General features: G+C 75.6%; 49 protein-coding genes and 1 pseudogene (1 of these 50 cut by a window edge). 30 read left to right on the forward strand and 20 right to left on the reverse strand.

The features are described 5' to 3' along the window. The first annotated feature begins 117 nt into the window (after window positions 1-117). The 8 genes from AB2U05_RS09240 (at window position 118) to AB2U05_RS09275 (ending at window position 9383) form a co-directional block, all read left to right on the forward strand. Window positions 118-1308, forward strand: a complete 1191-nt coding sequence (locus tag AB2U05_RS09240) for an ROK family transcriptional regulator (protein ID WP_045692831.1) — start codon at window positions 118-120, stop codon at window positions 1306-1308. A gap of 128 nt (window positions 1309-1436) precedes the next feature. Beyond that, complete coding sequence (locus AB2U05_RS09245; RefSeq protein ID WP_369182979.1) at window positions 1437-2792, forward strand: ABC transporter substrate-binding protein; 1356 nt, start codon at window positions 1437-1439, stop codon at window positions 2790-2792. 23 nt (window positions 2793-2815) lie between these two features. Then, window positions 2816-3832 (forward strand): carbohydrate ABC transporter permease, encoded by a 1017-nt coding sequence (locus AB2U05_RS09250; RefSeq protein ID WP_045709455.1) that lies wholly within the window; start codon window positions 2816-2818, stop codon window positions 3830-3832. 21 nt (window positions 3833-3853) lie between these two features. Further along, complete coding sequence (locus tag AB2U05_RS09255; RefSeq protein WP_045692829.1) at window positions 3854-4756, forward strand: carbohydrate ABC transporter permease; 903 nt, start codon at window positions 3854-3856, stop codon at window positions 4754-4756. Beyond that, window positions 4756-6054: a 6-phospho-beta-glucosidase gene (locus tag AB2U05_RS09260; protein ID WP_045692828.1), complete on the forward strand. Its 1299-nt coding sequence runs from the start codon at window positions 4756-4758 to the stop codon at window positions 6052-6054. Before AB2U05_RS09255 ends, AB2U05_RS09260 begins: the two co-directional genes overlap by 1 nt. Before the next feature lie 140 nt (window positions 6055-6194). Further along, window positions 6195-7214 (forward strand): N-acetylglucosamine kinase, encoded by a 1020-nt coding sequence (locus AB2U05_RS09265; RefSeq protein ID WP_369182980.1) that lies wholly within the window; start codon window positions 6195-6197, stop codon window positions 7212-7214. Window positions 7215-7355: 141 nt separating this feature from the next. Next, window positions 7356-7940: a hypothetical protein gene (locus AB2U05_RS09270; RefSeq protein ID WP_045692826.1), complete on the forward strand. Its 585-nt coding sequence runs from the start codon at window positions 7356-7358 to the stop codon at window positions 7938-7940. Window positions 7941-8297: 357 nt separating this feature from the next. Then, entirely contained in the window at window positions 8298-9383 is a 1086-nt protein-coding gene (locus AB2U05_RS09275) for a hypothetical protein (RefSeq protein WP_045709457.1), read from the forward strand. A gap of 62 nt (window positions 9384-9445) precedes the next feature. Here AB2U05_RS09275 and AB2U05_RS09280 read toward each other — a convergent pair whose 3' ends face one another. Together AB2U05_RS09280 and AB2U05_RS09285 are read right to left on the reverse strand one after the other, a co-directional pair. Beyond that, a complete protein-coding gene (locus AB2U05_RS09280; RefSeq protein WP_045692825.1) occupies window positions 9446-10129 on the reverse strand; it encodes a response regulator transcription factor in 684 nt (227 codons plus the stop codon). Continuing rightward, entirely contained in the window at window positions 10126-11349 is a 1224-nt protein-coding gene (locus tag AB2U05_RS09285) for a sensor histidine kinase (RefSeq protein WP_045692858.1), read from the reverse strand. The genes AB2U05_RS09280 and AB2U05_RS09285 overlap by 4 nt, the downstream gene beginning before the upstream one ends. Before the next feature lie 134 nt (window positions 11350-11483). Here AB2U05_RS09285 and AB2U05_RS09290 point away from each other — a divergent pair, with 134 nt between their 5' ends. Together AB2U05_RS09290 and AB2U05_RS09295 are read left to right on the forward strand one after the other, a co-directional pair. After that, window positions 11484-12395: an ABC transporter ATP-binding protein gene (locus AB2U05_RS09290; protein WP_045692824.1), complete on the forward strand. Its 912-nt coding sequence runs from the start codon at window positions 11484-11486 to the stop codon at window positions 12393-12395. Beyond that, window positions 12392-13237 (forward strand): ABC transporter permease, encoded by an 846-nt coding sequence (locus tag AB2U05_RS09295; RefSeq protein WP_045709459.1) that lies wholly within the window; start codon window positions 12392-12394, stop codon window positions 13235-13237. The genes AB2U05_RS09290 and AB2U05_RS09295 overlap by 4 nt, the downstream gene beginning before the upstream one ends. A gap of 28 nt (window positions 13238-13265) precedes the next feature. On the opposite strand, the gene AB2U05_RS09300 is transcribed toward AB2U05_RS09295, so the two are convergent. From AB2U05_RS09300 to AB2U05_RS09310, 3 genes are read right to left on the reverse strand one after another with little or no spacing between them, the layout of a single operon-like run. Then, complete coding sequence (locus AB2U05_RS09300) at window positions 13266-13823, reverse strand: hypothetical protein (protein ID WP_369182981.1); 558 nt, start codon at window positions 13821-13823, stop codon at window positions 13266-13268. A 27-nt stretch (window positions 13824-13850) separates the two neighbouring features. Then, window positions 13851-14426, reverse strand: a complete 576-nt coding sequence (locus AB2U05_RS09305; protein ID WP_369182982.1) for a hypothetical protein — start codon at window positions 14424-14426, stop codon at window positions 13851-13853. Between the two features lie 40 nt (window positions 14427-14466). Next, window positions 14467-15207 carry a tyrosine-protein phosphatase gene (locus tag AB2U05_RS09310; protein WP_045692820.1) on the reverse strand — a complete coding sequence of 247 codons (741 nt, stop codon included), beginning with the start codon at window positions 15205-15207 and terminating at the stop codon, window positions 14467-14469. 196 nt (window positions 15208-15403) lie between these two features. Here AB2U05_RS09310 and AB2U05_RS09315 point away from each other — a divergent pair, with 196 nt between their 5' ends. The 8 genes from AB2U05_RS09315 (at window position 15404) to AB2U05_RS09350 (ending at window position 29237) form a co-directional block, all read left to right on the forward strand. Next, entirely contained in the window at window positions 15404-16183 is a 780-nt protein-coding gene (locus tag AB2U05_RS09315; RefSeq protein WP_045692819.1) for a GntR family transcriptional regulator, read from the forward strand. A gap of 118 nt (window positions 16184-16301) precedes the next feature. Then, window positions 16302-17417, forward strand: coding sequence for a PucR family transcriptional regulator (locus tag AB2U05_RS09320; RefSeq protein ID WP_369182983.1), 1116 nt, complete (start codon window positions 16302-16304; stop codon window positions 17415-17417). 259 nt (window positions 17418-17676) lie between these two features. After that, window positions 17677-18423: an OB-fold-containig protein gene (locus AB2U05_RS09325; RefSeq protein WP_045692856.1), complete on the forward strand. Its 747-nt coding sequence runs from the start codon at window positions 17677-17679 to the stop codon at window positions 18421-18423. A gap of 112 nt (window positions 18424-18535) precedes the next feature. Next, complete coding sequence (locus AB2U05_RS09330) at window positions 18536-20554, forward strand: flotillin family protein (protein WP_369182984.1); 2019 nt, start codon at window positions 18536-18538, stop codon at window positions 20552-20554. A gap of 33 nt (window positions 20555-20587) precedes the next feature. Continuing rightward, window positions 20588-25324 (forward strand): DNA repair ATPase, encoded by a 4737-nt coding sequence (locus tag AB2U05_RS09335; protein ID WP_369182985.1) that lies wholly within the window; start codon window positions 20588-20590, stop codon window positions 25322-25324. A 34-nt stretch (window positions 25325-25358) separates the two neighbouring features. Further along, on the forward strand, window positions 25359-25796 hold the full coding sequence (locus AB2U05_RS09340; protein ID WP_045709464.1) for a PPOX class F420-dependent oxidoreductase: 438 nt from the start codon (window positions 25359-25361) through the stop codon (window positions 25794-25796). A gap of 79 nt (window positions 25797-25875) precedes the next feature. Continuing rightward, window positions 25876-26682 (forward strand): ABC transporter ATP-binding protein, encoded by an 807-nt coding sequence (locus AB2U05_RS09345; protein ID WP_045692855.1) that lies wholly within the window; start codon window positions 25876-25878, stop codon window positions 26680-26682. Then, window positions 26676-29237, forward strand: coding sequence for an FtsX-like permease family protein (locus AB2U05_RS09350; protein ID WP_369182986.1), 2562 nt, complete (start codon window positions 26676-26678; stop codon window positions 29235-29237). The genes AB2U05_RS09345 and AB2U05_RS09350 overlap by 7 nt, the downstream gene beginning before the upstream one ends. 246 nt (window positions 29238-29483) lie before the next feature. Here AB2U05_RS09350 and AB2U05_RS09355 read toward each other — a convergent pair. Beyond that, a pseudogene (locus tag AB2U05_RS09355) lies at window positions 29484-30008 on the reverse strand (TetR/AcrR family transcriptional regulator); the annotation flags it as partial. A 114-nt stretch (window positions 30009-30122) separates the two neighbouring features. Here AB2U05_RS09355 and AB2U05_RS09360 point away from each other — a divergent pair. Continuing rightward, window positions 30123-31175, forward strand: a complete 1053-nt coding sequence (locus tag AB2U05_RS09360) for an alpha/beta hydrolase (protein WP_369182987.1) — start codon at window positions 30123-30125, stop codon at window positions 31173-31175. Between the two features lie 85 nt (window positions 31176-31260). Beyond that, a complete protein-coding gene (locus AB2U05_RS09365; RefSeq protein ID WP_369182988.1) occupies window positions 31261-32115 on the forward strand; it encodes a methyltransferase domain-containing protein in 855 nt (284 codons plus the stop codon). A 16-nt stretch (window positions 32116-32131) separates the two neighbouring features. Here the strand turns inward: AB2U05_RS09365 and AB2U05_RS09370 are convergent, their stop codons facing one another. From AB2U05_RS09370 to AB2U05_RS09410, 9 genes are all read right to left on the reverse strand, one after another. Beyond that, window positions 32132-32371 (reverse strand): hypothetical protein, encoded by a 240-nt coding sequence (locus AB2U05_RS09370; protein ID WP_369182989.1) that lies wholly within the window; start codon window positions 32369-32371, stop codon window positions 32132-32134. A gap of 171 nt (window positions 32372-32542) precedes the next feature. Next, the gene (locus AB2U05_RS09375; RefSeq protein ID WP_369182990.1) at window positions 32543-34246 is read right to left on the reverse strand and encodes an FAD-dependent oxidoreductase; all 1704 of its coding nucleotides are present in this window, start codon (window positions 34244-34246) and stop codon (window positions 32543-32545) included. A 62-nt stretch (window positions 34247-34308) separates the two neighbouring features. Continuing rightward, the gene (locus AB2U05_RS09380; protein WP_369182991.1) at window positions 34309-35253 is read right to left on the reverse strand and encodes a diiron oxygenase; all 945 of its coding nucleotides are present in this window, start codon (window positions 35251-35253) and stop codon (window positions 34309-34311) included. A 105-nt stretch (window positions 35254-35358) separates the two neighbouring features. Then, window positions 35359-36450, reverse strand: coding sequence for an alpha/beta hydrolase (locus AB2U05_RS09385; RefSeq protein ID WP_369182992.1), 1092 nt, complete (start codon window positions 36448-36450; stop codon window positions 35359-35361). Between the two features lie 485 nt (window positions 36451-36935). Next, window positions 36936-38207 carry an RNA polymerase sigma factor gene (locus AB2U05_RS09390; RefSeq protein WP_369182993.1) on the reverse strand — a complete coding sequence of 424 codons (1272 nt, stop codon included), beginning with the start codon at window positions 38205-38207 and terminating at the stop codon, window positions 36936-36938. Further along, window positions 38204-38566, reverse strand: coding sequence for a YciI family protein (locus AB2U05_RS09395; RefSeq protein WP_045692808.1), 363 nt, complete (start codon window positions 38564-38566; stop codon window positions 38204-38206). Before AB2U05_RS09395 ends, AB2U05_RS09390 begins: the two co-directional genes overlap by 4 nt. A 130-nt stretch (window positions 38567-38696) precedes the next feature. Next, window positions 38697-39725, reverse strand: a complete 1029-nt coding sequence (locus tag AB2U05_RS09400) for an RNA ligase family protein (RefSeq protein WP_369182994.1) — start codon at window positions 39723-39725, stop codon at window positions 38697-38699. A gap of 338 nt (window positions 39726-40063) precedes the next feature. Next, window positions 40064-40714 carry a response regulator gene (locus tag AB2U05_RS09405; protein ID WP_369182995.1) on the reverse strand — a complete coding sequence of 217 codons (651 nt, stop codon included), beginning with the start codon at window positions 40712-40714 and terminating at the stop codon, window positions 40064-40066. Next, on the reverse strand, window positions 40702-42006 hold the full coding sequence (locus AB2U05_RS09410; RefSeq protein ID WP_369182996.1) for a sensor histidine kinase: 1305 nt from the start codon (window positions 42004-42006) through the stop codon (window positions 40702-40704). Before AB2U05_RS09410 ends, AB2U05_RS09405 begins: the two co-directional genes overlap by 13 nt. 168 nt (window positions 42007-42174) lie before the next feature. Between AB2U05_RS09410 and AB2U05_RS09415 the strand changes: the two genes are divergently transcribed. After that, entirely contained in the window at window positions 42175-42939 is a 765-nt protein-coding gene (locus AB2U05_RS09415) for an ABC transporter ATP-binding protein (RefSeq protein ID WP_369182997.1), read from the forward strand. A 247-nt stretch (window positions 42940-43186) separates the two neighbouring features. Further along, entirely contained in the window at window positions 43187-45781 is a 2595-nt protein-coding gene (locus AB2U05_RS09420; protein WP_369182998.1) for an ABC transporter permease, read from the forward strand. 81 nt (window positions 45782-45862) lie between these two features. Here the strand turns inward: AB2U05_RS09420 and AB2U05_RS09425 are convergent, their stop codons facing one another. The 3 genes from AB2U05_RS09425 to AB2U05_RS09435 all read right to left on the reverse strand — a co-directional run bounded on the left by AB2U05_RS09425 (window position 45863) and on the right by AB2U05_RS09435 (window position 48502). Beyond that, window positions 45863-46798 (reverse strand): AraC family transcriptional regulator, encoded by a 936-nt coding sequence (locus AB2U05_RS09425; protein WP_369182999.1) that lies wholly within the window; start codon window positions 46796-46798, stop codon window positions 45863-45865. A gap of 27 nt (window positions 46799-46825) precedes the next feature. Continuing rightward, window positions 46826-47752 carry an NADP-dependent oxidoreductase gene (locus AB2U05_RS09430; protein WP_045692801.1) on the reverse strand — a complete coding sequence of 309 codons (927 nt, stop codon included), beginning with the start codon at window positions 47750-47752 and terminating at the stop codon, window positions 46826-46828. Between the two features lie 168 nt (window positions 47753-47920). Next, the gene (locus AB2U05_RS09435; protein WP_369183000.1) at window positions 47921-48502 is read right to left on the reverse strand and encodes a TetR/AcrR family transcriptional regulator; all 582 of its coding nucleotides are present in this window, start codon (window positions 48500-48502) and stop codon (window positions 47921-47923) included. A gap of 111 nt (window positions 48503-48613) precedes the next feature. On the opposite strand from AB2U05_RS09435, the gene AB2U05_RS09440 reads away from it, so the two are divergent. The 7 genes from AB2U05_RS09440 (at window position 48614) to AB2U05_RS09470 (ending at window position 54944) form a co-directional block, all read left to right on the forward strand. Continuing rightward, on the forward strand, window positions 48614-50068 hold the full coding sequence (locus tag AB2U05_RS09440; protein ID WP_045709103.1) for an amidase: 1455 nt from the start codon (window positions 48614-48616) through the stop codon (window positions 50066-50068). 187 nt (window positions 50069-50255) lie between these two features. Then, entirely contained in the window at window positions 50256-50978 is a 723-nt protein-coding gene (locus tag AB2U05_RS09445) for a hypothetical protein (protein ID WP_369183001.1), read from the forward strand. 100 nt (window positions 50979-51078) lie between these two features. Then, the gene (locus AB2U05_RS09450; RefSeq protein ID WP_033330549.1) at window positions 51079-51378 is read left to right on the forward strand and encodes a PadR family transcriptional regulator; all 300 of its coding nucleotides are present in this window, start codon (window positions 51079-51081) and stop codon (window positions 51376-51378) included. Next, window positions 51375-52160 (forward strand): hypothetical protein, encoded by a 786-nt coding sequence (locus AB2U05_RS09455; protein ID WP_369183002.1) that lies wholly within the window; start codon window positions 51375-51377, stop codon window positions 52158-52160. Before AB2U05_RS09450 ends, AB2U05_RS09455 begins: the two co-directional genes overlap by 4 nt. Window positions 52161-52239: 79 nt before the next feature. Next, on the forward strand, window positions 52240-53010 hold the full coding sequence (uppS, locus tag AB2U05_RS09460) for a polyprenyl diphosphate synthase (RefSeq protein ID WP_369183003.1): 771 nt from the start codon (window positions 52240-52242) through the stop codon (window positions 53008-53010). 103 nt (window positions 53011-53113) lie between these two features. After that, the gene (locus AB2U05_RS09465) at window positions 53114-54004 is read left to right on the forward strand and encodes a DUF4232 domain-containing protein (RefSeq protein ID WP_369183004.1); all 891 of its coding nucleotides are present in this window, start codon (window positions 53114-53116) and stop codon (window positions 54002-54004) included. 40 nt (window positions 54005-54044) lie between these two features. Then, window positions 54045-54944, forward strand: coding sequence for a MerR family transcriptional regulator (locus AB2U05_RS09470; RefSeq protein ID WP_369183005.1), 900 nt, complete (start codon window positions 54045-54047; stop codon window positions 54942-54944). Here AB2U05_RS09470 and AB2U05_RS09475 read toward each other — a convergent pair. After that, window positions 54917-55324 (reverse strand): helix-turn-helix domain-containing protein, encoded by a 408-nt coding sequence (locus AB2U05_RS09475; protein ID WP_045692794.1) that lies wholly within the window; start codon window positions 55322-55324, stop codon window positions 54917-54919. The two genes, AB2U05_RS09470 and AB2U05_RS09475, sit on opposite strands and share 28 nt — an antisense overlap. Window positions 55325-55456: 132 nt before the next feature. On the opposite strand from AB2U05_RS09475, the gene AB2U05_RS09480 reads away from it, so the two are divergent. Then, on the forward strand, window positions 55457-56395 hold the full coding sequence (locus AB2U05_RS09480) for an NADP-dependent oxidoreductase (protein ID WP_045692793.1): 939 nt from the start codon (window positions 55457-55459) through the stop codon (window positions 56393-56395). 69 nt (window positions 56396-56464) lie between these two features. Here the strand turns inward: AB2U05_RS09480 and AB2U05_RS09485 are convergent, their stop codons facing one another. Further along, on the reverse strand, window positions 56465-57104 hold the 3' portion of the coding sequence (locus AB2U05_RS09485; protein ID WP_369183006.1) for a response regulator. Its footprint extends 110 nt past the window's final position; only the last 640 of its 750 coding nucleotides appear in the window; the start codon falls outside the window, past its right edge; its stop codon occupies window positions 56465-56467.

Genomic DNA, 57104 nt, shown 5'->3' on the forward strand with positions numbered 1-57104 from the left:
CCTCCGCTTCACCGGCCATTGACACTGCGCTGACACGGCCCGTACGGTCCATGTCCAAGCGACTGGAAAGTTTCCTAACAGTTCTCGCGAACCGGCCGGAAGAGGAGGATGCCGGGCATGATCAAGAGCACTGCCAAAGCCCCCCTCGCCGGCACCCCGAGCCTGCTGCGCGCCATCAACGACCGCGCCGCGCTCGAACTGCTGCTGGCGAACGGTCCGCTCTCCCGCACTCAGATCGGCACCCTCACCGGGCTGTCCAAGCCCACCGCCTCCCAGCTGCTGGCCCGCCTGGAGGCGGCCGGGCTGGTCCTGCCGGTCGGCACCACGGCGGGCGGGCCCGGCCCCAACGCGCAGCTGTACCAGGTGAATCCGGCCGCCGGGTACGTCGCCGGGCTGGACGTCACGCCGGCCGGGATCCGGGTCGCCGTCGCGGACATCACCGGCGGCACGCTGGCCGAGCACACCGTGTCGACCAAGGGCGTCCCGGCCGCCGAGACCGTCGCCGCCGTCGCGGCAGCCACCGCCGAGGCCGTCCGGGCCGCCGGCCTGCCCGAGGGCAGCCTGCGCACCGTCGCGATCGGCATCGGCGGTGCGCCCGACCCGGTCACCGGCAAGCTGCGCTACGCCTCCCACCTGCCCGGCTGGCACTCGCCCCGGCTGGTCGAGGAGCTGACGGCGGCGATCGGCGCGCCGGTGTCGATCGAGAACGACGTGAACCTGGCCGCCGTCGCCGAGCAGGCCTCCGGCGCGGCGGCCGGCTTCGAGGACTTCGTCCTGCTCTGGGCCGAGGCGGGCGTCGGCGCCGCGATCGTGATCGCCGGGCGGCTGCACCGCGGCTTCACCGGCGGCGCCGGGGAGGTCGGCTACATGCCGGTGCCCGACTCGCCGGTCGAATGGGACGCCCGCCGGCGCAAGTTCGGCGGTTTCCAGGCGCAGGTCGGCGCACCCGCCGTCCGCGCCCTGGCCCGCGAGCACGGCCTCGGCGCGCCCAGCGCGGAGGAGTCGATCGCCAAGGCCCTGGCCACCCCGGGCGCCGGCGACACCTTCCTGACCGAGCTGGCCGGGCGGCTCGCCGTCGGGCTGGCCGTGATCGTCGCCGTGGTCGACCCCCGGCTGGTGGTCCTCTCCGGCGCGGTGCCGAGCGCGGGCGGCGAACGCCTGCGCGCGCTCGTCGAGGACGAGCTGGCCCGGATCTGCCTCGCCCGGCCGGAGGTCCGCAGCAGTGCCCTGCCCGGTTCGCCCGTCCTGCTCGGCGCGCTGCAGCGCGCCCTGGCCGACGCGCGCGAGGCGGTCTTCTCCACCCACTGACGCCACCCGCCGACGCCACCCACCGACGCTCCCGCTCCTGCTCCGCACCGCTCACCACCTCTCCCCCGCCCCCGAACGCGGGCGCCCGGCAACGACGCCTGCCCGCGCACCCCCAGGAGGACCTCGAAGTGCTCGCCACCACCTCCCGCAGAGGCCGCCGCACCATCGCCGCCCTCGCCGGCTCCGCCGTCCTGGCCCTGCTCTCCACCGCCTGCACCGGCTCGAACGACGCCGGCGGCAACGACGACTCGGCCGCCGGCAAGGACGTCACCATCACCTTCTGGCACGGCTGGAGCCAGGACAACGAGGTGAAGGCGATCAACGACTCCGTCGCCGCCTTCGAGAAGACCCACCCCAACATCCACGTCAAGGCCGTCAGCAACGTCGCGGACGACAAGGTCAACCAGGCCCTGCGGGCCGGCGGCGACGACGCTCCCGACGTGGTCTCCTCCTTCAGCACCAACAACGTCGGCATGTTCTGCTCGACCAAGGCCTTCATCGACCTCAAGCCCCAGCTGCAGAAGTCCGGCATCGACCCGGCGAAGACCTTCCCGGCCGCGATGCTCAACTACACGCAGTTCAAGGGCAACCAGTGCTCGCTGCCGCTGCTCGGCGACGCGTACGGCCTCTACTACAACAAGAAGGCCTTCGCCGCGGCCGGCATCGCCAACCCGCCGAAGACCTTCAGCGAGTTCGCCGCGGACGCCAAGCTGCTGACCGTCGCGGACGGCGACGGCTACAAGCAGCTCGGCTTCATGCCGCTCTACCACGGCTACGAGTCCACCACCGAGCACTTCCTCGGCCAGTACGGCGCCACCTACTTCGGCGAGGACGGAAAGTCGAACCTCGCCTCCGACCCCAAGGTCGCCGCCATGCTGAACTGGCAGAAGGGCCTGGTCGACCAGCTCGGCGGCTACGCCAAGCTGGAGAAGTTCCGCTCCACCTTCGGCGAGGAGTTCAGCGCCAAGAACCCCTTCCACACCGGCCAGGTCGCGATGGCCATCGACGGCGAGTGGCGCACCGCCGCGCTCGCCGAGAACAAGCCCGACTTCGACTGGGCCACCGCGCCGTTCCCCGTCCCGGACGACCAGGCCGACACCTGGGGCCGCGGCTACCAGACCGGCACCATCGTCGGCATCGCCAGCACCAGCAAGAAGCAGGCCGCGTCCTGGGAGTTCGTGAAGTACCTGACCACCGACACCGACGCGGTCGTCAACTTCGCCAACGCCATCCACAACGTGCCGAGCACCGTCGACGCGCTCAACTCGCCGAAGCTGGCGACCGATCCGAACTTCAAGACCTTCATCGACATCGCCAAGAACGCGCACTCCGGCACCACCCCGCCGGCCGTCAACGGCAGCGGCTACATCACCACGCTGCAGAACCTCGGCTACGACTACGAGTCGGGCAAGCAGAGCGACCTGGCGGCCGGCCTGGCCGCCACCGCCAAGCAGATCGACACCGACATCGCCCAGGCCAAGTAACGGCCCCGGTCCACGGAACTCCCATGTCACTCGCGTTCGGAACCCGCAAGGGCAGCGCCCCCGAAGGCAGCGCCGGACCGACCGACCCGGCGGCGCCCGGCCCGCAGCACCTGCTGCGCCGCAAGCGCCGCCGGGAGGCGGCCCGCACCCTGGCCTTCCTCTCCCCCTGGCTGATCGGCTTCGGCGTCTTCTTCGTCTACCCGCTGGTCTCCACCGCCTACTTCTCCTTCACCAGCTACAACGGCTTCGGAGCGCCCAGCTTCAACGGCCTGAAGAACTGGGACTACGTCTTCAACCAGCTGCCGACCTTCTGGCAGGGCCTGCGCAACACCCTGTGGCTGGTCGTCGTCATGGTGAGCCTGCGGGTCGCCTTCGGCCTCGGCATCGGGCTGCTGATCACCAAGGTCAAGACCGGCGCCGGCTTCTTCCGCACCGCGTTCTACCTGCCGTACCTGGCGCCGCCGGTGGCCGCGACCGTGGCCTTCGCCTTCCTGCTCAACCCCGGCACCGGCCCGCTCAACCACCTGCTCGGCGAGCTGGGGCTGCCGCAGCCCGGCTGGTTCTCCGACCCGAGCTGGTCCAAGCCCGCGCTCACCCTGCTCGCCATGTGGGGCGTCGGCGACCTGATGGTCATCTTCATGGCCTCGCTGCTGGACGTCCCCAAGGAGCAGTACGAGGCGGCCGAACTCGACGGCGCCGGGCCCTTCCAGCGGTTCCGGTACGTCACGCTGCCGAACATCTCGCCGATCATCATGTTCGCGGTGGTCACCGGGGTCATCCAGACCATGCAGTACTACACCCAGGCGATCGTCGCCGGGAAGGTCGCCAGCGGCATCGCCGGCAACTCCGGCCAGTCCTTCGAGCCGGGCTACCCGTCCGGCTCCACCTGGACCCTGCCGCAGATGGTCTACAACCTCGGCTTCCAGCGCTTCAACTACGGCGCGGCCTGCGTCGTCGCCCTGGTGCTGTTCGCCATCTCGATGGCCGTCACCTCGCTCCTGCTCCGCCGCCGGTCCGGCTTCATGGCGAGCGACGACTAGCGGACGGATGAGGACTCCGACATGACTCTCGACACCACGCTCGGCCAGGCGCCCGCCCGTACCCGCGGGGCCGGCGGGCCCGCCGCCCGCACCGCCCGGCGCCGCGCCCTGCTCAACTGGGTGGCCGTGCACGCGCTGGCCGTCGCCGCCGCGCTGTTCTTCCTGCTGCCCTTCGTCTTCGTCTTCCTCACCTCGGTGATGAACGACCAGCAGGCGCTCACCACCGACTACTGGCCCACCTCCTGGAACTGGGGCAACTACGCCAAGGTGTGGGACACCCCCGGCTTCCTCACCTGGTGGCGCAACACCCTGCTGTACGCCGGCCTCGGCACGCTGCTGACCGTCGTCTCCAGCCTGCCCGTCGCCTACGCGCTCGCCAAGTTCCGCTTCCGCGGCCGCAACCTGGCGCTGATGGCGGTCATCGCGATGATGATGCTGCCGCCGCAGGTCACCGTCATCCCGATGTACCTGTTCTGGGCCAAGCAGATGGGCCTGAGCGGCTCGCTGTGGCCGCTGATCATCCCGATGGCCTTCGGCGACGCCTTCTCGATCTTCCTGCTGCGGCAGTTCCTGCTGACCATCCCCAAGGAGTACATCGAGGCCGCCCGGATCGACGGCTGCGGCGACCTGCGCACCCTGCTGCGGGTGGTCCTGCCGATGGCCAAGCCGGCCATCGCGGCCGTCGCGCTGTTCCAGTTCTTCTACTGCTGGAACGACTACTTCGGCCCGCAGATCTACGCCAGCAGCAACCACGGCGCCTGGACGCTCAGTTACGGCCTGGAGTCGTTCAAGGCCGCCCACCACACCAACTGGAACCTCACCATGGCCGCCACCCTGCTGGTGATGGCGCCGGTGATCGTCCTCTTCTTCTTCGCTCAGAAGGCCTTCATCGAAGGCGTGACACTGACAGGGGTCAAGGGCTGATGTCCGCTGCTTCCTCGCTCAAGCTGGCCGTCGTCGGCGGCGGTTCGACGTACACGCCGGAACTGGTCGACGGCTTCGCGCGGCTGCGCGACACCCTGCCGATCGGCGAGCTGGTGCTGGTCGACCCGGCCGCCGAGCGGCTGGAGCTGATCGGCGGCCTCGCCCGGCGGATCTTCGCCAAGCAGGGGCACGCCGCGACGGTCACCACGACCACCGACCTGGCGGCGGGCGTCGCGGACGCCGACGCCGTGCTGCTGCAGCTGCGCGTCGGCGGGCAGGCCGCCCGCGACCGGGACGAGACCTGGCCGCTGGAGTGCGGCTGCGTCGGCCAGGAGACCACCGGCGCCGGCGGGCTCGCCAAGGCGCTGCGGACCGTCCCGGTGGTGCTGGACATCGCCGAGCAGGTCCGCCGCACCAACCCGGACGCCTGGATCGTCGACTTCACCAACCCGGTCGGCATCGTCACCCGCGCCCTGCAGACCGCCGGGCACAAGGCCGTCGGCCTGTGCAACGTCGCGATCGGCTTCCAGCGCAAGTTCGCGGCGCACCTGGGCGTCGCCCCGGAGCTGGTCCGGCTGGACCACGTCGGGCTCAACCACCTGACCTGGGAGCGCGGGGTCACCCTGCTCGACGCGCCCGGCGCGGCCGGGGGCCGGGAGGTGCTGCCGGAGCTGCTGCACGGCTTCGGCAAGGAGATCGCCGACGACCTGCACCTGCCGCAGGACTTCGTGCGCCGGCTCGGCGCGGTGCCCTCCTACTACCTGCGGTACTTCTACCAGCACGACGCCGTCGTCGAGGAGTTGAAGGAGCAGGGCTCGCGGGCCGCCCAGGTCGCCGAGATCGAGCGGCAGCTGCTGGAGCTGTACGCCGACCCGACCCTCGACACCAAGCCGGACCTGCTCGGCAAGCGCGGCGGCGCCTTCTACTCGGAGGCCGCGGTGCAGCTCATCGCCGCGCTGCTCGGCACCGCCGGCGGCACGTCCGTACAGGTCGTCAACACCCGCAACGACGGCGTGCTGCCCTTCCTGCCGGACGACGCCGTGATCGAGGTCCCGGCGGCGGTGGACGCCTCCGGCGTGCGCCCGCTGCCACAGCGGCCGCTGGAGCCGCTGTTCGCCGGACTGGTCTGCGCCGTCACCGCCTACGAGCACCTCGCCCTCGACGCCGCCCTGCACGGCGGCCGCGACCGGGTCTTCGACGCCCTGCTCGCCCACCCGCTGGTCGGCCAGCTCGAACTCGCCGACCGGCTCACCGACCGGCTGCTCGCGCACAACCGCGACCACCTCGCCTGGGCCTGAGCCGGCCGTGCGCCCCGGCCCGCGCCTCCCGAGGAGAGCACGGGCCGGGCGGCGAGGAGACCGCCCACCCCCGGCCGCCCAACCGGCCGGGCACCCCGGCCGGGGATCGCGGCCGGGCCACGTACGAGTCCGGGGACCTGATGACCCACCAGCCCGAACCCACCCTGCCCGGCGTCCTCGCCATCGACGCGGGCAACTCCAAGACCGACGTCGCCCTCATCGGCGCCGACGGCACCGTCCACGGCACGGCCCGTGGCGGCGGCTTCGCCCCCCACCGGATCGGCGGCGCGGCCGCCGTCGCCGGGCTCGCCCCGCTCGTCGAGCAGGCCGCCGCCGCGGCCGGCCTGCCCTCCTGGAACGGCGTGCTGACCAGCCACGTCAGCGCCTGCCTCGCCAACGCCGACCTGCCCGTCGAGGAGGAGGCGCTGCGCCGCGCCCTCGAATCGCACCCCTGGGGCGTCAGCAACACCGTCGTCAACGACACCTTCGGCCTGCTCCGGGCCGGTACCGACGGCCCGCGCGGCGTCGCCGTGGTCTGCGGCGCCGGGATCAACTGCGCCGGCCTGCTGCCGGACGGGCGCACCGCCCGCTTCCCCGCGCTCGGCGAACTCACCGGCGACTGGGGCGGCGGCGGCGGCCTCGCCATCGCCAGCATGTGGCACGCCGTGCGCGCCGAGGACGGCCGGGGCGGGCCGACCGCGCTGGCCGCCGCCATCGCCGAGCACTTCGGCCTGCCCAGCGCCGGCGCCGTCGCCGAGGCCGTCCACCTCGGGCACCTGGCCGAGGAGCGGCTGCACGAGATCGTCCGGGTGCTGTTCGCCGTCGCGGTCGAGGGCGACGCCACCGCGCGGGAGCTGATCGACCGGCAGGCCGACGAGATCGTCCGGCTCGCCGTCGTCGCGCTCGACCGGCTCGACCTGCTCGGCTCCCCCACGCCGGTCGTGCTCGGCGGCGGCGTGCTCGCCTCCCGGCAGCCGCTGCTGCTCGACAACCTGACCGCGCGGCTCGCCGCGGCCGCGCCGCTCGCCGAGCCCCGGGTGGTCGTCGCCCCGCCGGTGCTGGGCGCCGCGTTGCTCGGCCTCGACCACCTGGGCGCCGGGGCCGCGGCGCAGGCCGCCGTCCGGGCGGCGTACGAAACGCAGCGGCCGGTGTCGGTCTGAGGCCCGCCTCCCGGATCGGGCCCTGCCCCCAACTCCCGCCCCCGCCCGGTCCGCACGCCGGGCGGGGACGGGAACCGCGCGGCGGGCCCCGCTCGTGCACCCGGTGAGCCGACGGTCGCGATCACCGGGGAGACTGGTGCCATGGCCGTGCCCCGTACCCTCCTCGCCGCCGCCCTGATCGGCTCCGCCGCCGCGGTGCTCACCGCCTGCACGCCCGCGGACTCCCGGCCCACGGTGGCCGCCGCCTCGGCCGCGGCCTCCGCGGACGACCTCGGCGAGGACGTACTGGACGACGACTTCGACCTCATGGACGAGGAGCAGCTCGACGAGCCCGCCGAACCGGAGGCCCCGGCCCCGGCGCCGGCCGCGAGCTGCACCGCGCCGGTCCGGCACCCGGGCCACCAGGTGCTGGTCGTGGTCACCGCCGACACCGCCGAACTCACCGCCCAGCCCGCCCGCTACGCCTGCGACGAGGAGCGCTACGAGCCCGCCGGCGCCCCCGTCCACTACGGCTTCGCCGCCGCCGGCGTCGCCGCCACCCTGCTCGACCGCACCCCCGGCGCGCCGCCGCGCCCCGTGCGGCTCGCCGAACTCGTCGACCACCTCGACACCTGCCTCGCCGACCTCGTCCCCGCCGCCCCCTACGCCTGCCGCGGCGAGGCCTACGACGTGGTCCTCGACTCCCACGGCCGCATCATGCAGATCGCCGAACTCGACCAGCCGTAGGACCTTCTGACGCCCGCCCGCACGGGCCCGCGGGACGTCCATACGGTGTAGAACCTCCCCGCAACTGTTGGCAATCGGCTGCGCTACGCGCATCGACGGGGCGTGGCCTGCGGGCTTTTGGCGTTCGCTACGTTGAGGCGGGATTCCTTTACCGGCGTCCTCGTTGACCCGGTTCCGACGGCTCTGCTTTGCTTCCGGCGGTCGACGACGCAGAGCCGGTCCCCCCATCCCCACACGGCAGTTGACGCGTGTCAACGGCCGTCCGGCCGCTCGTCGCCGCCCACCCTTCGTCCCCCGTGCTGCCGTCGCGGCCCACCGGTGCGCGCTCGGCAGGAGAGAGGAACCCTCACGATGGGCATGTCCCCCACGTTCCGCCGCACCCACCTGCGGGCCCTGACCGGACTCAGCGCGCTGGCCGTGGCTGCCGCGGGCTTCGCGGCGGCGCCCGCCGCGCAGGCCGACCAGCCGGCGCGCGAGACCGCCGGGCCCAGCCACCCCTACCGGCACGGCGTCCAGCCCACCCGGGAGGCGAGCGCCTCCTCCAACGCCCGGACCTCCAACCTGCACTACGGCGGCGGTGTCGACGGGATCGGCGTCACCACCGGCGCGCCCAAGGTCTACCTGGTCTTCTGGGGCAGCCAGTGGGGCACCCAGGGCACCGACGCCTCCGGCTACACCACACTCAGCGGCGACCCGATGGGCGAGGCCGTCCGGGCGCAGCAGCTGTTCAAGGGTCTCGGCACCAACGGCGAGACCTGGTCCGGCGTCATGACCCAGTACTGCGAGGGCGTCGCCAAGGGCGCCACCAGCTGCCCGTCCACGGCCGCGCACGTCGGCTACCCGAGCGGCGGCGCGCTGGCCGGCGTCTGGGTGGACACCTCGGCGGCCGCGCCCGGCCAGGCCACCGGCAACCAGCTGGCCGCCGAGGCGGTCAAGGCGGCCGGGCACTTCGGCAACACCACCGCGGCCGCGAACCGCAACGTGCAGTACGTGGTGCTCTCGCCGACCGGCACCCACCCGGACGGCTTCAACACCAGCACCGGCAACTTCTGCGCCTGGCACGACTGGAACGGCGACACCACGCTGACCGGCGGCGCCGCGTCGAGCCCGTACGGCGACGTGGCGTTCACCAACGACCCGTACGTGACGGACATGGGCAGCTCCTGCGGCCAGAACTACGTCAACAGCGGCAGCGCGGGCACCCTGGACGGGGTGACCATCGTCTACGGGCACGAGTACTCGGAGACCGTCACCGACCAGAACCCGGCGGGCGGCTGGACCGACTCGACCGGCTACGAGAACGCCGACAAGTGCGCCTGGAAGGGCACCGGCGGGGTCGGCGGCGCGCAGAACGTGAACCTCGCGACCGGTTCGTTCGCCATGCAGGGCACCTGGGCGAACGACGCCTCCGGGTGCGAGATCTCGCACCCGGTCGTCCCCTGACGGCCGGGCCGCGGTGAGGCGCGGCGCCGGGGCGGGTTGTGCGGGCCCGCCCCGGCGCCGCCCTACGGGGTGACGAGGCCGGACTCGTAGGCCTGGATGACCAGGTGGACCCGGTCGCGGGCGTCGAGCTTGCTGAACAGGCGGGCCACGTGGGCCTTCGCGGTGGCGACGCTGATGGTGAGTTCGGCGGCGATCTCGGCGTTCGAGAGGCCGCGCCCGACCAGGACCAGCACCTCGCGTTCGCGCTCGGTGACGCTCTCGGCGATCCGGCGGCGGGACGCCGCGGTGGCCGGCGCGGCGGACGGCGCGGCCGCGGGCTCCGGGCGGGCGGCGAACTCGCCGATCAGGCGCCGGGTGACGGCCGGGGCGATCAGGGCGTCCCCGGCGGCGACGACCCGGACGCCGTCCAGGATGGTCTCCAGCTCGAGGTCCTTGACCAGGAAGCCGCTGGCGCCGGCCCGCAGCGCGCCGTACACGTACTCGTCGTCGTCGAAGGTGGTGAGGACGAGGACGTGGGTGGGCAGGTCGGGGGCGGCGGTGATCCGGCGGGTGGCCTCGATGCCGTCCGTGCCGGGCATCCGGATGTCCATCACGGCGACGTCCGGGCGCAGCCGGGCGACGAGTTCGACGGCCTCGGCGCCGTCGCCGGCCTCGCCGACCACCTGCAGGTCCGGGGTGTCGGCCATCAGCACGCGCAGGCCGGTGCGGATGAGCGGCTGGTCGTCGACCAGGACGACGCGGATCACGGCGCCACCTCCAGGGCGGTTCGTCGAGGGAGCGGTTCGGGGCCCGTTTCGGGGCCCGTTTCGGGCAGCGGCAGGGTGGCGGCGACCCGGAAGCCGCCCTCGGGGCGCGGCCCGGCGCTGAACTCGCCGTGCAGCAGGGCGACCCGCTCGCGCATGCCGGCCAGGCCGTAGCCGGTGCCGTCGCCCGACCCCTGCGCGGTGCCGAGGTCGACGATGCCGAGCGCGAGGCCGCCGGGGCGGTACTCGACGGTGACGTGGCAGTCCCGGGTGCCCGAGTGCTTGACCACGTTGGTGACCGCCTCCTGGACGATCCGGTACGCGGCGAGGTCCACCTCGGGCGGCAGGGCGCGGGCCTCGCCGCGCCGGGTCACCGCGACCCGCACGCCGGCGCCCGCGGTCCTCTCCACCAGGCGGTCCAACTCCCCCAGGCCCGGAGCGACTTCGCGCGGCGCCGGCTCGTCGTCGGCCTCCCGCAGCGCGCCGAGCATCCGGCGCAGCCCGGCCAGCGTCTCCCGGCTGGTGGTCTCGATGGCGTCCAGCGCGTTGCGGGTCTCGGCGGGCTGGGTGTCCATCACCCGGCGGCCCATCCCGGCCTGGATCGCGATGATGCCGATGTTGTGGGCCACCATGTCGTGCAACTCGCGGGCGATCCGCAGCCGTTCGGCGGTGACGGCCTGGTCGGTGACGCGGCTGCGCAGCGCCGCGGTGTGCGCGCGGCTCTGGTGGACGGTGTTGCCGACCAGCCAGGCGATCAGGACGAGCGCGGCCCAGCCGAGGTAGGCGAGCGGGTTCACGAGGTGGCCGCGCACCGCGCCCCAGAGCGTGATCGCGGCGATGGTGCCGAGCGGCAGGCCGACGGCGGTCAGCGAGACCGCCCGGGAGCGGGTGGCCGCGCAGTAGCCGACCACGGTGACGGCGATCAGGAACTGCAGCGGCGCGGCCTCCTGGACCCGCCACATCCCGAGCGCGTACAGGCAGCACAGCAGCGCCGTCGCGACGGCGGCCAGCGGCAGCCGGACCAGCAGGGTCGCGACCAGGGTGGTGTTCACCGCCGTGACCACCATCGGCAGGTCCTCGGGATTGCCCTGGTAGTCGAAGAGGTGGCGCAGCTCGTCCTCGCGGGTGAACAGCCGGAACACGACGATGGCGGTCCAGAACGCCGCCACCCACACGCCGGGCGGCAGGCGCCGGAGCAACGGCGGGCGGGGCTCGATGATCATGACGCGATGGTAGCCGCGGACCGCCCGGCGGAACATCGGCCCGGGGGCGTAATCCCCGGGGCGAAGCCGGCGGCGGGCGGTTGTGGCCCGCGGCCCGATGCCGTCCGGGGCCCGTCCTCGGCAGAGTCGTCACCGTGATCGAGATCGAACGACTGACCAAGCGGTACGGCGCCACCACGGCCGTCGACCGGCTGAGCTTCACCGTCCGGCCCGGCGCCGTCACCGGCTTCCTCGGCCCCAACGGCGCGGGCAAGTCCACCACGCTGCGGATGATCCTGGGCCTCGACTCCCCCACCGCGGGCCGGGCCACCGTCGACGGCGTGCCGTTCGCCGGGCGGCCGCGCGGCCTGCGGCACGTCGGCGCCCTGCTCGACGCCGGGGACGTGCACGGCGGCCGCAGCGCCCGGGCCCACCTCGCGGCGCTGGCCCGCAGCAACCGCATCCCGCTCGGGCGGGTCGACGAGGTGCTGGCGGAGGTCGGCCTCGGCAAGGCCGCGGGGCGGCGGATCGGCGGCTACTCGCTGGGCATGAAGCAGCGGCTCGGCATCGCCGGCGCCCTGCTCGGCGACCCGCCGGTGCTGCTCTTCGACGAGCCGCTGAACGGGCTCGACCCGGAGGGCGTGCTGTGGGTGCGCGGGCTGTTCCGGCGGCTCGCCGACGAGGGGCGGACGGTCTTCGTCTCCAGCCACATGATGGCGGAGATGGAGCACACCGCCGACCGGCTGGTGGTGATCGGGCGCGGCCGGCTGATCGCCGACGAGAGCCTGGCGGAGTTCTCGGCGCGCAACGCCGAAACGTCGGTGGCCGTGCGGACGCCCGAACTGGCCGCGCTGGCCGGGGTGCTGCGCGGCGAGGGAGCCGAAGTCGACGTGACCGATGAGCAGTTCGGGATCGTCACCGGCCTGCCGGCCGACCGGATCGGCGAACTCGCGCTGCGGCACGGCCTGGTGCTGCACGAACTCGCCACCCGGACGTCGTCGCTGGAGGCGGCGTTCATGTCCCTGACCGCAGACAGTGTCGAGTACCTGGCCGGAGACGCCCGATGAGCACCCTGAGCGTTCGCACCACCGCCGAGCCGGCGCCCCGGTTCACCGACCTGCTCGCCGCCGAGTGGATCAAGCTCCGCTCGCTGCGCTCCACCTACTGGGTGCTGGCGCTCGCCTCGCTGGTGGCGATCGGCGTCAACCTCAACGCCGTCCACGCCGACCTGACGTACATCGACCACCCGCCGCACCGGATGCCCGGCATGCCGCCGTACCGGTACGACGCGATGTGGCACAGCCTCGGCAGCATCTCCTGCGACCTGATGGCGATCGCGGCCGGCTCGCTGGGTGCGATCACCGTGTTCGGCGAGTACACCACCGGCCTGATCCGCACCACCTTCGCCGCCGTGCCCGACCGGCGCGGGGTGATCGGCGCCAAGGTGCTGCTCATCGGCGGGATCACCACGCTGGCCGGGGTGGTGGTCTCGACGGTGTCCTTCTTCTCCTGCAACGCGATGCTCGCCTCCCGGCACGTCGGGCTCTCCATCACCAACCCGGTCAGCCAGCGGGCCGTCCTCGGCTACGCGTTGATCGTGCCGGTCTGCGCGCTGGTCGGCATGGCGCTGGGCGCGCTGCTGCGGCACGCCACCGCCTCGATCGTGTCCCTGGTGGTGCTGATGTTCATCGCGCCGCTGATGTTCGGCGGGGACCGCTACCGGTGGCTGCACGAGATCGGCAGCCACCTGCCGCTGGCCCCGGTCGACCGGCTCACCTACAACCCCGACTCCAACACCACGCTCTCGGAGTGGGCGCCGAGCGTGCTGGACTCGTGGATCACCATGGGGGCGTGGGCGGCGGTCTCGGTGGCGGCGACGGTGCTCGTGGTGCGGCGCCGGGACGCGTGAAGCCCCGTGCCGTGAGTCACCGACCGCCTCACGGCACGATCTGCGCGCCGATCAGGCCGTGGCCGCCCTCGGCGGCCGCACGCCAGATCGGGACGGCCGTGTCGAACAGGTCGCCCACCGGGTCCGCCGACCGCAGCGCCTGCTCGGCCCGCCGCTCGGCCTCCACCCGTGCGGCGCCGTCCAGCGCGAACAGCGCCTCGACGGCGGGCAGTGTCGCGCGCACCTCGTCCGGGCTCAGCACCAGGTCCCCGAACCAGCCCGGGAGCTCCCGGATCCGCTCCGGGCCGAGCGCGTGCGCCAGGCCCAGCATCGGGAAGCGGTTGCGGGCGGACACGGCGCCGTACGGGCGCAGGCCTGCGCAGTCCTCCCAGACCGCGTACATCGCCTCGACGTCCAGCCCGAAGGGGCCGGAGGCCAGCGCCTCCAGTTCGTCGAAGCCCAGTTCCTCGCGCTCCCAGCGCCGCCACAGCGCGCGGGTGCCGGGGGCCGCCGCGTGCTCGGCCAACTGTGCCCGCAGGGCGGGCCCGTGCCGCTCGACGGCGCCGGCGGGGGCGAGGACCAGGAACCACGTGGCGTAGTAGCTCATGGGCCGCCAGGGTACGCGGGGCGCCCGTCAGGTCGGGGTGACCTGGGTGCCGAAGAGGCCGTGGCCGGCCTCGACGGCGGCGCGCCAGACCGGGAGGACCTCGTCGAGGATCCGCTCCGGGCCGTCCCAGCACTCGGGCAGGGCCTCGACCAGCCGCTCGACGGCCGTCGCCCGGGCGGCCCCGTCCAGGTCGAACGCCGCCTCGACGGCGGGCAGCGCCGCCCGCGCCTGCTCGGGCGTCAGCAGGAAGTCGCCGAACCAGCCCGGCAGTCGGGCGAAGCGCTCCGGGCCGATGGCGTACGCCAGGCCGGCCATCGGTGAGCCCTTGCGGGCGGCGAGGTGGACGTACGGCCCGGTCGCCTGCCCGAGCTCCCAGGCCTCGTAGACCACGTCGACGTGCTCGTCCAGCGGGCCGTCGAAGGCCCGCTCGTGGAACGCGTGGAACGCCTGCTCGCCGTTCGGATCGGCCGCCCAGCGCCGCCACCACTCCCGCGTGCGCGGATCCGCCGCGTGCTCCGCCACCGGCGGGCGCAGCCGCGGCGCGAAGCGCTCGACGCCGGCGGCGGGCATCGGCATCAGGACCCAGAAGGTGGAGTTGCCCATGGCGCCCCAGGGTAGGCGGGCCCACCGACGACCCCTCGGGTCAGGCGGGCAGCGGTGCCGCCTTGTCGCGGAAGGCGCCGAGGGTGGCCGCGGCGACGCCGCAGGCGGGCAGGAAGGCGGCGGCGCCGCCGTGGTGGGTGCGGACGCGGTCGAGGAAGACCGCCATGGCCTCGGCCGGGGCCTCCAACAGCGGTGCGGGGATGGTGAGTTGCCCGCTCTGGACGCGGTCGTTGAGGGCGGTGCGGTGGCGTTCGGCCAGGCCGGCGAAGATCTGCGGGAGGGCCTCGGCGGTGCGGGCGTAGTCGGCGACGATGCGGTCGGCGGGGACGCCGAGCAGGTCGAGGAGCAGCGCGGTGACGAGGCCGGTGCGGTCCTTGCCGGCGGCGCAGTGCAGCAGGACGGCGCCGGGGCGGGCGGCGGCTTCGACGGCGGCGGCGACGGCCCGGGGGGCGGATTCGGCGAGCAGCACGTACCAGTCGCCGAGGTCGGCGGCGGTGGTCATGGTGCCGAGCCGGGCGGCGAGGAGGTCGGTGGCCGGGTCGACGGGGGCGGCGACGACGGCGATGCCCGCCTCGACGGCGGCGGCCCAGTCGGCGGGGTCGGTCTCGCGGGTGTCGCGCAGGTCGACGATGGTGCGGATGTCGCAGGAGCGCAGCTGGTCGACGACGGCCGCGTCGGCGGCGGGGAAGGGCTGTGCGGAGCGGTACAGCACGCCGGCGCGTATCCGGCGGCCCTCGGGGTCGCTGAGGACGGCGGGGTCGCGGAAGTTGACCAGGGACATCGCGGGGCCTTTCGGTGGGGCCGCGCCCCGGACAGGCACGACACATCTAGACGTCTAGATGTGTAACCCGTCGCGGGGGTGCCGGGCAAGCCGCGCCCGGCGGGGACACCCCTCCATCCCACTCCCGCCGGGCCGCCGCGTCGAGCGGAACGGCCGGTGGCCTTCGCCCGGAGCCGCCGCTTCGTAGGATCGGGCCGTGGCCACGAACCCCCCGAGCACCCCGCTGTACCGCCGTCTCGCCCTGCAGCTGCAGGAGCGGATCGACGCCGGCGCCTACCCGGCGGGCGCCCGGCTGCCGAGCGAGCCCGAGCTGAGCGCCGAGTTCGGCGTGAACCGGTTGACCGTGCGGCAGGCGGTGGCGGAGCTGGAGCGCGCGGCCGTGGTGGAGATCCGCCGGGGCGTGGGAACCTTCGTCCGCCCGCCGGCCGTCCGGATCTCGATCGCGGTGGACCCGCGCAGCCAGCGGGTCGACCTGGGCAGCGTGCACGCCGCGCTGCCGGACGCGGCGGGCGGAGCGAGCGGCGGGCACGGCGAGGACGGCGAGTTCGTGGTGGGCGCCCCGCCGGTGACGGGGTCGGCGGAGGACGCGGAGGCGGCCCGGCAGCTGGGCCGCACGACGGCCGAGCTGTCCCGGGTGGACTCGGTGATCCGGCACGCGGGCCGGCCGCAGGCGGCCTGCAGCTACTGGGTGCCGTACCGGCCGCTGCCCGCCGAGCTGGTGCGCCCCGGCCACCCGGGGAACCTGGTGCCGGCGCTGGCCCGGGCGACCGGCGTGGAGCTGGAGTACGACTGGCGGGCGTTCGGCGCGGTGGGCGCGGACCTCGCGGACGCCGAACTGCTGGGCGTGCCGCCGGGCACGGCGCTGCTGGTGCGCGAGGGCGTCAGCTGCACCCCGGACGGCACCCCGGCGCTGTACGTGCGGCGGCGGATCGACGGCAGCCGCGCCCGCTTCGTGCTGCGCTTCCGGGAGTCGTGAGGCCGCGCCTGCGGCCGGTCCGCACGCGCGGCGGCGCTGATAGCGTTCACCGCCGAGATCATCCGCTCGAACATGGGCAGCAGGACGTGAACAGCAGTCGCACGGGGGTCGGGACACGGTGACCGAGGGGATCGAGCACGACGTACCGACCGAGCTGACCGAGGCCTACCTCGTCCTTCTCGCCGACGCCTCCCGCACCGGGCGGCTGCTGCGCCGCGACGAGCTGGAGGGCCTGCGCGCGCTCGGCGAGCACTGCGCCGAGGCCGGCTACGGCCTGCGCGAGGTGGTCGCGCACTGCCTGGCGGCGGCCCGGCGGGCCTGGCAGACACTGCCCGGCTCGGCGTCGGCGCTCAGCGTGGCCGAGCTGCGCCGCACCGGCGACGCGGTGCTCGCCGCGACCGACGCCGCGCTGGCGGCGCTGGGCGAGGGGCACGAGCGGGCGCAGCGGATGGCCGTGCGCCAGGAGGAGGCGGCGCGGCGGGAGTTCATCGACGACCTGCTGTACGGGCGCGGCGACCTGGGCCTGCTGGCGGAGCGCGCGGAGCGGTTCGGGCTGCGGCTGGCGGGGGCGTACGCGGTGGCGGTGGCGGTCGGCGAGGAGCCGTTCGCGGACGTCCACCCGCTGGTGCACCGGGTGGAGCGGGAGCTGGTGGGCCGGTTCGGCGAGCGGGACGTCCTGCTGGCGAGCAAGGACGGCCGGCTGGTGTGCATCGCCCCGGACTCCGAGCGGGCCGTGCTGGAGGCGTTCGCGGACCTGACGCTGCGCCCGGGCGCCGGCTACCGCCCGGTGCTGCGGGTGGCGACCGGGCGGCGGCACTCGGGCGCGAGCGGGGTGCTGCGCAGCTACGAGGAGGCGCTGGACGCGCTGGACTACGCGCAGCGCCTGGGCCTGGCGGCCCGGCAGTTGAAGGCCGAGGAGCTGCTGGTGTTCCCGGTGCTGATGCGGGACCGGGCGGCGATGGCGGACCTGGTGCGCAGCGTGCTGGGCCCGCTGACGGAGGCGCGCGGCGGCGCCCGTCCGCTGCTGGACACGATCGCGGTGCAGGCGGAGGCGGCGTACGTGAACGCGGAGGCGGCGCGCCGGCTGGGGCTGAGCGTGCGCACCCTGAGCTACCGGCTGGAGCGGATCAAGTCGCTGACGGGGTACGACCCTTCGGACGCGTTGCAGCGCTTCACGCTGGAGACGGCGGCGATGGGGGCGCGGCTGCTGAACTGGCCGGAGCAGCCGCTCTAGGAGGTACGTGCGCGGATCCGGCAACGGGCCGATCCCGCCTCCCCTGTCCGCCGGCGCCGCCCGCCAACCCCGCTGGAGCGGTCCCGTCGCCCGGCTGTTGCGGAGTTGTTCCACTGTCACCGGGAGCGCGCGCACCAGGGTGTCAAAGGGGCGTAAAGATTGCCGGATCCTGGCAATGTGCGGACGCCCCCCGCGCTGTCACGATCTCCGAGGCGCCGAGGTGCGGTGTCGGACGGAAAGACGGGGGAGCGTGGCCGGGGTGGGGGGATTCGTCACGGCCGCGCTGGCCTTTCCGACCGCGCTGTTCAGTTTCGCGCTGGTGGTGGTCGTCGGGTACTGGCTGTTGATGCTGCTCGGCGGTCTCGGGTTCGACGCCCTGCACGGGGGGCACGGCGTCGGGCACCACGTGGGCGTCGGGCACGGCGGGCACGTGGGTCAGGTGGGTCATGCCGGGCACGGTGCCGGGGGGCACGGTGCGGCCGGTCATGGTGCCGGGGGGCACCATGGCGGGGGCGTGGCGCACGGCGGGCCCGACTCCTCCCACCACCACGGGGGTGTGCTGGACCGGCTGGGGCTGGGCGGGGTTCCGCTGACGGTGGCGGTGTCGCTGCTGGTCGCGATCGCCTGGTTCGTCAGCCTGGCCGGCACCGTCCTCACCACGGGGGCCCCGGCGCGCGGCGGCGTGTTCGCCGTCGCGCTGGTGGCCGCCTGGGCCGGCACCCGGGTGATCGTCCGGCCGCTGTCGCGGCTGTTCCCGCAGGACCGCCCGGTGACCCGGGGGGACTTCGTCGGCCGGGTCTGCGTGATCCGCACCGGCCGGGTGACCGCCGACTTCGGTCAGGCCGAGGTCACCGCCGAGGACGGCTCCACCGCGACCGTCCAGGTCCGCACGGTCGAGGACGACCCCGGGCTGACGGCCGGGCGGACGGCCCTGGTCTTCGACTACGACGCCGACGCCGAGGTGTTCCTGGTCGCGGCCTTCGACCCGTCACCGCCGGGCGCCTGACGGTCCGCCGCCTCTCTTTTCCCGCTTCTCTTTTCCCACTTCCGTTTTCCCACTTCTGATTTCCCGCTTCTGATTTCCCACTTCGCACCACTTCTCGTCAAAGGACTCCGTGATGGACACCATCGCCGTGGGTTTCGGCGTACTCGTCGCCGTCGTGCTGCTCATCCTGCTCGCCGTGCTGCTCCTCGTGGGCCGCCTGTTCCAGAAGGTCGAGCAGGGCAAGGCACTGATCGTCTCCCGCACGAAGAAGGTGGACGTCACCTTCACCGGCGCGATCGTCCTGCCGATCATCCACAAGGCCGAGCTGATGGACATCACCGCGAAGACGGTGGAGATCCACCGGGCCGGCCGGGACGGCCTGATCTGCCGGGACAACATCCGGGCCGACATCCGGATCTCGTTCTTCGTCCGGGTGAACAAGACCGTCGAGGACGTCGTCAAGGTGGCGCAGTCGATCGGCACCGCCCGGGCCAGCGACCCGCAGGCGATCCAGGAGTTCTTCGCGGCGAAGTTCGCCGAGGCGCTGAAGACGGTCGGCAAGCAGCTGGACTTCACCGACCTGTACACCCACCGGCACGAGTTCCGGGACCAGATCATCGCCGTCATCGGCACCGACCTCAACGGGTACACCCTGGAGGACGCGGCGATCGACCACCTGGAACAGACCCCGATGAGCCAGCTGGACTCCGACAACATCCTCGACGCCCAGGGCATCCGCAAGATCACCGAGCTGACCGCGATCGAGCACGTGCGCACCAACGAGTACCAGCGCACCGAGGAGAAGGAGATCACCCGGCAGAACGTCGACGCCCGGGAGACCGTCCTGGAGCTCGAGCGCCGCCAGGCGGACGCCGAGATCCGCCAGCGCCGCGAGATCGAGACCCTGCGGGCCAAGGAGGACGCGGTGATCGCCCGGGTGCAGGAGGAGGAGCGGCTGAACGCGCAGACCGCCTTCCTGCGCACCGAGGAGCTGCTCGGGGTGCAGCGGGAGAACCAGGCCCGCGAGGTCGCGGTGGCGCAGAAGAACCGCGAGCGGGTGATCGCGGTGGAGAACGAGCGGATCGAGAAGGACCGCCTGCTGGAGGTCGTCGGCCGCGAGCGGGAGACCGAACTGGCCGTCATGGCCAAGCAGAAGGAGGTCGAGTCCCGCCGCCGGGAGGTCGCCGACGTGGTCCGCGAGCGGGTCGCGGTGGAGCGCACCGTCGCCGAGCAGGAGGAGGCCGTCAAGACGCTGCGCGCCACCGAGGAGGCCGAGCGGGTCCGCAAGGCGGTCGTCATCCAGGCCGAGGCGGAGGCGCAGGAGAAGCTGGTCAAGGACATCAAGGCCGCCGAGGCCGCCGAGCAGGCCGCCTCCCACAAGGCCCGCGAGGCGCTGGTGCTGGCCGAGGCCCGGCAGCAGGCCGCCGAGCTGGACGCGGCCGCCAAGGTCAAGCTGGCCGAGGGCGTCCGGGCGGAGGCCGCCGCCGAGGGCCTGGCCCGGGTGCAGGTGCGGGAGCAGGAGGCGGCCGCGGTCGAGAAGGTGGGCCGCGCCGAGGCCGTCGTGCAGACCGAGAAGGCCAAGGCCGCCGCGCTGGAGGTCGGCGCCAAGCTGAAGGCGGAGGCCGAGGGCCTGACCGAGAAGGCCGCGGCGATGGCCAAGCTGGACGAGGCCTCGCGCGGGCACGAGGAGTACCGGCTGCGGCTGGCCGCCGAGAAGGACGTCCGGCTGGCCGGGCTGGACGCGCAGCGGCAGATCGCCGAGGCGCAGGCGGCGCTGGTCGCGGCCGGCCTGGAGAAGGCCAAGATCGACATCGTCGGCGGGGACTCGGTCTTCTTCGACAAGCTGGTGCAGTCGGTGTCGGCGGGCAAGGCCGTGGACGCCTTCGTCGGCCACTCGCAGACCGCGCAGACCCTCGCCGGGCCCTGGCTGGACGGCAGCGCCAGCTTCACCGAGGACCTGACCCGGGTGCTGTCCTCGGTCTCCACGGCCGACGTGCAGAACCTCACCGTCTCCGCGCTGCTGCTGAGGCTGATCGGCGCGGGCGGCGGCGAGCAGGCCGGCCAGCTGCGCCAACTGCTGGACTCCGCGAAGAAGTTGGGCATCGCCGAGACGCCGATCGGGGCGCTCGCGACGGCCAACGGCAGCAAGTAGTCACCCCCGCACCGCACACCTGAGGAACTGACCGTGGACGCCACCGCCGCCTCCGCCTCCGACACCCGGCTCGACGCCGGCACCTACGAGGTCCTGCGCGACCGGCTCGCCCGGGCCGCCGCCGAACTCGCCGACCGGGCCACGGCGTTGAACGCCCGCCGGGTCGCCGAGTTCGGCGGCGGGGAGCTGCGGCTGGCCGGCACCGGACGGCTCACCACCGCCCGGGCCTGCCTGCCGCAGGACCTCACCGCCGCCGGCGGGCTGCTCCTGCTCGGCACCCGGCCCGTCGAACCCGGCGGCGACGACGAGGACTTCACCGCGGCCCTCACCGTCCACCACCCCGACCTCTCCCCCGCGCCCGCCGCGGGCACCCTGCTCGACGACCCCCGGCTGCGCCAGGACCTCGCCGACCTGCGCCGCTACTTCCGCGACGCCCGGCTGGACCGGCTGCGCCCGACCGCCGGCCGGCTGCTCGCCGTCTTCCGCACCGGCCCGGCCGCCGCCGACGTCCGCGTCCTGCGCTGGCTCGCCCCCGACGAGGGGCGGCCGAGCTACCACGACGGCCGCGGCGAGCGCGACCACACCCCGGCGGACGGGCAGCAGCTCGACTGGACGCCGCTCACCCGCGACGACCAGCTGCCCGCCGCCCCCGGCACCCCGCCGCGCGCCGACCTCGCCGGGGAGCTCCACCTCGGCGTCGACGGCGGCCGGCTCACCCTCACCGCCCCGGACGGCCGCGCACTGCACCACGAGCCGCTGGCCGAGGCGCTGCAGACCCTCGCCGACGCCCGGATCGCCCACGCCCGCCTGGGCACCCTGCTGCTCGTACGGGTGCGCCCGTACCAGGAGGAGACCGTCCGGCACCTGGTCGTCCACCTGCCCACCGGCACCGTCACCCGGATCGACGCGCTCGGCCAGGCCTGCCTGCGGCTGCCCGCCGACCAGGGCGTCGCCTTCCCCGGCGGCTGCCACCTCGCGGACGGCACCGTGCGCACCTTCGACCAGCCGGTGGACGGCCTCGCGTACGAGCGCACCGTCGTCTCGCCCAACGGCGAGGACGTGCTGTACGAGTTCCGCTCCCCCGTCGACGGCCGCGCCCTGCTCCAGCCGTACAACTCCGTCCGCCAGGAGGCCGCCGCCCCGCTCGCCTGCCAGGGCTACGCGCTGCTCGACGACGGCACCCTGATCGCGCTGCGCCCCGCCGAGGACGGGCCCGCCCGGATGCACCCCGTCCAGCTGTGGCGGACCCCGTTCACCAGCGAGCGGCACGCCGCCGAACAGCCGCCCGGCCACGGCCCGCTGGCCCGGATCGGCAACGCCGACCTGGTCCGCGGCCTCGCCGACTGCCTCGCCCTCGCCCGGCTCGCCGCCGCCGGCGCCGACACCCCGGCCGGCCACCGGGCCGTCCTCGCCGCCTGCACCCGCACCGCCGACCGGCACCACTGGCTCGGCCAGGACGGCCTCGGCGACCTCGCCGCGCCGCTCGCCGAGATCCACGACACCGCCCGCCGGGTCATCGCCGAGTACGAGGCGATCGCCCAGCTCACCGCGCACGCCGCCGGCCAGGTCGCGGAGGCCGCCGAGCACGTCGAGGGCCTGCTGCGCACCGCGCGCGGCGAGACCCTGGCCGACGCCGCCGAGTGGGTCGACCGGCTGGCCGGGCTGCGCCGCGCCCAGGGCCGGGTGGAGGCGCTGCGCGAGCTGCCGCGCGTCCGCGTCGACCGGGTGGACGCGCTCGCCGCGCACCTCGCCGAGGGCCTGGCCGAGGCCGCCGGGCGGGCCGTCGACCGGCTCGCCGAGCCGACCGCCTTCGCACCGCACCGCCGCCGGGCCGGCGACCTCGCCGAGGCCTGCGCCGCGATCGCCACCGCCGCCGAGGCCGCGCCGCTGTTCGAGCGCCTGGGCGAGCAGAGCGAGGCCCTGCAGACCGTCTCCGAACTGGTCGGCACCCTCGACCTGGCCGACGCCACCACCCGCACCGCCGTCCTCGACCGGCTCGCCGACGTCCTCGGCCTGCTCAACCGGGCCCGCGCCGCGCTCACCGTCCGTCGCCGCGACCTGCGCACCCGGGAGGCCGCCGCCGAGTTCGCCGCCGAGACGGCCCTGCTCGCCCAGGCCGTCACCGCCGCGCTCGCCGCCGCCGACACCCCCGAGGCCTGCGACGACCAGCTCGGCCGGCTGCTGCTGCGGATCGAACAGCTGGAGACCCGCTTCGCCGACGCCGACCCGGCCCTCGGCGAGCAGCTCGCCGACCGGCGCGCCGAGATCCACGACGCGCTCACCGCCCGCCGCCAGCACCTGCTGGAGGAGCGCGCCCGCCGCGCCGACCGGCTGGCCGCCTCCGCCGACCGCATCCTCGACACCCTGCACCGGCGGCTCGCCGCGCTCGGCACCGCCGCCGAGATCGACGCCGCCTTCGCCGCCGACCCGACCGCCGTCAAACTCCGCGACCTGGCCGCCCGGTTGACCGAACTCGGCGACCGCGTCCGGGCCGAGGAGCTGACCGGACGGCTGCGCGCCGCCCGTGGCCGGGCCCGCCGCGCGCTGCGCGACCGCGCCGAACTCGCCGGCGACGGCCCCGGCACCCTGCGGCTCGGCCGCCACCTGTTCGCCGTCACCACCCAGCGGCCCGAACTCACCCTGCTGCCCTGGCGCGGCCGCCCCGCCTTCACCCTCACCGGCACCGACTACCGCTCCCCCGTCACCGACCCGGCCTTCGCCGCCACCGAACGCTACTGGGCGCGGCCGCTGCCCTCCGAGACGCCCGCGCTGTACCGCGCCGAGTACCTGGCGGCGAGCCTGCTGCTGGCCGCCGAACCGGGGGCGCTCCCGCCGGACCTCGACCTGCTGGAGCACGTGCGGCGGGCCGCCGAGCAGCGGCCCGACGAGGGCTACCAGCGCGGCGTGCACGACCACGACGCGGCGCTGCTGCTCGGCGCGCTGCTGCGACTCGACGCCCGGGCCGGGCTGCTGCGGCACCCGGCCGAGGCCCGGGCGGCCGCGCAGCTGTACTGGGCGCACGGCGCGGACGAGCGGCAGCGGCTGGTCTGGCACACCCGGGCCCGCTCGCTGGCCCTCGCCCGGCGGGCCTTCGGGGCGGCCGTCCCGGCGCTGGACGAGCTGGCGGCCGAACTCGGGGCCGCGGTGGCGGAGTTCGTCCCGGGTGCGGCGGGGGCCGGCCAGTACCTGGTGGCCGAACTCGCCGCCGCCGAGCCGGTGTTCGCGTACTCGGCGGGGGCCTCGGCGCTGCTCGACAAGTTCCGCGCCGCGCCCGAGTCGGCCGGGCTGACGGAGGCGCTCACCGCGCTGCCGGACGAGCCCTCGCTGCTGCCCGTACGGCGCCAACTCGCCGCCGCCTGGCTGGAGTCGGCCGCCACCGACGCCGACCCCGGCGACCTCGCCGAGGCCGCCGCCGCACTGCTCTGCCCCGCGCTGCCGCGCCGCGCCGCCGAGGGCGCGGTCGGCGCCCGGCTGACCGGCCTGCTCGGCGACCACCCGCGGGTCCGGGGCGGCGCGTTGGACCTGCGGCTGGACGAACTGCTGGCTCGGGTACGGGAGTTCGAGGCGGTGGAGGTGCCCGGCCACCGCGCCTACCAGCGGCTGCGCACCGAGCTGCTGGCCGCCGAGCACGCCCGGCTGCGGCTCGACCAGTACCGGCCGGCGCCGCTCAACGGCTTCGTCCGCAACCGGCTCATCGACCAGGTGTACCTGCCGCTGGTCGGCGACAACCTCGCCAAGCAGCTCGGCACCGCCGAGGCCGGCGGGCCCGTCGACCGCAGCGGCCTGCTGCTGCTCGTCTCCCCGCCCGGCTACGGCAAGACCACCCTGGTCGAGTACCTGGCCGAACGGCTCGGCCTGCTGCTGGTGTCCGTCAGCGGCCCCGCCCTCGGCCACCGCGTCACCTCGCTCGACCCGGCCGAGGCCCCCGACGCCACCTCCCGGCGCGAGCTGGAGAAGCTCAACTTCGCCCTGCACGCGGGCGACAACGTGCTGCTCTACCTCGACGACGTCCAGCACACCTCGCCCGAGTTCCTGCAACGCTTCATCCCGCTGTGCGACGCCCAGCGCCGGATCGACGGCGTGTGGGACGGCGAGGCCCGCGCGTGGGACCTGCGCGGCAAGCGCTTCGCCGTCGTGATGGCCGCCAACCCGTACACCGAGTCCGGCCGGCTGTTCCGGCTGCCCGACATGCTCGCCAACCGCGCCGACGTCTGGAACCTCGGCGACGCCGTCGCCGGGCGCGAGGACCTGTTCGCGCTCAGCTTCGTCGAGAACGCCCTGCCCGCCAACCCCCACCTGGCCGCGCTCGCCACCGCCGAACGGGCCGACCTGGACACCCTGCTCGCACGCGCCTCGGGCACCCCCGGCGGGCAGCTCGGCGCCGCCTGGCCGGCAGCCGAGGTCGAGCGCACCACCGCCGTCCTGGCCGGCCTGCTGCACCTGCGCGGCACCGTCCTGGCCGTCAACCGCGCCTACCTCGCCTCGGCCGCGCAGGACGACCGCGCCCGCACCGAGCCCCCGTTCCTCCTCCAGGGCTCCTACCGCAACATGGCCAAACTCGCCCAGCGCCTCGACCCGGCCCTCACCCGCCCCGAACTCGACGCCCTGCTCACCGAGCACTACCGCGCCGAGGCCCAGCCGCTGGGCGCCGACGCCGAGGCGCAGCTGCTCAAGCTGGCCGAGCTGCGGGGCACCCTGACGCCGGAGCAGGCGCGGCGGTGGGCGGAGCTGAAGCGCGCCTGGCGTCCGGACCGGGTCGAACGCCCTTGACCTCAAGGGCACTTCAGGTCCTACGGTCGGCCGCATGACCTTCCGCACGACCTTCCGCACGACCTTCACCGAACGCGAGCGCGCGTACCTCGCCGGCCAGCCACTGGCCCGCCTGGCCACCATCGGCCCCGGGGGCGGGCCGCACGTCCGCCCGGTGGGGTTCCGGCTCAACGCCGACGGCACCATCGACATCGGCGGCCCGGACAACGCCCGCAGCCGCAAGTACCGCAACGCCCGGGCCTGCCCGGAGGTCTCCGTGCTGATCGACGACCTGGCCCCCGCCGACGACCCGGTGGCGCCGGGCTGGGGCCGCGGCGTCGAGATCCGGGGCCGCGCGGAACTCGTGACCGTCGACGTGCCGCCGGTCCAGCCGGACGCGTTCAGCAAGGACGTCATCCGGGTGCACCCCCGGCGGATCATCACCTGGAACCTGGCGGCGCGCGGGAGCACCGCCCGCGACCTGGGGGTGTAGCTGGGGTGTAGCTGGCTACACCCCCGGAAGTGAACCCTCGGCCATGGGAGCGGCCCGTCCCACCTGCTGAAATATGATCATGAACAGCAGCACGCCGCCGGACTTCGCCGTCGAACTCCGCTCCGTCCGCCGGACCTACCGGCGCGGCCCCGAACCCGTCGTGGGCCTGGCCGAGGTGAGCATCGGCTTCCCGTTCGGGACCTTCACCGCCGTCATGGGCCCCTCCGGCTCCGGCAAGTCCACCCTGCTGCGGTCGGCCGCCGGCCTGGAGGCCATCGACGGCGGCGAGGTGCGGGTCGACGGCACCGTGCTCGGCGGCCTGCGCGACAAGCAGCTGACGGTGCTGCGCCGGGAGCGGATCGGCTTCGTCTTCCAGTCCTTCAACCTGCTCCCCGCCCTGACCGCCGCCCAGAACGTGGCGCTCCCCGCCCGGCTGGCGGGCCGGCGCCCGGCACCCGCCGAGGTCACGGCCGCGCTGGCCGCGGTCGGCCTCGCCGACCGCGCCGGGCACCGGCCGGGCGAGCTCTCCGGGGGCCAGCAGCAGCGGGTCGCCATCGCCCGGGCGCTGATCACCCGCCCGGCCGTCCTGCTCGCCGACGAGCCGACCGGCGCGCTGGACACCACCAGCGGCCGCGAAGTCCTCGCCCTGCTGCGCGACATGGCCGACGACCCCACCCGGGCCGTGGTCATGGTCACCCACGACCCGGTCGCCGCCTCCTACGCGGACCGGGTGGTCTTCCTCCGGGACGGCCGGCTGGCGGGCGAGCTGGAGCGGCCGACCGCCGAGCAGGTCGCCGCCCGGATGACCGCGCTGGAAACCGCGCCGGAAACCGCGCCGGAAACCGTGACCGCGCCGGAAACCGCGCAGGAGGCCGTCGCATGCTGACGCTCGCCCTCGCCTCCGTCCGGCTGCGCTGGGCCTCCTTCGTCGGCAGCTTCGTCGCGCTGACCTGCGGGGTCGCCCTGATGGCCGTCTCCGTCCTGGTCATCGCCGCCACCACCGACGTCCCCGACCAGGGCCGCCAGCGCTTCTCGCAGGCACCCGTGCTGGTGACCGCGAACCTCGGCGTGGACTTCCGGACCGCGACCGGCGAGACCTCGACGACCCCGGTCGCCGCCCAGCCGGGCCTGTCGCCCGAGCTGATCGCCGCCGTCGCCGCTACCGGCCGCGCCGTCCCGGACCGCACCTTCTACACCCAGCTCGCGGACGGCCCGAGCTCGCAGGTCGGCCGCGCCTGGTCCGCCGCCGAGCTCGGCGGCTACCGCCTGACGGCCGGTTCCGCGCCCGCCGCCGACGACCAGGTCGTCCTCGGCGGCGGCAGCCCGGAGCAGGTCGGCCGGCCGGTCCGGTACGTCACCGCGGACGGCCCGCACACCGCGACGGTCTCCGGCGTCACCGAGGTGGAGCCGTTCGAACACGCCGTCTTCTTCACCGACGCGCAGGCCGCCCGGTACTGCCCCGCGGTCGGCGTGCTGGCCGCGTTCGGCCCGGCCGACGCGGTGCGCCGGGCCGTGGACGCCGCCGGCGGCGAGCACGTCGCCCGGGTGCTCACCGGCGGCGACCGCGCCCAGGCCGACCCGCACCACGCCGAGGTCAGCCACCGGCTGGAGGACGTCCAGACCCCGCTCGGCCTGTCCGCCGCGGTCTCCGCCGGCACCGCCGTCTTCGTGGTGGCCGGCACCTTCGCCCTGTCGATCGCCCAGCGCCGCCGCGAACTCGCGCTGCTGCGGCTGATCGGCGCCACCCGCCGCCAACTGCGCACCCTGGTCCACCGGGAGGCCCTGGTGGTCGGCGTGCTCGCCTCCGCCGCCGGGTGCGCGCTCGGCGCGGCCGGGGCCGCGCCGGCCGGCCGCTGGCTGGTCGAACGCGACCTGGTACCGCCCGGCTTCACCGTCCCGATCGCCTGGTGGGCGCTGCTGACCGCCGCCGTGATCGGGCTGCTCACCGCCCTCGGCGGCGTGCTGCTCTCCTCGCTCAAGGCCGGGCTGATCAGCCCCGGAGAGGCGCTCGCCGACGCCGACGTCGAACGGCCCTCGCGGCTCTCGCTGGCCTTCCGCTGGACCGCCGGCCTGCTGGTGCTGGGCGGCGCGCTCGCGGCCGTCGCGGTCACCGCCGAGTACTGGCCCGACGCGGCCGCCAACGCCGCCGACTCACTCAGCCTGCTGCTCGCCGTCGTCGCCGGCTGCGTGCTGCTGGCGGGCGTGCTGGCCGGGCCGACGATCCGGCTGCTGACCCTGCTGCCCGGCCTCGCGGCCCGGCTGCGCGGGCGCACCGCCGAGGACGGCGGCGGCATCGTCTGGGCCACCGCCCGGCAGAGCTCGCTCACCGCCTTCCGGCGCACCGCCGCGACCACCACCCCGGTGGTGCTGATCGTCGCGTTCGCCGGCTGCCTGCTCGGCAGCATCGACACCATCAACCGCGCGCAGGTCACCGAGGTCCGCAACCGGCTCTCCGCCGCCGACTTCGTCGTCACCCCGGCCGGCACGCCGGGGCTCAACCGGGCCGTGGTCGACCGCGTCCGCGCCGTACCCGGCGTGCGGGCGCTGGTGACCACCCCGACCGCCGTCCTGGCCGCCGACGTGACCGGCCAGTCCCTGGTGCCCTTCCGCGCCGCCGCCGCCGACCCGGCCGCACTCGCCGAGGTCGACCGCCTGCCCGTCGTGGCGGGCTCGCTCGCCGACCTGCGCCCCGGCTCGGTCGTGCTCAGCCGCACCTGGCCCGGCTCGCCGCAGGTCGGGCAGCAGGTGGACGTCCGGCTGGCCGACGGCACGCCGCGCAGCCTGCGGGTCGCCGCCCTGCTCGGCACCGGCGCCGAGGCCGTCCAGGCCTGGGTCACCCCGACCGACGCCGTCACCGGCGGCGTCGGCGGCCCGGCCCTCACCGACCGGATCGACCTGCGGCTGCTGCCCGGCGCCGACCGGCAGCAGGCCGCCACCGCGCTGCGGACCGCCGTGGACGGGCTCGGCGCCCGGCTCGCCACCCCGGAGGAGATCTGGTCGGGTGCCACCGACAGCACCGAAGAGGCCTCCTGGAACGCCCTGCTGATGATCCTCGGCCTGGCGATCTGCTACGCGGCGATCGCGCTCGCCAACTCGCTGGTCATGACCGTCACCGACCGGCGGCGGGAACTCTCCCTGCTCCGCCTGGCCGGCGCCACCAAGGCCCAGGTGCTGCGCGCCGTCGCCGTCGAAACCCTGCTGTGCGTGGCCGCCGGCACCCTCCTCGGCGCCCTCGGCACGGCCCTCAGCGTCGGCGGCTCCTGGGCCGCACTCACCCACCTCGTCGGCCCGACCCCGGCCGTCGTCCCCTGGGGCGCACTGGCCACCCTCGCCACCTGCTGCGCGGCCATCGCCCTGACCGCCGCCGTACTCCCCGCCGCCCTCACCCTCCGCGGCCGCGACGGCCAATCCATCCTCCGCGGAGCCACCGGCCCGGCCTGAAGCGGCCAGGGACGGCGTCGCACGAGAAGTCGGCCGGTCCGACTTCTCGTGCGACGCCGCTGATTGATCGGGCCGGGCGACACCCGGACCCCCGCACGGTCGCCCCGCCCGGCTCGGCCGGGAAGGGCCAAGCGGAGCACCGGGCACGCCAGCCACCCGGCCCTCCCGCGCGCGGAGGCCGTCCAGGACGAGGTCGGCCAGGCGGGTCGGGAGGGTGGGGTCGAGGGTGCGGTGGGCGAGGACGGCGCGGGCCTGGAGGGGGGCGCAGAGGAGTTCCAGGGCGAGGGCGGTGTCCGTGTCGGCCGGGAGTTCGCCGCGTTCGACGGCTCGGCGGACGATCACGCCGGCCTGGTCGAGGCGGGACTGCCAGAAGGTCTGCCAGGACGCGGCGAGCGCAGGGTCGTCGGCGCCGAGGACGGCTCCGCGGACGACGGCGCGGCCGAGCGGGGTGGCCAGGTAGTCGGCCAGGGCGCGGGCGAAGGCGGCCAGGTCGGTGCGGACGGCTCCCGTGTCGGGCACGGGGATGCCCTCGTCGCTGGCGGTGAGCATGGCGTCCAGTGCCAGTTTCTCCCGGCTGCCCCAACGCCGGTACACCGTGGTCTCGTTGACCCCGGCGCGGGCCGCGACCTCGGCGATGGTGAGCCGGGCGAGGCCGTGTTCGGCGAGCACCTCCATGGCGGCCGCGAGCACGGCCTGCCGCACCCGCGCGGCCCGTCCGCCGGGGCGGCGGCGGATCGGGTCCTGGTCTTCTCCGGTCATGCGTCCGGTCATGCGTCGATCACCTCGCCCGCCACCTTAACGCAGGGGCACTTGCGTTAAGCGACCCCCCGGACGCATAGTCACTAACGCAAGAGTTCTGGCTTTAACGAGCAGGAGGCCCCCGCCATGCCCTTCACCTGGCCGCTCGACCCGCAGGACCTGTTCGCCGAGCGCTACCCGCAGATGACCCTGGCCCTGCCCGCCGCCGAGGTGGACGCGGTGCGCGCCGCCGTCACCGAGATGTGGCCCGACCGGCCCGGCGGCTGGGTGTACGAGTGGTCCGCGCTGGCCGCCCGGCACGCCGCCGCCGGCCGGCACCGCGAGGCGGCGCAGGCGTACGGCTGGGCGAAGTTCCCCTCGCTCGCGGACGGGCCGAAGCGCACCGCGCTGGCCCGGCAGGTCGAGCAGTACGTCCTCGCCGCCCCCGGCTTCCCGGTGGAGTTCGAGCGCCGCTCGCTCACCGTCCCGTACCGGGGCGGCACGGCCACCCTGCCCGTCCACCTGATGGCCGCCCCCGGCCTGCCCGCCGACGCCCCGGTCCTGCTGGCCAGCGGCGGGGTGGACTCCTGGAAGGCGGACCTGCACGGCGTCTGGGAGCAGCTCGCGCTCGCCCTCCCGGCGCGGCTGCTGCTGTTCGACCTGGCCGGCACCGGCGAGACCGCCCACCTGCCGATGACCCCGGACGGCGGCGCCGAGGTGATCCAGGGCCTCATCGCCTTCGCCCGGACGATCGGCAACGGCACGGTCGGCCACTTCGGCATCTCGATGGGCGGCTACTACTCCGCCCGCTCCGGGCTGAGCGGCACCGTGGACGCCGCGGTGGTGCTGGGCGGCCCGGTGGAGCGCTCCTTCGCGCCCGGCCGGGGCTTCGCCTTCGGCATGGACGGCATCGTCGGCAACGCGCTGGGCTTCGACGCGGCCCCGGGCCGGGCCGAGCGCGAGGAGGCCTTCGCCGCCTTCGACCTGCGCCCGCTGCTGGACCTGGCCGTCAACGCGCCGATGCTGGTGGTCAACGGCGAGGACGACGTGCACGTCCCGCGGCACGACACCCTGGTGTTCGCGGGCCGCCGGGCCACCCGGGTGGAGCTGGTCCCGGACACCGGCCACTGCGCCATCTCGCGGTTCGGCGAGGCGATGGCCCTGATCGTGCCGTGGCTGCGGCTCGCCCTGATCGGATAGTCCGACGACCGCACCTTCCCTCCCCGCGGCGCAGTGCGCGTGGCGCCGCCGGGAGCGGCCCCGGGCCCGCCGCTAGCGTGTCCGCATGGGCGCTCAGGAACTCGATCTCGCCGGGCTGCGCAGGGTCTACGGGCGGGCCGGGAGCCGGTGCTTCTACGCCCTGGTGGCGCGCAACGCCCGGCACTGGGGGTGGACGGAGCCGGGCCAGTCGAAGTGGCGGCTGTGGCGGGCGCAGCGGCAGGTGGAGGACGTCCTGGGCCGCAAGCTGGCGCTGCCGGCGGGCGCGCGGGTGCTGGACGCGGGCTGCGGCTCGGGGGTGGTGGCGCGGGCGATGGCGACCCGGTTCGGGCTGCTGGTCGCCGGGGTCGACGTGCTGGACGTCCTGCTCGCCGAGGCCCGCCGGCTGAGCGCCCGGGCCGCGCTGGCCGACCGGACCGCCTTCACCGGCGGCGACTACCACCGACTCCCGTTCGGCGACGACGAGTTCGACGGCGCGTACTCGATGGAGACGCTCGTCCACTCCTACGACCCGCGCCGCGCGCTGGCCGAGTTCCACCGGGTGCTGCGCCCCGGCGGGCGACTGGTGCTGATCGGCCCGATGAGCCTCGGCCCGCTGGAGGAGATGGAGCCGGGGGTCCGGACGGTCCTCGAACCGTACCTGGACGCGCACGTGCTCCCCGGCGCGCGGATCTACCACGCCCGCAACCTGCCGCGGCTGCTCGCCGAGGCCGGGTTCGAGGTCGAGGAGGCGCTGGACGCGACGCCGTACTACCTGCCGACCACGGAGGCGCTGCACGTGTACTTCCGGCTGCCGTGGGAGCTGGTGCGCCGGTTCGGCGATCCGGCGAAGTGGCTCAACCTCCGCACCACGGTGGAGATGTACGCCGTCCGCAACGTCACGGGCTGGTACGTCCACACGGCCGTCAAGCCCTCGCGGTGACCACCGCCCCGCCCGCTCACGCCCGCGGCCGCGTCCACGCCCCGCGCGGGGCGGCCAGGTCCTCCCACACCGGATCGGGCAGGCCCGGTACGGTGCGGCCCTCGGCCTGCCAGCGCCGGGCCAGTTCGGCGTAGATGGGGGCCTCCGGGTCGGCCGTCCCCGGGCTGTCGGGCGGCCGTTCCGGGAGGCCCGGGAACGGCTGCTCGCCGTGCAGAATCGTTTCCTCGACCGGCCGCCGCCGACGCGGCGCCGGCATCACCCCGAATGCACTCACGCCCGCCCAACGCACCCCGCCCGGATCGGGACACGGCCGCGTCAACCCGCAGCCGCCACGTCAGCCCGGGCGCGGAACCGCACGGGCGAACGAGCGGCCGGCGCACCAGAAGTCGGCCGGTCCGACTTCTCGTGCGGGACAGGCCACCGGGACCTACCGCCGCCGCCCGGCCGCCAGCAGCGCGGGCACGGTGGCGAGCTTCACCCGGGGCCGCCCCTCGGCCGCGCCCCGGGCGCGCTCCGCCCGGTCCACCGCCCGCAGCTCCTTCAGCCCGACCGCGTCCGGCCGGCGCCCGCGCACCAGCTTCTCGAAGTCCCGCCGGCTCCCCGCCGGGACGGGCAGCGCACGGGCCTCGGCGTCGTCCAGCAGCGCGTCCACGGTCTCCCGCGCGCAGGCCCGGTTGGCGCCGATCCCGCCGGACGGCCCGCGCTTGGCCCACCCGACCAGGTACGCGCCCGGCAGCGGCCGCCCGGTGGCCGGGTCGACGACCCGCCCGCCCCGGTGCGGGACCGTCGCCGCCGCCTCGTCGAACGGCAGCCCGGGCACCGGAACGCCCCGGTGCCCGATCGAGCGGACCACCAGCCCGGCCGGCAGGGTCTCCCGCTCGCCCGTCCCCGTCACCGTCACCGTCACCGCGCCGCCGGAGCCGTCAGCCCTGTCCGCGCCGTCAGCGCCGTCCGCGCCCGGGGCCGTCCGCTCGACGGTCACCCCCGCGACCCGCCCGTCCGCGCCGGCCACCAGCTCGACCGGCGCCGACAGGAACCGCAGCACGATCCGCCGTGCGGCACCCGGCGCCGCGCCGGACGGCACCAGCGGCAGCCCCGCGAGCAGCGCCGCCCGAGAGTCCGGCCCGGCCGCCTCGATCGCCGCCCGCACCCGCGGGTGGTCCTCGACCACCACCTCCACCCCCGGCAGCTGCCGCAGCGCCAGGAACTCCGCCTTCGTCCACGCCGCCTGCTCCGGCCCGCGCCGAGCCAGCAGCACCACCTCGCGCACCCGGCCGGCGCGCAGCGCGGCGAGCGCGTGGTCGGCGATGTCGGTGGCGGTGAGCCGGTCCGGGTCGGTGAGCAGGATGCGGGCGATGTCCACGGCGACGTTGCCGTTGCCGATCACCGCGACGCGCTCGGCGGACAGTTCGACGGCGTCGGCCGGCACCGTGGGCTCGGCGTTGTACCAGCCGACGAAGGTGGTGGCCGGCAGACTGCCCGGCAGGTCCTCGCCGGGGATGCCGAGCCGCCGGTCGGCGGCCGCGCCGACCGCGTACACCACCGCGTGGTGGTGCGCGGTCAGCTCCGCATGCGTGACATCGGTGCCGACCTCCACGTTGAGGTGCATCCGCAGCCGCGGGTCGTGGAAGACGCTCGCGAAGCTCTCCGCGATCCGCTTGGTGGACTGGTGGTCGGGGGCGACGCCGTGCCGCAGCAGCCCGCCGGTCACCGGCAGCCGGTCGATCATGGTGATCTCGGCGCCGGTGCGGCGCAGCAGTTCCTGCGCGGTGTACCCGGCGGACGGGCCGGTGCCGACGATGGCGATCCGCAGCGGGCCGAACCCGCCGGGCAGGCTGCGCGGGAACGCGGGCGCGCCCCAGGCGTGGTCGCTGGGGTGGTCGCGGAACCAGTCCCGGTTGATCGGGCCGAACACGGTGTCCGGCCCGCGCAGCCGGTCGACCGGGAACACCGCGTCCACCGGGCAGGCGTCCGCGCAGGCGCCGCAGTCGATGCAGGCCGCCGGGTCGATGTACAGCATGTCGGTGGTGCCGAACTCCGGCTCGTCCGGGGTCGGGTGGATGCAGTTGACCGGGCAGACGGACACGCACGAGGCGTCGTTGCAGCAGGTCTGGGTGATCGCGTAGGCCATGGCCGGAGTGGGGTCCTCGCTGTGGAGAGGGCTCGCTGTGACGGACGTGGTGCGACGGACCGTCAGAGCATGTGGAGGCGGCGGTAGATCGCCGCCGAGCGGCGGGTGAGCAGCCCGGTCTCGGCGAGGAACGCCATCAGGTGCCGGGAGCTGGTGCGCAGCATGGCCTTGCGGTGCTCGTTCGCCTTCACCTCGTCGAGCGCCCGCCCGACGTCGAGCCCGGCGGCCTTGTACACGCCCGGGTGGACCATGCTGGAGACGATCACGTACGCGCAGACCGCGATGCCGAAGGCCGCGTTGGCGCGCCGGGCCGGGCCCGCGTGGCGCATCCGCTCGCGGATCTCCTGCCGGGCGAACTTCATGTGCCGCGACTCCTCGACCACGTGGATCCGGGAGGTGCCGCGGACGATCTCCAGGACGTCCTCGCCGCGCATCCAGTCGCGCTGCATGACGTCGAGCACCTCCTCGGCCACCAGGATGCCGCCGTAGGCCAGTTCGCCCTTGGCGAGCGACTTGAAGGCCCGGCCCGCCTGGGCGACCAGCTTGTGCGGCCGGTACGCGGGGACGCCCATCTTCTCGCAGGCGCGGGCGAACATGATCGAGTGCCGGCACTCGTCGGCGATCTCGGTGAGCGCGAAGCGGAACTCGGCGCTGGCGGGGTTGTTGAGGTACTGGTCGCGCAGCACCATCTGCTGGAGGATCATCTCGAACCAGATGCCGGTGTTCATGATCGAGCAGACCTCGTGCCGGGTGAGGGTCACCCGCTGCTGCTCGGTCATCTCGTCCCACAGCCGGGTGCCGTAGAGGGTGCTCCACTCCGGGTTCAGGCCGTGGTGCTCCGGCGGGAGCGGGGCGTCCCAGTCGATCTCGACCGAGGGGTCGTAGGAGAGGGCGGCGGCCGACTCCAGCAGCCGCCGCGAGACGTCGTCGTCGGCCGTGGTGTGCCGCGTGGTGTGCCGGTGGTCGTGCCGGTGGTCGTGCCGCGCCACCGGGTCGGTGAGAGCCATGGCTGCCTCCAGGTGCCCGCTCCTGCGGGTGCCCGCTCACCCGCTTATTAGACGGACAGTACAATAAGCGGGCGTTCCCGAGAAGCCCCTGCGCAGGCGGGCTGCCTAGCCCACCGCCGCGCGCAGCGCCTCCGCCGCCTCGGCCGTCGCCTCCAGGAAGCGGCCGCCGATGCCCAGGTAGTTGGCGTAGCCGTGGATGAGGTCCCGGTGCCGGCTCAGCCGCACCGCGACCCCGGCCGCGCGCAGCGCCCGCGCGTACGCCTCGCCCTCGTCCCGCAGCGGGTCGAAGCCCGCCGTGCCGACGTACGCGGGCGGCAGGCCCGCGAGGTCCCCGGCGAGCAGCGGGGACAGCCTCGGGTCCGTACGGTCGGCCGGCTCGGGGGCGTAGTGGTCGGCGAACCAGTCCATCTGCGCGCTGGTCAGGTGGAAGCCCTCGGCGAACAGCTCGCGCGAGCGGCGCCGGACGGAGGCGTCCGCCGCCGGGTACAGCAGCAGCTGGAACGCCGGCGCCGGACCGCCCCGGCGCACCGCCGCCTGCGCCGTCACCGCCGCCAGATTGCCGCCCGCGCTGTCCCCGCCGACCGCGATCCGCGCCGGGTCCACGCCCAGCGCCGCCGCCTCGGCGTGCGCGAAGTCGAAGGCGGCCAGCGCGTCCTCGGCCGCCGCCGGGAAGGGGTGCTCCGGCGCCAGGCGGTACTCCACCGACAGCACCCGCACCCCGGCCCGCCGGGCGAGGTACCGGCAGACGTGGTCGTGGCTCGCCCGGCTGCCCACCACCCAGCCGCCGCCGTGCAGGAACACCAGCAGCCCGGAGCCGGCCGCCGGCCCGCGCGGCGTGTACAGCGTGGCCGGCAGCTCCCCGTACGGCTGCGGGATCGCCACCTCCCGGACGGCCACCGGCAGGGTCGGGCCGCCCACCAGGTGCCGGGACAGGTCCATCGCCACCCGCGACGGCCCCACCCCGCCCGGCAGCACCAGCGCGGAACCCGCGAGCCGCTGCAGCCGCAGCATCAACTGCGCGTCCAAGGCCAGCTCCTGCCCGTCCCGCACCACCGGCGCCCCGGCCAGCACCCGGCGCACCCCGGCCGGCAGCGCGTACACGGCCCGGAGGGCGCGGGCCTGGACCCGGACGGGGAACGGGACGGGGGGCGGGGTGGGGTGCAGGGCGGGCGCGGGGGTGGGCTGCGGGGTGGCCATCTGCTGCCTCCAAGGAGCGTCGCGGAACGGGAGCCCCATGATGCGGCCGCCACCCCGCCCCCGGAAGCCCACCCCGGCCCCGGCTACACGGGAAGTCGGACGGGCCGACTTCCTGCGCGATCCCTCCGGAAGGGGACCCACCGCGCGGTGCACCCACCCGGACACCCCCGCTCCCGCGCGCCGCACGGACCACAGCGATCCAGCCGGCCCGGGCCCGGGCCGCACGGGAAGTCGGCCCCGCCGACTTCTCCTGCACCCACCGAACGCCACCGCCCCTGCCCGCCACCGGGACCCGGGCCGCACCGGAAGTCGGACAGGCCGACTTCCCACTCCCCCACCAGCTGAACTCCCCCTGCCCCCACCAGGCCTCGCCGCACCCCGCACCGGAAGTCGACCCCACCGACTTCTCGTGCACCCACCGAGCGCCACCGCCCCTGCGCGCCGCCGGGGCCCGGGCCGCACAGGAAGTCAGACAGGCCGACTTCCTACTCCCCCACCAGCCGCTGCGCCCGCTCCACCAGGTGCCGCCGCTCGGGTGCGCTCGCCGTGCGGGCGGCGGCCGCGCGGTAGGCCTCGGCCGCCGCGGACCGGTCGGCGCCGGAGAGGTCGAGCAGGTGGGCGCGGACGGCCAGCAGGCGGTGGTGGCGGGCCATCCGCCGGTCGGCGGCCAGGGCGTCGACGACGGCCAGCCCGGCGGCCGCGCCCTGCACCTTCGCGACCGCGACGGCCCGGTTGAGCGCGACCACCGGGTTGGCGTCGAGGCCGAGCAGCAGGTCGTACAGCACCAGGATCTGCGACCAGTCCGTCTCCTCCGCGCTCGGCGCCTCGCTGTGCACGGCCGCGATCGCCGCCTGCACCTGGTACGGCCCGACCCGGCCGCCCGCCAGCGCGGTGCCGATCAACTCCAGCCCTTCGTCGAGCAGTTCGCGCCGCCACAGCGCGCGGTCCTGCTCGCCGAGCGGCACCAGCGCACCGCCCGGGCCGGTGCGGGCGGGCCGGCGGGCGTCGGTGAGGAGCATGAGGGCGAGCAGTCCGGCGGTCTCGGCGTCGCCGGGGGTGAGGCGCAGCAGGAGCCGGGTGAGGCGGATCGCCTCGGCGGCGAGCGCGGGCGAGGTCAACTCCTCGCCGTCGCTGGCCGTGTAGCCCTCGTTGAAGATCAGGTACAGCACCTGCCGGACCTCACCGAGCCGAGCCGCCGCGCCGCCCTCGCCGGCCGGCGGCCCGAGCCCGCCGCCGGCCGTCCTGATGCTCTGCTTGGCGCGGCTGATCCGCTGCGCCATGGTGGCCTCGGGGACCAGGAAGGCGGCGGCGATCTGCGCGGTGGTGAGGCCGCCGACCGCGCGCAGGGTGAGGGCGATCCGGCTGGGCGCGGACAGCGCCGGGTGGCAGCAGAGGAACAGCAGCGCGAGCGAGTCGTCGGCGACCGCGCCCCCGCCCGCGTCGGCGGCGGGTGCGAGCAGCGCGGCCTGCGGGGTGGCGAGCGCGAGGGCCTCCTCGCGGCGGCGCCGGGCGGCTTCGCTGCGCACCTGGTCGAGGAGCTTGCGGCTCGCGACCGTGACCAGCCAGCCGCGCGGGTGCTCCGGCAGGCCGTCCCGCGGCCAGCGCAGGGCGGCCGCCAGCAGGGCCTCCTGCACCGCGTCCTCGCAGGCGTCGAACCCGCCGTGGCGCCGTACCAGCATGCCGAGGACCTGCGGCGCGAGTTCGCGCAGCAGGTCCTCGACGGCCCGGTCCTCCACGGCCCGGTCCGGGACGCTCACGCGCCGGCCGGGGACTCGTGCAGGATCGGCCACAGCTCCACCGGCTCGACGTCCGCGAACGGCATGTCGGCGGCGATCTGCTGGGCGCGCTCCGGGCTCTCGCAGTCCAGCAGGTAGAAGCTGGCCAGGTACTCCTTGGTCTCCAGGTACGGCCCGTCGGTGACGACCGGCGCACCCTCCACCCGCCGCACCAGCTGGGCGGCGGCCGCGTCGGCGAGCCCGTAGGCGCCGATGAGCTCGCCGGTCTCCCGGTAGCGGGCGTTGAACGCCTCCTGCTCGGCGATCGCGGCCGGCCAGGCCTCGGCCGGGAAGGAGGCCCACTTGGCCTGGTTGCCGTAGATCGCCGCGACGTACTTCATGCTCGTTCTCCTCCTGCGTCCCGCGCGCCCCGTTGGCGTGCCGTCATCCAGGAGACGGAGCCGGGCCCGGTTCCTCGACACGAACCGGCGGAATTCTTTCGAGAAATTCTCCGGAGGCACATCGGCGCGGTCAGCGGCGCCCCCGGTCCTCGGCGTCGAAGGCGGCGAGCGAGCGCGCGCCCGGCCCGAGGGCGCGCCGCAGGGCGGCTTCCGCGCCGGTGTCGAGCCCGCCGAGCGCGTCGGCGAGCTCCGCCGCCGCGTCCGCCGCGATCTCGGCGGCGACGGCGTCGAGCGGGGTGCGCGGCCCGAGCTTGCTGACGGCGGCGGCCGCGCGGGCGGGGGTGAGCAGGGCGCAGGCCCGGGCCAGCAGCCAGCCGGGCACACCGGCCGCGCCCCGGGGCGGGACGAGGTACGGGCGGGCGCCGTCGTAGCGGTCGTCCTCGGCGAAGGCCCGCTGCTTGACCTTGAGGAGCGGACGGGCGGCGGCCCCGGCGGCGCCCGTCTCGCGCCATTCCCCGGCCGGTTTGAGGACGTAGCCCTCGGCGTGGTTGTCCGGCAGGTCGGGCAGCCCGAGCAGCGCCGGGACGCGGCTGGGGTAGGCGACCGGCAGCTGTTGCAGGGTGGCGAGCGGGCCGCGGCCGAGCAGCGGAACGCCGGTGAGCCCGGCGGCGGCGGTGGCGGCGCGCAGCGCGCGGTCGGAGATCCACCAGCGGCCTCCGGCGGTGTCGACGGTGGCGTCGAACGGCAGCCAGTGCAGGCCCGGCGCGTACCAGACGCCGGTCTGCACCGGGTCGACGCCGTCCTCGGCGGGCACCTCGGGGTGCGGGTAGCGGCCGCCGGCGAGCTCGCCGTACACGGTGACCGTCGCGCCGCCCCAGCCGCCGGCCGAGTCGCGCACGACTGCGGCGAGGCGGGCGGCGGCGACGGCGAGCCGGGGCCAGATCCGGCTGACGCCGAAGAAGCCGTCCAGCCCTTCGTCACCGAGCAGTTCACGCCGCTTGGCCGCGCGGACGGCGCCGCCGGGCTCGCACACGACCGCGAAGTGCGCGCCGTGCACCTTCTCGGCGGCGATCCACTCCCGGCTGCCGGGCGCGTCGGGGCGCCCCCTGGCGGGGACCTTCGGGTACGGCGTCAGTGCGGTGCTCTGGTCGGCGGACACGCCCCGATCCTCGCCGGGCCGCCCACCCCCCGGCAACGGGATTCCGCGCCGGGCAGGTGCTGCGTCCGTGCTACATCAGGCTGAGCGTCACGTTGACGCAGACGCCCACCACCACGACGACCAGCAACACCCAGGGCCACAGAGGTCGTTCCTTCGGTGGCTGCCATCCGGACATGACGTCTCCTGTTCGCCTGCGGGAATGCGAGCCGATCGGCCCACCGCCGACGCTAGCCCCGTGCGCCCGCCGCCCGCAGTCGAGCGTGCTGCCGTCCCGAGGTGCAGTTCTCTGCACCTCGGTCCCCCGCTTCGGCGATCCCCCGTGTCAGCGATTCCCCGTGTCAGCCCGCCGAGTTGAGGTACGTCAGCACCGCCCGGACCCGCCGGTGGCCGCCGTCCGCGGCGGGCAGCCCGAGCTTGCCGAAGATGTTCCCGATGTGCTTGTTCACCGAGGTCTCCGCGATGAACAGCAGCGCGCCGATGGCCCCGTTGCCATGCCCCTCCGCCATCAGCGCGAGCACCTCGCGCTCGCGCGAACTGAGCGCCGCCAGCGGATCGTTGCGCACCCGGCGCACCATCAGCTGGGAGATCACCTCCGGGTCCATGGCGACCCCGCCGCCCGCCACGCGCTCCAGCGCCGCCAGGAACTCCTCGACCCGGCCGACCCGGTCCTTGAGCAGGTAGCCGACGCCGTGGGCGCCGTCCGCGAGCAGCTGGGCGGCGTACCCGTGCTCGACGTACTGGGACAGCATCAGCACCGGAAGGTCCGGGACCTGCCGCCGGGCCTCGACGGCGGCCCGCAGCCCCTCGTCGCGGAAGCCGGGCGGCAGCCGGACGTCCAGGACGGCGACGTCGGGGCGGTGCCGGAGCAGGGCGGGCAGCAGGGCGTCGCCGTCCTCGACGGCCGCGCAGACCTCGTGGCCGACACTGGTCAGCAGCAGCGAAATCCCTTCCCGCAGCAGGGCGTTGTCCTCGGCGATCAGGATCCGCACGGCAGCTCCACGCGTAGCAGGGTCGGCCCTCCGGGCGGGCTGTGCAGCTCGGTGACGCCGTCGAAGGCGGCCACCCGGCGCTGGATGCCGCGGATCCCGCTGCCCTCGCCGGGCGCGGCCCCGCCCCGCCCGTCGTCCCGCACGCGGATGTGGATCGCGGTGCGGGTGGTGCGCAGCCGCACCTGGCTGCTGCCGGCGCCGCTGTGCTTGGCGACGTTGGTCAGCGCCTCGGAGAGCACGAAGTACGCGGCGGCCTCCACGGCGACGGGCGGCCGGGCACCCCCGGCGGTGTCCTCGACGTCCAGTTCGGTGGGGATCTGGCAGGCCGCGACCAGCGCGCGGGCCGCGTCGGCGAGGCCGCGGTCGGCGAGCACCGGCGGGTGGATCGAGCGGACGGCCGTCCGCAGCGACTGCACGGCCTGCTCGGCGGCCTCGTGCGCCTGGTCGATCATGGCGGGCAGGCGCTCGGGGCTGTCGGTGAGCATGCGCTTCATCAGGGCCAGCCGCAACGAGACGGACACCAGGCCGGCCTGCGCGCCGTCGTGCAAGTCCCGTTCGATCCGGCGCAGTTCGGCGGCGTGCGCCTCCAGGGCCTCGGCCCGGGTGACGGTCAGCTCCTCGACCCGCCGGGCCAGCGAGGTGCGGCGGCGGCGCGGCTGGAGCAGGGCCCGGGTGGTCAGCGCGTGCAGCTGGGCGCACCAGGGCAGCAGCCAGCCGGCGAGCGCTCCGTACGCCAGGCCGACCGGCACCGCGGCGAGCACCGCCCACCAGGAGTCGATCTCCCAGACGCCGAGCTGCGGGGGCCGCGGCACGACCTGCCACCAGAGCGGGACGGTCAGCCAACTGACCGACCCCACGCACAGGGTGAGGGCCAGGGCGGCGCCGAGCGTGCCGAGCAGGGCGTGCGCGAGCAGCCACAGCAGGTCGGTGTAGGTGGCCCGGTCGGTGAGCATGGCCTGCGCCCGGACCAGCGCCTTCCCCTCCGCCGCACGGTAGGCGGACGGGATCTCGTGGCCCAACCACCGCCCCGCGCGCCGCCGGTGGGCGTCGGCCGCCCGCCGGAGCCGGTCGAGCGCGGGCGGCAGCAGCACCAGCCCGGGGCCGACCAGGCTCAGCACGAACACGGCCAGCAGGGCGTACAGACCGAGGAGGGCGAGCAGCGCGGTGCCGCCGGTGGCGAGCAGGTAGGCCAGCGCACGGGCGAAGCGGCGGGTGCGCTCCTGCCAGGTGTCCGCCCGCGCCGGCCGAAGACCCGCCGGCCGGAGATCCGCCGGCCGGAGACCGCCGTCCAACTCCGCCCCCCAGCTGCCCGTTTCGGCCCACGCTACCACCGCGCTCCGGCGCCTCCGGTGGGTGCAGTTCTCTGCACCTCGGAACTCCAGTGCACACCGTGTCCCCGGCCCGGGCCGCGCGCCTAGCGTCAGCCGGGCTGGTCGCGACGACGGGAAGGGGAACGGGCGATGGCGCACGGCGAGACCGGTGGAGCGGGGCCGGGGCCGGGGCCGGCGGTGGAGCTGCGGGCGGTCGGACGGACGTACGGGCGGGGCGCGGGCGAGGTGGTCGCCCTGCGCGACCTCTCCGTCGCCTTCGCCCGCGGCACCTTCACCGCGGTGATGGGGCCCTCCGGCGCGGGCAAGAGCACCTTCCTGCACTGCGCGGCCGGCCTGGACCGGCCGACGTCCGGCACGGTCCGTCTCGGCGGCACCGACCTGGCGACGCTCGACGAGGCGCGGCTGACCATGCTGCGCCGGGAGAGGATCGGCTTCGTCTTCCAGGCGTACAACCTGCTGAACTCCCTGACGGTGGCGGAGAACATCACCCTCCCGCTGCTGCTCGCCGGGCGCACGGCCGACCCGGCGCGGCTGGCGGCGGTCGCCCGGCGGGTCGGCCTGGCCGACCGGCTGCGGCACCGCCCGGCACAGCTGTCCGGCGGCCAGCAGCAGCGGGTCGCGATCGCCCGGGCGCTGATCACCCGGCCCGAGGTGGTCTTCGCCGACGAACCGACCGGCGCGCTCGACAGTCGCACCGGCCGACAGGTGCTGGGCCTGCTGCGGGAGGTGGTGGAGCGCGACGGCGACACCGTCGTCATGGTGACCCACGACCCGGTCGCCGCCTCCTACGCCCAGCGCGTGGTCTTCCTCGCGGACGGCGCGTTCGCGGAGGCGATGGACGCGCCCACGCCGGACCGGGTGGCGGCCCGGATGACCCGGCTGGAGGAGTGGTGAGCCGGCGGGCGGCGACCGGATGCTGCCGCCGCGCGGGAAGTCGAACCCGCCGACGTCCCACGCACCCACCGCACGGTCCGCGACGGCCCCGCCGGCCTGAGCCGGCCCGGCCACGGCCGGGCCGCCGCCGAACACCCCCTTCGCCCTGCTTCGCCCCGCACGGGAAGTCGACCCGGCCGACTTCCCGTGCGGCCGCGCGAGCCGCCGACCGACCGCCCTCCGACGTGACCACGGACCAGGTGACCCGATGATCTTCCAGCTCGCCCGCATGACCCTGCGCGAGCGCAAGGCCGGCCTCGTCGCCGCGTTCGTCGCCCTGCTCGGCTCCTCGATGCTGCTCACCGCCTTCGGCGTGCTGCTGCAGTCGGGCCTGGTCGGCGGCGGCGTCGACGCGCAGCGCTACGCCCGGGCGCCGGTGGTGGTCGGCGGCCGGCAGTCCTTCTCGGTCACCGCCGGGAAGACGAAGGTGAAGCCGCTGTCCCGACCGGCGCCGCTGGACGACCGGGTGGTGGCCGAGGTGGCCGCCGTCGAGGGTGTGCGCCGAGCACTGCCGGACATCACCTTCCCGGCCCGACTCGTGGCCCCGGACGGCGGGCTCGACGCGACGAACAGCGAGCGGACGAACGGCGAACGGCCGTCGTCCGGCCACAACTGGTCCGGCGCGCCGCTGGGCCCGTACGAGCTGACCCGGGGCTGGGCGCCGGAGCGGCCGGGCGAGGTGGTGCTGGACGCCGCGCTCGCCGATCGCGTGCACGCGGAGCCCGGGCGCCGGGTGCGCGTGGCGGCGACCCGGGAGGCCCGCGAGTACCTGGTCACCGGCGTGGCCGCGCTGCGCACCCCGGACGGTCGGCCGCCGCGCTCCCCGGCGGTGTTCTTCTGCGACGCCGAGGCGGCGGCGCTCTACGCCCACCCGGGCCGGGTCGACGCGGTCGGCGTCCTGCCCGAACCGGGCACCGACCCCGGCGCGCTGGCGGACCGGCTCGACCGCCGCCTGGCCGGGTCCGGCGCCGTGACGTACCTGGGCGGCGACCGCAGCCGGGTGGAGTTCCCCGACGTCGCCTCCGCCCGTTCCGGCCTGGTGGAGTCGGCGGCTTCGCTCGGCGCGACCGTCGTGCTGATCGCGATGATCGTGGTGGCGAGCACCCTGGCCCTGGACGGGCACCAGCGCCGCCGCGAGCTGGCGCTGCTGCGGGCGGTCGCGGCGACCCCGCGTCAGGTCTACCGGCTGCTGGCGGCCGAGGTCCTGGTGGTGTCGCTGGCGGCGGCGCTGCTCGGCTGCCTGCCGGGGGTGCTGGTCGCCGGGGGCCTGGTGAAGGGGCTGGCCCTGGCCGGCGTGGTGCCGGGGGACTTCGCGCTCTCGTACGGGCCGCTGCCGCCACTGGTGGCCGTCCTCGCGTCCGTGCTGGCGGCCGAGGTGGCGGCGCTCGGGGTGGCGCGCCGAGCGGTCGCCGTCCGGCCGGTGGAGGCGCTCACCGAGGCCCGTGCGGCCCCGGCGCGACCGCGCCGCGCCCGTACGGTCTGCGGCGCGCTGCTGTTCCTGCTGGGCGTCGCGGCCGCGCTGCTCCCCCTGCTCTTGGACGGCGTGCTGGCCGTGGCGGGCGCGGGCACCGGCGGGCTGGTCATGGTGGTCGCGGTCCTGCTGCTGGCGCCGCCGCTGGCCGGTGCGGCGAGCCGCCTGCTGGCCGCGCCGGTGCGCCGGTGGACGGGGCCGCACGGCCGGCTGGCGGTCGCCAACGTCCGCGCGGACTCCCGTCAACTGGCTTCGGCCATCGGCCCGTTGGCGCTGGCGATCGGCTTCGCGCTGATCCAGCTGGGCATCCCGACGACGACCGCCGCGGCGGCCCGGGAGCAGGCCGCGGCGGGCGTGGTCGCCGACTTCACGCTGCAGGGCGGTCCGGGCGGGCCGCCGCCGGGGGTGGTCGGGGAGGCGGCCGCCCTGCCGGGGGTGGCGGGCGCGACGGGCGTGGTCCGGGTCGAGGTGCACGCCTCACGGGAGGTGCTGGGCTCACCGGAGGTCTTCACGTACCTGGCGCAGGGCCTCAGTTCGCCACCGTCACCGGCCACCCTCGACCTGGACGTGACGGCGGGATCGCTCACCGCCCTGCGCGGCGACGACACGGTGGCCCTCGGCACCGGCGCGGCCGCCACGCTCGGCGCGCACCTCGGCGGCCGGGTCCGCCTGCACCTGCCGGACGGCGCCGAACTGCGCCCGGTCGTGGTCGCGCTGTACGGGCGCGGCCTGGGCTTCGGCGAGGTGACGCTCCCCCAGGACGTGCTGTTCGCGCACAGCACCCGCCAGGTGGAGGACGCGGTGTTCGTCGGCGCCGCCCCCGGCGCCGACGAGCGCCGGCTGGCCGCGGAGTTGCGCAGCCTGGCCGGCCGCTACCCGGGCCTGGAGGTGCTGGACGCGGGCGGCCTGTCGGCGGCGCAGCAGGAACAGGCGTTCGCGTCCGTGCTGACCAGCGCCCTGCCGCTGGCGCTGGTGTTCGGCTACCTCGCCGTCTCGGTGGCGAACACGCTGGTGCTGGCGACGCTGGGCCGGGTGCGGGAGTTCGCGCTGCTGCGGCTGGTGGGGGCCTCGCGGGAGCAAGTGGTGCGGATGATGCGGGTGGAGGCGGGGGTGGTGGTGGCGATCGCGGTGGCGGTGGGTACGGCGGTGCCGCTGCTGCCACTGGCGACGATCAGCCTCGGGCTGACCGGCTCGCCGGTGCCGTACGTCCCGGTGCCGCTGTACCTGGGGGTCGTCGCGCTGACAGCGCTGGTCGGGCTGACGGCCGTCCTGGTGCCGACCCGGCTCGTCCTGCGCGCTCGCCCGGTGGAGGGCATCGGCGTGCGCGGGTAGGACCCGGACGCCGCCGCCCCGGACCGGCGGCCGCCGGCTGTCTCCGGCGGTCGGCCGCCAGCGGTCGCCCGCGGGTTCGGCTCACGCCGCCCGCGCCTCCCGGCGGTAGCCGCCGGGGGCCTGCCCGAACTCCCGCTTGAACGCCTTCGCGAAGGCGTACTCCGAGCCGTACCCGGCCTGGGTGGCCACCGCCGTGAGCGGCGCCTCCGACTCGCGGAGCAGCCGGGCGGCGGTGGTCATCCGCCAGCGGGTCAGGTACGCCATCGGCGGCTCGCCGACCAGCGAGGTGAACCGGCGGGCGAAGGCGGCCCGGGACAGGCCGGCCCGGTCCGCCAGCGACTCCACCGTCCACGGGGTGGCCGGCGCCTCGTGGATCGCCGCCAGGGCGGGGGCGACGCCGGTGTCCCGGATCGCCGCCGCCCAGCCCGCGGCGGTCGCCGCGGGCTGGTCCTCGAACCAGGCCCGGAGGATGTACAGCAGCAGCGAGTCGATCAGCGCCGGCACGATTCCGGCCGAGCCGATCCGCGGGTTCTCCAGCTCCGCGCCCAACAACTGGACGGCGGCGGCGAGTTCGGGGTGGCGACCGTGCCGGGTCGGCAGGTGGATCAGGGCCGGCAGCTGGCGGACCATCGGGTGCGGGCGGCCCTGGTCGAGGTGGTAGCTGCCGCACAGCAGGCTGGTCCGGGCGCCGTCGCCGCCGAGCAAGACGGTGCCGATCGGCGAGCCGCGGTCGACCCGGCAGGCCTCGGCGTCCACCGCCGGGGTGTCCGGGCGGTCGGCCAGGACGTGGCCGCGGCCGTCCCGCAGGAACACCACGTCACCGGGGCTGAGCGGGACGGGCTCGCCGCCGGCGGACCGGTCCGCCGGGACCAGCCAGCAGGTGCCGTACAGCACCACGTGGAACACGGCCCCGACCACCGGGGGCAGGCGCAGGCCCCAGGGCGCCCGGCCCTCGGTGCGCACGGACGCCGGGTGTGCCGTCCGCATCGAGGCCAGTGCCTCGGTCAGGATGTCCAACGTCCGCCCCCTGCCGTCCCGTCCTGCTCACTCAACGGTCAGTACGACCTTGCCCTGGACGCTACCGGAGCCGACCAGTTCGTGCGCCCGGCCGGCCTCGGCGAGCGGGAAGGTCCGCTCGACGTGCGGGCGGATCCGGCCGGCGTCCACCAGGGCGGCGATCGCCTCCAGCGCGGCGTAGTCGGGCTCGACGGAGACGCCCGCGAACCGGCGCCCGGCGGCCTCGACGGCGGCGGCCAGCTCCTGGTTCCAGTGCTCCATGATGCTCACCAGGGTCCCGCCCGGCTTCAGCACCTCCAGGGCACGGGTGTTCTCGGAGGAGGAGTCGAAGACCACGTCGACGTCCCGCACGGCCCGGGTGTAGTCGGTGGTCCGGTAGTCGATCACCTCGTCCGCGCCGAGCTCCTTGAGGAAGCCGTGCTTGGGCTCGCTGGCGAGCGCGATCACGTACGCGCCCCGGGCCTTGGCGATCTGCACGGCGAAGTGGCCGACGCCGCCGGCCGCCCGGTGGATGAGCACCCGCTGCCCCTCGCCGACCTCGGCCCGGTCCACCAGCCCCTGCCAGGCGGTCAGCGCGGCCAGCGGCAGCGCGGCGGCCTGGACGTGGTCCAAGGAGGCGGGCTTGCGGGCCAGTTGGCGCGAGGGCGCGGCGACGTACTCGGCGTAGCCGCCGGCGGAGCGCGGGAAGAACGGCATCCCGTACACCTCCTCGCCCACCCGGTAGCGGGCCCCCGGCCCGGCCTCCTCGACCACCCCGGAGATGTCCCAGCCCACCGTGAACGCCGGCTCGCCCAGCAGCGGCAGCGCCCCCGAGCGCACCGCCAGGTCCACCGGGTTCACCCCGGCGGCCTTCACCCGCACCAGCACCTCGCCGCCGAGCGGCTTCGGGCGCTCGGCCTCCACCAGCCGCAGCACCTCGGGGCCGCCGAACTCCTGCTGCACCATCGCACGCATCGCACTCTCCTTCGTCCGGTCAACACCGGCCCCCGGTGGGGCCGTTCGCGATGTCCTCAACGATAGGGAGAGCGGGTGAGCGGATGAATATCCCTCAGTCTTCACCGGATGTCCGATCGTCTCGCCGTGGGAGCGGATCGGACGGGAGCCCGAAGCCGGGCCGCGCGGTCAGGCCGTCCTCGCCCACAGCGCCGCGAGGTGCGCGTGCAGCAACTCCCCGGCCTCCTCGGCGTCGAGGCGTCCGAGGAGCACGTGCGCGGTGAGGCCGTCCGCGAGGGCGAGCAGCGTACGGGCCTCGCGGCGCGCGCCGGGCGCTCCGGCCTCCGCGAGGAGCCGGACGAGCAGGTCCTCGGACTCCGCGTACCCGGCCCGCAGCAGCTCCGCCAGGCCGGGATCGACGGCGGCCCGGGCGACGAAGGCGAGCCAGATCCGGGCCTCGGCGCGGTGTTCCGCGCGCAGCAGCGCCAGTTCCGTCGCGGCGTGGCCGAGGGCGCTGGCGGCGGACTGGGCGGGGCCGGCGAGCAGGCGGGCGCGGACCCGGTCGGCGATCCGGTCGCCGATGTGCCGCAGCGCGAACCGCAGCATCTCGTCCTTGGTGCGGAAGCAGCGCTGCACGGCGCCCATCGACACCTCGGCGCGGGCGGCGACGTCGCGCAGGGTGGCCGCCTCGAGGCCGCGTTCGTCGATGAGCCCGCAGACGGCGTCGGCGATGCGCCGGCGCCGTTCCTCGTGGTCGACCTGCTTGGGCATGCTCGGCCTCCTTTCCTCGATTTTATTCGATGCAACCGTATCGGACGGTCGGGTACGGTTCGGTTCCGGTACCGATGCAGCCGCATCGGAAAGCCCGAGGAGGAGGATCCCATGCAGTTGTGGCAACGGACCGCCGGCGCCCTCGCCGCCGCCGTCCGGACCGGCGAGGTCTCGGCCGTGGAGGTGGTCGACAGCCACCTGGACCGCATCGCCGAGGTCAACCCGCAGGTCAACGCCGTCACCCAGCTCCTCGCCGAGCGCGCCCGCGCCGCCGCCGAGGACACCGACCGGCGCCGCGCGGCGGGCGAGCCGCTGGGCCCGCTCGCGGGCGTGCCGTTCACGGTCAAGGAGTCCACCCCGATCGAGGGCGTGCCGACCACCTTCGGCCTGCGCCGGTTCGCCGGGCTGACCGCCCGGGCCGACGCCGTCCCGGTCGCCCGGCTGCGCGCCGCGGGCGCCGTGCCGATCGGGCACAGCAACATGCCCACCCTGATCCTGTCCGGCATGCACACCCGCAGCGAGCTGTACGGCGACACCCGCAACCCGTGGGACGCCACCCGCACCCCGGGCGGCAGCAGCGGCGGGGACGGCGCGGCCGTCGCCTGCGGCCTCGCCCCGCTCGGGCTCGGCAACGACTCCGGCGGCTCGGTCCGTCTCCCGGCCTCGTTCTGCGGCGTGGCCGCCCTGAACCCGAGCAGCGGCCGGTTCGCCGCCGACCAGCGCGTGCTCGGCCCGGACGACCCCGGGATCGCCTCCCAACTCTTCGTCACGGACGGCCCGTTGGCCCGGACGGTCGGCGACCTCCGGCTCGCCTACGAGGTCCTGGCCGGGCCCGACCTGCGCGACCCGCGCGCCCTTCCGGTGCCGCTGTACGGGCCTCCGCTCGCGGGCCCCGGGCTCGCGGGCTCGACGCTCGCCGGCCCCGGGCTCGCGGGCCCGGTGAAGGTCGCGCTGGTCGCCGACCCGGGCGGCCTCGGCACCCACCCGACCGTCCGCACCGCGCTGGCGCGGGCCGCCGACGCCCTGCGCGACGCGGGCCACGAGGTGTGCGAACTCCCGGACGTGCCGCGCTTCGAGGAGGCGCTGGACCTGTACCACCGGATCATCGTCACCGAGTTCGCGCCCACCTGGCCGGCCGTGCGGGAGCTGCTCGGCGAAACCGGCAGCCGCTACATCGAGTTCACCATGCGCAGCGCCCCGCCGGCGGACGTGGCCGGGCTGATGAAGCTCACCGGCGCGCGGGCGGGCGTCCGGCGGGCGTGGGGCGAGTTCCTGGACGAGTACCCACTGCTGCTCGGCCCGGTGTTCACCGAGCCGCCGGTCGAGCCCGGGCTGGAGTCCCGCGACCAGGCCGGCCGGGACCGGGTCGCCGCCGGCCTGCGGCTCTGCTCGGTGACCACCCTGGTCGGCCTGCCGGCCGTGGCCGTCCCGACCGGCCTCGACGCGGACGGGCTGCCGGTCGGCGTCCAGCTGGTCGGGCGACCGTTCCGGGAGGACCAGTGCCTGGCCGCCGCGCAGGCGGTGGAGGACCGGCTCGGCACGTTCACGCCCGTCGACCCGGTCTGACGGCGGCTCCGCTGCCGGCCGGTCGCCCCGGCCGTCCCGCCGGTCGCCTCTGCCGATCGGCAGGGGTGCCCGGCCGGCCGGGCACGATCTTTATGCCGATCGGCACATGTGCGGGAGGGGCTGCCGGGGCCAGGGTTGGGGCATCGAGACGGCGGCCACCGGGGGCGCCGTGAGGAGGGAGTCCACCATGTTCCGCGTTCGCTTCACTGCTCGTACTGCTCGCACCGCTCGCACGTCCCGCACCGCCCGCACCGCGGCCGCCGCCGCGCTGGCGCTCGCGGCGCTCGTCGGCGTCACCCCGGCCTCGGCCGCCTCGGACACCGCCGCCGCCTCGCCCGCGCGGGACGGCGGCCGGCACCCGCGCCCGGCGAGCGTCAGCGGCTCCGCCCGGATCATGTACGCCTACGCGCCGAAGGACGAGATCCGGTTCACCGTCGACGCCCGGCAGGTCCCGTACACGCACCGCTTCCCGGGCACCCGCCTGGAGCACGGCCTGCCCACCGACGCCGAGGGCACCGTCAGGATCTCCCACCACAGCGCCGAGAAGGGGCGGACGTACACCGCCGAGGCCAGGGTGGACTGCCTGGCCACCGGCGGCCCGGTCGCCACCCTGACCGCCGTCGTCACCAGGTCGGACGTCCTGACGGTCGGCGAGCGGATCGGCCTGAGCATCTACCAGGGCGGCGCCGACGAGGACGGCGACGGGACCGGTGACGACGGGACCGGTGACGACGGGAACGGCCGCACCGGAGCCCGCCTCGGCTTCTCCTGGGGCATAGGCAACATGGCCCTGGACGCCGCCGGCAAGCCCTACCAGCCGGTCGTCGGGACGTGCATGGCCCCGGCCCCGTTCGCGCCCGTCCTACAGGGAGGTTACGAGGTCCACCACGCCGACATCGAGGTCCGCTGACGTCAGGTCGGAGTGCGGTCCACACCGCGCTCGTACTACGTGGCGCGTAGCTCGCGGCGCGTAGTATGGTGCGGAGTCAGACCGGAAGGAGCGCCACGGTATGCAAGCCAACGACGCCCAGACACTCGTGCTCTGCGCACTCGCGGACGGGCCGCTGCACGGGTACGCCATCAACACGGCGATCGAGGAGCTGACCGGCGAACGCCTCGGCCCCGGCAGCCTGTACGGGGCACTGACCAGGCTGGAGTCCAAACAGCTCATCGAACCGCTCGACGGACAGGGTCGCCAGCGCCCGGTGCGGCTCACTCCGCAGGGCCGGGAGGTGCTGGAGCGCGAGCTGCGCACCATGGCCCGGGTGGCGGACGCCGGGCTGCGGCGGCTGGGGGTGAATCCGGCGTGAGCGTCATCGCCCGGAGCCTGGTGCGGCTCTACCCGGACGCCTTCCGGGAGCGCTGGGGCGCCATGGTGGAGGACGAGGCCCGGGGCGCCGGCTGGAAGTCCTGGCCGAACCTGGTCGCGGGCATCGCCGACATGTGGCTGCACCCCGCGTTGTGGCCGGCCGACTCCCCCGCCCAGCGGCAGCGCCGGGTGGCCACGATGGGCATCACGGTCGCGCTCGCCGCCTGGTTCCTCAACCACCTGGCCGCCGAGCAGGCCGACGCCCTGCCGTCCGCGATCACCGACGCCCGCACGGCGATCGCCCACGGCAGCACGCTCCTGCTGCTGCTCGGCCTCGCCCTGGTCGCGCCCCGGCCCCGGCCGACCGCAGCGGCGGCCCTCCTGCTGCTGCGCTGGGCGCTGCGCCGGCTCGCCCTGCCCACCGCGGTCGGCACCGCCGCCGTGCTCGTCGTGCACAGCGGCATCGACACCACGCCGCCCACCCTGCGGGTCACCGTGCTCGCCGCCTGGTGGACCGCGCTCGCCCTCGGCGCGATCCAGATCCCACGGATCTTCACCGGCGTCGGCGCCGAGGCCGTCGTCCCGCCGCCCGCCCGACGGCTGCGCGCCGGCGTCTGGACGCTGGCCGCCGCCAGCGCCACCGGCGGCGCCGCACTCCTCGGATCCTCGGTGACGGACGGCCTGCACCCGCTGGCCGCCACCCTGGGCGTCGGCCTGCTGCTGCTCACGGCCGTCTGCACGGGCACCCTGCGCGACCTGCGGGAGCTGCCGCCGGTCGACTGACCGGCCGCCCGCCGCTCGCCCCGCCCCACCCGACACCACCCCACCCGACGCCACCCCACACCACCTGGACGGCACCCTCATGCCCGATCCACTCCGCACCCTCTACACCCGCCGCCTGCGCCGCCAGGTCGCGGCCGGTCCGCTGCCCCGGCACGTCGGGCTGATCATGGACGGCAACCGCCGCTGGGCCCGGCAGATGGGCCTGGCCAGCCCCAGCCTCGGCCACCGCGTCGGCGCCGAGCACGTCGAGGAGGTGCTCTCCTGGTGCGAGGCCCTCGGCATCCGGCACGTCACCGTGTTCGTCTGCTCCACCGAGAACCTCCAGCGCCGCGGCGACGCCGAAGTCGCCTTCCTCATGCGGGTGATCGAGCAGGTGGTGACCGACCGGCTCGCCCGGCCGGACCCGACCTGGCAGGTCCACCTCGCGGGCCTGCTCGACGCCCTGCCCGACAGCACCGCCCATGCCCTCAAGGAAGCCGTCGAGGCCACCCGCGACTGCACCACCGGCGCCCACGTCACCCTCGCGGTCGGCTACGGCGGCCGCCAGGAGGTCATCAACGCCCTGCGCGACCTGATGTACGCCCGCGCCGAGGCCGGCGCCTCGCTCACCGAGGTCGCCGACACCCTGACCGTCGACGACATCGAGCCCCACCTCTACACCGCCGGCCGCCCCGATCCGGACCTCGTCATCCGCACCAGCGGCGAACAGCGGCTGTCCAACTTCCTGCTCTGGCAGAGCGCCTACTCCGAGCTCTACTTCTGCGAGGCCTACTGGCCGGCCTTCCGCGAGATCGACTTCCTCCGCGCCATCCGCAGCTTCGCCGCCCGCCAACGCCGCTACGGAGGCTGACCACCCCGGCCCGGCGGGGCATCACCCGGACCGTTGCAGGGCTGTTTCACGGCGAGTGGCGCGGGCCACAGCCGCCCCGATCGGTTCGTGATCGACTCATCCGATGCGTCAGTTCGCCGAACCCAGCCGTCCACTCGCCCCCGCCGCCTCCGCCACCGCCGTTGCCACCGCCGTCGCGGCGGCAGCCGCCCTGCTCGCGGGCTGTGGGTCCACCGGAGCCTCGACCCCGGGCACCCGCAACCGCGCGGAGTGCGCGGCGAAGCCGTCCGAGCTCACCCAGGGCGGGGTGCGGGTCACGGTCGACCCGGTCTGCGGGGACTACCAGGTCACCAACCAGGGCGGCGAACCGGCGGACGTCACCGTGACGTTCAACCGGCCCGCCCTGATCGGCGGCGGCCTGGAGCCCGTCCCGAGGACCGAGACCGCCCTCGCCCCGGGCGCCACCGCGCGCGGCCGCATCGACCCGGCCGACCCCCGGGCGTCGCCCCGGCCGGGCACCGCCCACCAGGTGAAGATCGTCCGGGTCCGCAGCGTCCCCACCACCGAGGCCCCGCAGCCCGGCGGCCCCTGCCCGCCCTCCGGCGTCCGGCTCTACGCCGACGAGGGCGACGCCGCGATGGGCCTGCGCGTGCTCGGCCTCAACCTGCGCAACTGCGGCACGTCCCCGGTGTCCCTCGACGGCTACCCGACGCTCCAACTCCTCGACCACGAGCGCCGCCCGATCGACGGCGTCCGCCTCCTCTCCGGCGGCGCCGAGATCGCCACCGGCACCGGCGCCGACGCCCCGCCGCAGAAACTCACCCTCCGCCCCGGCGAGGGCGCCCACTCCACCCTGGTCTGGCGCAACACCACCGAGGCCGGCGCCGCGGTCAACGCCCCGTACGTCCGCGTCCGCGCCACCCCGAACGCCGCCCCCGTGACGGTCACCCCCGAGCTCGACCTCGGCACCACCGGCCGCCTCGGCATCGGCGCCTGGGTGAAGGACCAGACCTAGGAGTTGTCCCTGCCCCTGGGGCAGGGAGCACAGTGGCCGCATGCCATTCGGACAGGACGTACAGGACGCACCACTCGTGCCGGACCCGCCGGCCGTACGCGGCGAGCTGATCGCCATCGGGGAGCTCGCCGCCCGGACCAGGCTCAGCCTGAAGGCCCTGCGGCTCTACGGGAGCAGGGGGTTGCTGCCGCCGGCGGTGGTGGATCCGCGCACCGGTGCCCGCCGTTACGGGCCCGAGCAGGTGGAGCGGGCCCGGCGGATCGGGCTGCTGCGGGCGACCGGGATGCCGCTGGCGCGGATCGCCGCGGTGCTCGACGCGGGCGGCGCGGAGTCGGTGCGGGCGCTGCACGCGTACTGGCGGGAGCAGGAGGCCGAGCACGCCGTCCGCCGGGACGCGGTGGGCTATGCGCGGGAGGTCCTGGCGGGCGCCGGCCCGGCCGGGTACGCGGTCGCCGAGCGCGAGGTGCCCGAGCAGAAGGTCCTGTTCACCAGCCGGCACGTGACCGCCGCCGACCTGCCCGGTTTCCTCGCGGAGGCGAGCCGGTCGCTGTTCGCCCGCCTGCGGGAGGCGGGGGCCGGCCTGTCCGGGCCGCTCTTCGCCGTCCACCACGGCCTGGTGAGCGAGGACTCGGACGGCCTGGTCGAGGTCTGCGCTCCGACCCCGGACGCGGTGGAGCCGTCCGGCCGGATCGGGGTCCGGATCGAGCCGCCGCACCGTGAGGCGTACACCGCCGTGACGAAGGGGCAGGGCGACTACCCGTCGATGGCCGCCGCCCACGACGCGGTCGGCGCCTGGCTCACCGCGCACGGCCACGCCCGCGGCGCCTCGAACCGCGAGGTGTACTACCCGAACTGGGCGACCGCCGAGCCGGGCGACCACGTCGCCGACGTCGCCGTCCCGTTCCGGCCCCGTCAGGCCTCCGGGTGCTGCTCGTCGTAGTCGGCGCGGGCGGCGAGGACGGCGGGCATGTGGGTCTCGGCCCAGTCCTTGATGGCCCGCACCAGCGGCAGCAGGTCGCGCCCGAGCGGGGTGAGCGCGTAGTCGACGCGGGCGGGCACCCCGGCGGTGACGGTCCGGGTGAGCAGGCCGTCGCGTTCGACGGCGCGCAGGGTCTGGGTGAGCATCTTCTCGCTGACCCCGGCGAGGCGTCGGCGCAGGTCGCTGTAGCGCTGCGGCCCGTCGGCGAGGGCGTTGACGACCAGGCTGACCCACTTGTCGCCGATCCGGTCGAGGAGTTGGCGGGCCGGGCACTCGGCGAGGTAGGCGTCGTAGTCGGCGCGGGCGGCGGCGCGGCGCTGGGCGGCGGTCGTGGTGGGCACTGGTTGGCTCGACTCCCCTTGCCGTGCGGTACGCACCTTCGAGTGCGTCCTTCCCGGTGGAGAGTAGCTCTCCCTAGGTTGGGTGGTGTTCCCGATCCCGGGTTCTCGGTGGGAAGTTGAGGAGTGTACGTGATGCGCGCGGTGGTGGTGCGGGAGTTCGGCGGCCCGGAGGCGCTGGAGCTGGCGGAGGTGGCGCGGCCCGAGCCGGGGGCCGGCGGGGTGCGGGTGCGGGTGGAGGCGGCCGGGGTCAACCCGGTGGACGCGGTGACCCGTGCGGGGGTGCTGGCCGGGGCGGGGCTGATGGCGCGCCGGGAGGTGACGGGCATCGGCTGGGACGTGGCCGGGGTGGTGGACGCGGTCGGGCCGGGGGTGACGGGCTTCGCGCCCGGGCAGCGGGTGATCGGTCTGCGCGACCGCCTGGACGTCGACCTCGGCACCTACGCCGACTTCGCCGTGCTGGACGCCGCCGCGCTGGCGCCCGTCCCGGACGGCCTCGCGCCGCACGAGGCGGCGACGCTGCCGCTCAACGGCCTCACCGCCCTGCAGGCCCTCGACCTGCTCGACCTGCCGGCGGGCGCCACCCTGCTGGTCACCGGGGCGGCGGGCGCGGTCGGCGGCTTCGCCGTCGAACTGGCCGCCCTGCGCGGCCTGCGCGTGGTCGCCCTGGCCGGGCAGGGCGACGAGGCCCTGGTGCGCGGCTTCGGCGCGGAGTGGTTCGTGCCGCGCGACGTGCCCGATCCGGCGGCGGCCGTACGGGAGTTGGTGCCCGGCGGCGTGGACGGCGCGGTGGACGCGGCGCTGCTCGGCGTCCGGGCGCTGGGCGCGGTGCGCGGGCGCGGGGCGTTCGTCGCGGTGGCGGGCGGCAGCGAGCCGGTGGGGCTGCGCGGCATCCGGGTGGCGAACGTGTGGATCACCGCGGACGGCCCCGCCCTGGCCCACCTGGCCCGGCTCGCCGCGGACGGCCGGCTGTCCCTGCGGGTCGCCGACACGCTGCCGCTGGCCCGCGCCGCCGAGGCGCACGAGCGCCTGGCGAAGGGCGGCCTGCGCGGCCGACTGGTCCTGACGCCCTGACCGGGCGGCCGGCCGGTCAGGGGGCGCAGCCCGATCCGGTGGCGCAGCCCGATCCGGGGACCGTCCGCGCTATCCGGTGGCGCCCGGAACCACCAGGCCGGACTCGTAGGCGATCACCACCGCATGGGTCCGGTTCTGCGCGCCGAGCTTGGTCAGCACGTTGCCGACGTGCGTCTTCACCGTCTCCAGGCGCACGCGCAGCGCGTCGGCGATCTCCGGGTTGGTCAGGCCGGTGGCCATCAGCCGTAGCACCTCCTCCTCCCGCCCGGTCAGCGCCGCCCTCGGCAGCGCCTCGGCGGAGGCCAGCGGGCGGGCGGCGACCATCCGGCGCAGGGCGGCCGGGAAGAGGATCGCCTCCCCGGCGGCCACCACCCGCACCGCCTCGGCGATCTGCCGGACCGGGAGCCGCTTGAGCACGAAGCCGCTGGCCCCGGCGCTGAGCGCGGCGGTGACGTAGCCGTCGTTCTCGAAGGTGGTGATCACCACGACCTTCGGCGGCGCGCCCGAACCGACCGAACCGACCGAGCCGCCCGACCCGACCGAGTCAGCCGACCCGACCGAACAGGCCGGGCCCGCCGACTCGGCCAGCAGCTGCCGGGTGGCCTCGATCCCGTTGCGGCGCGGCATCCGCACGTCCATCAGCACGACGTCCGGCCGCAGCCGCCGCGCCCGCTCGACCGCCTCGACGCCGTCCGCCGCCTCCCCGACC

Source organism: Streptomyces sp. Y1, from assembly GCF_041053115.1.
In the GTDB taxonomy this organism is placed as follows: domain Bacteria; phylum Actinomycetota; class Actinomycetes; order Streptomycetales; family Streptomycetaceae; genus Kitasatospora; species Kitasatospora rubellomurina.

Bases quoted from the DNA above. Each gene is read 5' to 3' on its own strand.
- AB2U05_RS09240 (WP_045692831.1), top strand. From the start codon at position 118: ATGATCAAGAGCACTGCCAAAGCCCCCCTCGCCGGCACCCCGAGCCTG.
- AB2U05_RS09250 (WP_045709455.1), top strand. From the start codon at position 2,816: ATGTCACTCGCGTTCGGAACCCGCAAGGGCAGCGCCCCCGAAGGCAGC.
- AB2U05_RS09255 (WP_045692829.1), top strand. From the start codon at position 3,854: ATGACTCTCGACACCACGCTCGGCCAGGCGCCCGCCCGTACCCGCGGG.
- AB2U05_RS09260 (WP_045692828.1), top strand. From the start codon at position 4,756: ATGTCCGCTGCTTCCTCGCTCAAGCTGGCCGTCGTCGGCGGCGGTTCG.
- AB2U05_RS09265 (WP_369182980.1), top strand. From the start codon at position 6,195: ATGACCCACCAGCCCGAACCCACCCTGCCCGGCGTCCTCGCCATCGAC.
- AB2U05_RS09270 (WP_045692826.1), top strand. From the start codon at position 7,356: ATGGCCGTGCCCCGTACCCTCCTCGCCGCCGCCCTGATCGGCTCCGCC.
- AB2U05_RS09275 (WP_045709457.1), top strand. From the start codon at position 8,298: ATGTCCCCCACGTTCCGCCGCACCCACCTGCGGGCCCTGACCGGACTC.
- AB2U05_RS09285 (WP_045692858.1), bottom strand. From the start codon at position 11,349: ATGATCATCGAGCCCCGCCCGCCGTTGCTCCGGCGCCTGCCGCCCGGC.
- AB2U05_RS09295 (WP_045709459.1), top strand. From the start codon at position 12,392: ATGAGCACCCTGAGCGTTCGCACCACCGCCGAGCCGGCGCCCCGGTTC.
- AB2U05_RS09300 (WP_369182981.1), bottom strand. From the start codon at position 13,823: ATGAGCTACTACGCCACGTGGTTCCTGGTCCTCGCCCCCGCCGGCGCC.
- AB2U05_RS09305 (WP_369182982.1), bottom strand. From the start codon at position 14,426: ATGGGCAACTCCACCTTCTGGGTCCTGATGCCGATGCCCGCCGCCGGC.
- AB2U05_RS09310 (WP_045692820.1), bottom strand. From the start codon at position 15,207: ATGTCCCTGGTCAACTTCCGCGACCCCGCCGTCCTCAGCGACCCCGAG.
- AB2U05_RS09330 (WP_369182984.1), top strand. From the start codon at position 18,536: ATGGACACCATCGCCGTGGGTTTCGGCGTACTCGTCGCCGTCGTGCTG.
- AB2U05_RS09340 (WP_045709464.1), top strand. From the start codon at position 25,359: ATGACCTTCCGCACGACCTTCCGCACGACCTTCACCGAACGCGAGCGC.
- AB2U05_RS09345 (WP_045692855.1), top strand. From the start codon at position 25,876: ATGAACAGCAGCACGCCGCCGGACTTCGCCGTCGAACTCCGCTCCGTC.
- AB2U05_RS09350 (WP_369182986.1), top strand. From the start codon at position 26,676: ATGCTGACGCTCGCCCTCGCCTCCGTCCGGCTGCGCTGGGCCTCCTTC.
- AB2U05_RS09360 (WP_369182987.1), top strand. From the start codon at position 30,123: ATGCCCTTCACCTGGCCGCTCGACCCGCAGGACCTGTTCGCCGAGCGC.
- AB2U05_RS09365 (WP_369182988.1), top strand. From the start codon at position 31,261: ATGGGCGCTCAGGAACTCGATCTCGCCGGGCTGCGCAGGGTCTACGGG.
- AB2U05_RS09370 (WP_369182989.1), bottom strand. From the start codon at position 32,371: ATGCCGGCGCCGCGTCGGCGGCGGCCGGTCGAGGAAACGATTCTGCAC.
- AB2U05_RS09375 (WP_369182990.1), bottom strand. From the start codon at position 34,246: ATGGCCTACGCGATCACCCAGACCTGCTGCAACGACGCCTCGTGCGTG.
- AB2U05_RS09380 (WP_369182991.1), bottom strand. From the start codon at position 35,253: ATGGCTCTCACCGACCCGGTGGCGCGGCACGACCACCGGCACGACCAC.
- AB2U05_RS09385 (WP_369182992.1), bottom strand. From the start codon at position 36,450: ATGGCCACCCCGCAGCCCACCCCCGCGCCCGCCCTGCACCCCACCCCG.
- AB2U05_RS09395 (WP_045692808.1), bottom strand. From the start codon at position 38,566: ATGAAGTACGTCGCGGCGATCTACGGCAACCAGGCCAAGTGGGCCTCC.
- AB2U05_RS09415 (WP_369182997.1), top strand. From the start codon at position 42,175: ATGGCGCACGGCGAGACCGGTGGAGCGGGGCCGGGGCCGGGGCCGGCG.
- AB2U05_RS09420 (WP_369182998.1), top strand. From the start codon at position 43,187: ATGATCTTCCAGCTCGCCCGCATGACCCTGCGCGAGCGCAAGGCCGGC.
- AB2U05_RS09430 (WP_045692801.1), bottom strand. From the start codon at position 47,752: ATGCGTGCGATGGTGCAGCAGGAGTTCGGCGGCCCCGAGGTGCTGCGG.
- AB2U05_RS09435 (WP_369183000.1), bottom strand. From the start codon at position 48,502: ATGCCCAAGCAGGTCGACCACGAGGAACGGCGCCGGCGCATCGCCGAC.
- AB2U05_RS09440 (WP_045709103.1), top strand. From the start codon at position 48,614: ATGCAGTTGTGGCAACGGACCGCCGGCGCCCTCGCCGCCGCCGTCCGG.
- AB2U05_RS09445 (WP_369183001.1), top strand. From the start codon at position 50,256: ATGTTCCGCGTTCGCTTCACTGCTCGTACTGCTCGCACCGCTCGCACG.
- AB2U05_RS09450 (WP_033330549.1), top strand. From the start codon at position 51,079: ATGCAAGCCAACGACGCCCAGACACTCGTGCTCTGCGCACTCGCGGAC.
- uppS (WP_369183003.1), top strand. From the start codon at position 52,240: ATGCCCGATCCACTCCGCACCCTCTACACCCGCCGCCTGCGCCGCCAG.
- AB2U05_RS09465 (WP_369183004.1), top strand. From the start codon at position 53,114: ATGCGTCAGTTCGCCGAACCCAGCCGTCCACTCGCCCCCGCCGCCTCC.
- AB2U05_RS09470 (WP_369183005.1), top strand. From the start codon at position 54,045: ATGCCATTCGGACAGGACGTACAGGACGCACCACTCGTGCCGGACCCG.
- AB2U05_RS09480 (WP_045692793.1), top strand. From the start codon at position 55,457: ATGCGCGCGGTGGTGGTGCGGGAGTTCGGCGGCCCGGAGGCGCTGGAG.